At 37.8% G+C, this 44,138-nt stretch carries 44 protein-coding genes; 9 read left to right on the top strand and 35 right to left on the bottom strand.

Translation table 11 applies throughout. From position 1 onward, the window contains the following. Nucleotides 1–17: 17 nt before the first annotated feature. From FC27_RS08575 to FC27_RS08635, 13 genes are all read right to left on the bottom strand, one after another. Entirely contained in the window at nucleotides 18–1,109 is a 1,092-nt protein-coding gene (locus FC27_RS08575; RefSeq protein ID WP_010624261.1) for a glycosyltransferase family 4 protein, read from the bottom strand. Between the two features lie 117 nt (nucleotides 1,110–1,226). Then, nucleotides 1,227–2,792 carry a ribonuclease Y gene (rny, locus tag FC27_RS08580; protein WP_010624262.1) on the bottom strand — a complete coding sequence of 522 codons (1,566 nt, stop codon included), beginning with the start codon at nucleotides 2,790–2,792 and terminating at the stop codon, nucleotides 1,227–1,229. A gap of 133 nt (nucleotides 2,793–2,925) precedes the next feature. After that, the gene (recA, locus tag FC27_RS08585; protein WP_010624263.1) at nucleotides 2,926–4,020 is read right to left on the bottom strand and encodes a recombinase RecA; all 1,095 of its coding nucleotides are present in this window, start codon (nucleotides 4,018–4,020) and stop codon (nucleotides 2,926–2,928) included. Between the two features lie 92 nt (nucleotides 4,021–4,112). Then, a complete protein-coding gene (locus FC27_RS08590) occupies nucleotides 4,113–4,658 on the bottom strand; it encodes a CinA family protein (protein WP_010624264.1) in 546 nt (181 codons plus the stop codon). Nucleotides 4,659–4,682: 24 nt separating this feature from the next. Beyond that, a complete protein-coding gene (gene pgsA, locus FC27_RS08595; RefSeq protein WP_010624265.1) occupies nucleotides 4,683–5,267 on the bottom strand; it encodes a CDP-diacylglycerol--glycerol-3-phosphate 3-phosphatidyltransferase in 585 nt (194 codons plus the stop codon). 95 nt (nucleotides 5,268–5,362) lie between these two features. Continuing rightward, on the bottom strand, nucleotides 5,363–6,223 hold the full coding sequence (locus FC27_RS08600) for a helix-turn-helix domain-containing protein (protein ID WP_010624266.1): 861 nt from the start codon (nucleotides 6,221–6,223) through the stop codon (nucleotides 5,363–5,365). Nucleotides 6,224–6,284: 61 nt separating this feature from the next. After that, the gene (gene ymfI, locus FC27_RS08605; RefSeq protein WP_010624267.1) at nucleotides 6,285–7,004 is read right to left on the bottom strand and encodes an elongation factor P 5-aminopentanone reductase; all 720 of its coding nucleotides are present in this window, start codon (nucleotides 7,002–7,004) and stop codon (nucleotides 6,285–6,287) included. Between the two features lies 1 nt (nucleotide 7,005). Continuing rightward, a complete protein-coding gene (gene yfmH, locus FC27_RS08610; RefSeq protein ID WP_010624268.1) occupies nucleotides 7,006–8,247 on the bottom strand; it encodes an EF-P 5-aminopentanol modification-associated protein YfmH in 1,242 nt (413 codons plus the stop codon). A 1-nt stretch (nucleotide 8,248) separates the two neighbouring features. Next, nucleotides 8,249–9,526 (bottom strand): EF-P 5-aminopentanol modification-associated protein YfmF, encoded by a 1,278-nt coding sequence (gene yfmF / locus FC27_RS08615; RefSeq protein ID WP_010624269.1) that lies wholly within the window; start codon nucleotides 9,524–9,526, stop codon nucleotides 8,249–8,251. After that, nucleotides 9,523–11,943 carry a DNA translocase FtsK gene (locus FC27_RS08620; RefSeq protein ID WP_010624270.1) on the bottom strand — a complete coding sequence of 807 codons (2,421 nt, stop codon included), beginning with the start codon at nucleotides 11,941–11,943 and terminating at the stop codon, nucleotides 9,523–9,525. Before FC27_RS08620 ends, yfmF begins: the two co-directional genes overlap by 4 nt. Before the next feature lie 77 nt (nucleotides 11,944–12,020). Beyond that, nucleotides 12,021–12,470, bottom strand: a complete 450-nt coding sequence (locus FC27_RS08625) for a DUF1149 family protein (protein ID WP_010624271.1) — start codon at nucleotides 12,468–12,470, stop codon at nucleotides 12,021–12,023. Between the two features lie 10 nt (nucleotides 12,471–12,480). Then, nucleotides 12,481–12,990: a tRNA (uridine(34)/cytosine(34)/5-carboxymethylaminomethyluridine(34)-2'-O)-methyltransferase TrmL gene (gene trmL, locus FC27_RS08630; RefSeq protein WP_010624272.1), complete on the bottom strand. Its 510-nt coding sequence runs from the start codon at nucleotides 12,988–12,990 to the stop codon at nucleotides 12,481–12,483. 189 nt (nucleotides 12,991–13,179) lie between these two features. Continuing rightward, complete coding sequence (locus FC27_RS08635; protein WP_010624273.1) at nucleotides 13,180–14,397, bottom strand: AI-2E family transporter; 1,218 nt, start codon at nucleotides 14,395–14,397, stop codon at nucleotides 13,180–13,182. A 69-nt stretch (nucleotides 14,398–14,466) separates the two neighbouring features. Here FC27_RS08635 and FC27_RS08640 point away from each other — a divergent pair, with 69 nt between their 5' ends. Genes FC27_RS08640 through FC27_RS08650 form a run of 3 tightly spaced genes read left to right on the top strand, consistent with a single transcriptional unit; the run spans nucleotide 14,467 to nucleotide 17,034 of the window. Then, nucleotides 14,467–15,486, top strand: coding sequence for a lactonase family protein (locus FC27_RS08640; protein WP_010624274.1), 1,020 nt, complete (start codon nucleotides 14,467–14,469; stop codon nucleotides 15,484–15,486). 26 nt (nucleotides 15,487–15,512) lie between these two features. Then, nucleotides 15,513–16,343, top strand: coding sequence for an undecaprenyl-diphosphate phosphatase (locus tag FC27_RS08645; protein ID WP_010624275.1), 831 nt, complete (start codon nucleotides 15,513–15,515; stop codon nucleotides 16,341–16,343). A 52-nt stretch (nucleotides 16,344–16,395) separates the two neighbouring features. Further along, nucleotides 16,396–17,034 carry a copper homeostasis protein CutC gene (locus tag FC27_RS08650; RefSeq protein ID WP_010624276.1) on the top strand — a complete coding sequence of 213 codons (639 nt, stop codon included), beginning with the start codon at nucleotides 16,396–16,398 and terminating at the stop codon, nucleotides 17,032–17,034. 60 nt (nucleotides 17,035–17,094) lie between these two features. Here FC27_RS08650 and mgtE read toward each other — a convergent pair whose 3' ends face one another. The 4 genes from mgtE to yjbM are packed head-to-tail and all read right to left on the bottom strand — an operon-like array spanning nucleotide 17,095 to nucleotide 20,831. Further along, entirely contained in the window at nucleotides 17,095–18,468 is a 1,374-nt protein-coding gene (gene mgtE, locus FC27_RS08655) for a magnesium transporter (RefSeq protein ID WP_029508153.1), read from the bottom strand. Between the two features lie 5 nt (nucleotides 18,469–18,473). Continuing rightward, nucleotides 18,474–19,379 (bottom strand): RluA family pseudouridine synthase, encoded by a 906-nt coding sequence (locus tag FC27_RS08660; RefSeq protein ID WP_010624278.1) that lies wholly within the window; start codon nucleotides 19,377–19,379, stop codon nucleotides 18,474–18,476. Beyond that, on the bottom strand, nucleotides 19,369–20,178 hold the full coding sequence (locus FC27_RS08665) for an NAD kinase (protein ID WP_010624279.1): 810 nt from the start codon (nucleotides 20,176–20,178) through the stop codon (nucleotides 19,369–19,371). The genes FC27_RS08660 and FC27_RS08665 overlap by 11 nt, the downstream gene beginning before the upstream one ends. Further along, the gene (yjbM, locus tag FC27_RS08670) at nucleotides 20,175–20,831 is read right to left on the bottom strand and encodes a GTP diphosphokinase (protein WP_010624280.1); all 657 of its coding nucleotides are present in this window, start codon (nucleotides 20,829–20,831) and stop codon (nucleotides 20,175–20,177) included. The genes FC27_RS08665 and yjbM overlap by 4 nt, the downstream gene beginning before the upstream one ends. 144 nt (nucleotides 20,832–20,975) lie before the next feature. Here yjbM and FC27_RS08675 point away from each other — a divergent pair, with 144 nt between their 5' ends. Then, on the top strand, nucleotides 20,976–21,635 hold the full coding sequence (locus FC27_RS08675) for a DsbA family protein (RefSeq protein WP_010624281.1): 660 nt from the start codon (nucleotides 20,976–20,978) through the stop codon (nucleotides 21,633–21,635). Nucleotides 21,636–21,641: 6 nt separating this feature from the next. On the opposite strand, the gene FC27_RS08680 is transcribed toward FC27_RS08675, so the two are convergent. The 9 genes from FC27_RS08680 to FC27_RS11650 all read right to left on the bottom strand — a co-directional run bounded on the left by FC27_RS08680 (nucleotide 21,642) and on the right by FC27_RS11650 (nucleotide 27,841). Continuing rightward, the gene (locus FC27_RS08680; protein ID WP_155802108.1) at nucleotides 21,642–21,908 is read right to left on the bottom strand and encodes a hypothetical protein; all 267 of its coding nucleotides are present in this window, start codon (nucleotides 21,906–21,908) and stop codon (nucleotides 21,642–21,644) included. A 16-nt stretch (nucleotides 21,909–21,924) separates the two neighbouring features. Then, nucleotides 21,925–22,503 carry a competence protein CoiA gene (locus FC27_RS08685; protein WP_010624283.1) on the bottom strand — a complete coding sequence of 193 codons (579 nt, stop codon included), beginning with the start codon at nucleotides 22,501–22,503 and terminating at the stop codon, nucleotides 21,925–21,927. Nucleotides 22,504–22,607: 104 nt separating this feature from the next. Further along, nucleotides 22,608–23,381 carry an SDR family oxidoreductase gene (locus FC27_RS08690; RefSeq protein ID WP_010624284.1) on the bottom strand — a complete coding sequence of 258 codons (774 nt, stop codon included), beginning with the start codon at nucleotides 23,379–23,381 and terminating at the stop codon, nucleotides 22,608–22,610. Between the two features lie 29 nt (nucleotides 23,382–23,410). Further along, nucleotides 23,411–23,884: an S-ribosylhomocysteine lyase gene (locus FC27_RS08695; protein ID WP_010624285.1), complete on the bottom strand. Its 474-nt coding sequence runs from the start codon at nucleotides 23,882–23,884 to the stop codon at nucleotides 23,411–23,413. Nucleotides 23,885–23,925: 41 nt separating this feature from the next. Then, a complete protein-coding gene (locus tag FC27_RS08700; RefSeq protein ID WP_010624286.1) occupies nucleotides 23,926–24,771 on the bottom strand; it encodes a MetQ/NlpA family ABC transporter substrate-binding protein in 846 nt (281 codons plus the stop codon). Nucleotides 24,772–25,325: 554 nt separating this feature from the next. Continuing rightward, on the bottom strand, nucleotides 25,326–25,865 hold the full coding sequence (locus tag FC27_RS08705) for a flavodoxin family protein (RefSeq protein ID WP_010624287.1): 540 nt from the start codon (nucleotides 25,863–25,865) through the stop codon (nucleotides 25,326–25,328). A 163-nt stretch (nucleotides 25,866–26,028) separates the two neighbouring features. After that, the gene (locus tag FC27_RS08710; RefSeq protein WP_010624288.1) at nucleotides 26,029–26,847 is read right to left on the bottom strand and encodes an aldo/keto reductase; all 819 of its coding nucleotides are present in this window, start codon (nucleotides 26,845–26,847) and stop codon (nucleotides 26,029–26,031) included. 81 nt (nucleotides 26,848–26,928) lie between these two features. Then, nucleotides 26,929–27,708, bottom strand: a complete 780-nt coding sequence (locus tag FC27_RS08715; protein WP_029508154.1) for a LysR family transcriptional regulator — start codon at nucleotides 27,706–27,708, stop codon at nucleotides 26,929–26,931. Next, nucleotides 27,695–27,841: a LysR family transcriptional regulator gene (locus FC27_RS11650; RefSeq protein WP_162097647.1), complete on the bottom strand. Its 147-nt coding sequence runs from the start codon at nucleotides 27,839–27,841 to the stop codon at nucleotides 27,695–27,697. Before FC27_RS11650 ends, FC27_RS08715 begins: the two co-directional genes overlap by 14 nt. 229 nt (nucleotides 27,842–28,070) lie before the next feature. Between FC27_RS11650 and FC27_RS08725 the strand changes: the two genes are divergently transcribed. Next, nucleotides 28,071–29,009, top strand: coding sequence for a DMT family transporter (locus FC27_RS08725; RefSeq protein ID WP_029508155.1), 939 nt, complete (start codon nucleotides 28,071–28,073; stop codon nucleotides 29,007–29,009). 123 nt (nucleotides 29,010–29,132) lie between these two features. Here the strand turns inward: FC27_RS08725 and FC27_RS08730 are convergent, their stop codons facing one another. The 4 genes from FC27_RS08730 to FC27_RS08745 all read right to left on the bottom strand — a co-directional run bounded on the left by FC27_RS08730 (nucleotide 29,133) and on the right by FC27_RS08745 (nucleotide 33,708). Then, nucleotides 29,133–31,322: a Tex family protein gene (locus FC27_RS08730; RefSeq protein ID WP_010624291.1), complete on the bottom strand. Its 2,190-nt coding sequence runs from the start codon at nucleotides 31,320–31,322 to the stop codon at nucleotides 29,133–29,135. Between the two features lie 186 nt (nucleotides 31,323–31,508). After that, nucleotides 31,509–32,183 (bottom strand): adaptor protein MecA, encoded by a 675-nt coding sequence (locus tag FC27_RS08735; RefSeq protein WP_010624292.1) that lies wholly within the window; start codon nucleotides 32,181–32,183, stop codon nucleotides 31,509–31,511. A 132-nt stretch (nucleotides 32,184–32,315) separates the two neighbouring features. Then, a complete protein-coding gene (gene spxA / locus FC27_RS08740) occupies nucleotides 32,316–32,714 on the bottom strand; it encodes a transcriptional regulator SpxA (RefSeq protein WP_010624293.1) in 399 nt (132 codons plus the stop codon). Between the two features lie 262 nt (nucleotides 32,715–32,976). Continuing rightward, nucleotides 32,977–33,708 carry an MBL fold metallo-hydrolase gene (locus tag FC27_RS08745; protein ID WP_010624294.1) on the bottom strand — a complete coding sequence of 244 codons (732 nt, stop codon included), beginning with the start codon at nucleotides 33,706–33,708 and terminating at the stop codon, nucleotides 32,977–32,979. A 37-nt stretch (nucleotides 33,709–33,745) separates the two neighbouring features. On the opposite strand from FC27_RS08745, the gene FC27_RS08750 reads away from it, so the two are divergent. After that, entirely contained in the window at nucleotides 33,746–34,201 is a 456-nt protein-coding gene (locus FC27_RS08750) for a hypothetical protein (protein WP_010624295.1), read from the top strand. On the opposite strand, the gene FC27_RS08755 is transcribed toward FC27_RS08750, so the two are convergent. Further along, complete coding sequence (locus tag FC27_RS08755) at nucleotides 34,198–36,204, bottom strand: ABC transporter permease (protein WP_010624296.1); 2,007 nt, start codon at nucleotides 36,202–36,204, stop codon at nucleotides 34,198–34,200. The two genes, FC27_RS08750 and FC27_RS08755, sit on opposite strands and share 4 nt — an antisense overlap. Next, nucleotides 36,185–36,943: an ABC transporter ATP-binding protein gene (locus FC27_RS08760; protein ID WP_010624297.1), complete on the bottom strand. Its 759-nt coding sequence runs from the start codon at nucleotides 36,941–36,943 to the stop codon at nucleotides 36,185–36,187. The genes FC27_RS08755 and FC27_RS08760 overlap by 20 nt, the downstream gene beginning before the upstream one ends. 77 nt (nucleotides 36,944–37,020) lie before the next feature. Between FC27_RS08760 and FC27_RS08765 the strand changes: the two genes are divergently transcribed. Genes FC27_RS08765 through FC27_RS08775 form a run of 3 tightly spaced genes read left to right on the top strand, consistent with a single transcriptional unit; the run spans nucleotide 37,021 to nucleotide 38,696 of the window. Beyond that, nucleotides 37,021–37,695 (top strand): response regulator transcription factor, encoded by a 675-nt coding sequence (locus FC27_RS08765; RefSeq protein ID WP_010624298.1) that lies wholly within the window; start codon nucleotides 37,021–37,023, stop codon nucleotides 37,693–37,695. 8 nt (nucleotides 37,696–37,703) lie between these two features. Beyond that, nucleotides 37,704–38,372, top strand: a complete 669-nt coding sequence (locus tag FC27_RS08770; protein WP_010624299.1) for a sensor histidine kinase — start codon at nucleotides 37,704–37,706, stop codon at nucleotides 38,370–38,372. Nucleotides 38,373–38,384: 12 nt separating this feature from the next. Beyond that, nucleotides 38,385–38,696: an ATP-binding protein gene (locus tag FC27_RS08775; RefSeq protein ID WP_268869686.1), complete on the top strand. Its 312-nt coding sequence runs from the start codon at nucleotides 38,385–38,387 to the stop codon at nucleotides 38,694–38,696. A 51-nt stretch (nucleotides 38,697–38,747) separates the two neighbouring features. On the opposite strand, the gene FC27_RS08780 is transcribed toward FC27_RS08775, so the two are convergent. The 3 genes from FC27_RS08780 to nrdJ all read right to left on the bottom strand — a co-directional run bounded on the left by FC27_RS08780 (nucleotide 38,748) and on the right by nrdJ (nucleotide 43,691). Continuing rightward, nucleotides 38,748–40,799, bottom strand: a complete 2,052-nt coding sequence (locus FC27_RS08780; RefSeq protein WP_010624301.1) for a heavy metal translocating P-type ATPase — start codon at nucleotides 40,797–40,799, stop codon at nucleotides 38,748–38,750. Between the two features lie 3 nt (nucleotides 40,800–40,802). Next, a complete protein-coding gene (locus FC27_RS08785; protein WP_010624302.1) occupies nucleotides 40,803–41,219 on the bottom strand; it encodes a CopY/TcrY family copper transport repressor in 417 nt (138 codons plus the stop codon). Between the two features lie 225 nt (nucleotides 41,220–41,444). Beyond that, nucleotides 41,445–43,691, bottom strand: coding sequence for a ribonucleoside-triphosphate reductase, adenosylcobalamin-dependent (gene nrdJ / locus FC27_RS08790; RefSeq protein ID WP_010624303.1), 2,247 nt, complete (start codon nucleotides 43,689–43,691; stop codon nucleotides 41,445–41,447). Nucleotides 43,692–44,138 lie beyond the last annotated feature (447 nt).

Consider the following 44,138-nt stretch of genomic DNA (forward strand, 5'->3'; position numbering starts at 1 on the left):
TTGACTTAGAGCCATTTTTATTGTCGATTATTTTTTTCAAGTCGTTTAATAAATTTTTGAATTGCATGTAAGAATGGTTGACGATTATCACCAATCAGGCCAATTGATTCAACAAATAACTCAAGTCCAATCAATAATGCCACTGCTAGTAGTAAACTACTCCAGAAATTAGATAGCGGGAACAGCAAAGAGATGAATGCGAAAACTAAGGCAAGTCCATAAATGACCAAAACAGTTTGACGATGTGACAAACCTAATTGCATCAAACGATGATGCAAATGATGTTTATCAGCTTGCGTGATAGGCTTCTTGTTCAAGAAACGTCTCAACATCGCATACACAGTATCAGTTATCGGAACACCAAGAATTACCACTGGAATCAAGGTTGTGATGAAAGTAACATTTTTTAAACCTTTCAATGAAAAGACAGCAATCATGAAACCGATAAATAAGGCTCCTGTATCTCCTAAAAAGATGCTGGCTGGATGAAAATTATGCGGTAGGAAACCGATCAAAGCTGCTACCAAGGCAAAAATCCAAATGGATACATAAACGTTTGAGAAGTTGAGAAAGAAATATCCGACAACTCCCATGGTGAACAGGCCAATAATCGATACCCCAGTAGCTAAGCCATCAAGTCCATCGATCAAATTGACCGCATTGGTAATCGCCAAGATCCAGATGATGGTGATTGGAAATCCCCACCAACCAAGTTGGAAGGTACCCAAGAAAGGAATAACGATCTGATCCATGTGGATACCTGCAAGAAAATAAATAACCAACGATGCTACGAAAATACCAGCCATTTTAGCTTTGGGCGACAATTCTCGAATATCGTCGATAATCCCGGTCAAAATAATTATCACTTCAGCCAAGAAGACACTGAATAGTTCATGACTAGGGAACTGATTTCTCAGCAAAACAAAGGTCGAGAAGGTAAAGGCAATAAAAATTGCCAACCCACCCATAGTTGGCATTGGTTTCTTATTTACTCGCCGAGCATTAGGATTATCTACTGCTCCTAAAATATAAGCAAGCTTTATTACTAGCGGAGTTATTACCGCCGACAAGATCATCGTCAGAAACAACTTCACTATCACACTAAACATACTCGACATTTCTCCCAAACCCACTTTCAATTAATACTGTAATTATACCAATACCTATGCTCAATACCAAAAAAATCTACAAAAAAAAGATAGTGAAAACACTATCTCCCCTAATATTTATTTTGCTAATTCAACTTTACGAACTTCACGAACAACCGTTACCTTAATGTGTCCAGGGTATTCAAGGTTGTCTTCAATTTCGTTCTTAATGTCTCTTGATAAAATTGCTGCCTGGTCATCAGAAATCTCTTCAGGTTTAACCATGATTCTAATTTCATGACCAGCTTGAATTGCATAACAGTGATCAACACCATCATGCTTGTTGGCAATTTCTTCAAGCTTTTCAAGACGGTGAATGTAATTTTCCATTGATTCTGATCTAGCACCGGGTCTTGCGGCAGAGATTGCATCTGCAGCTGCGACGATGGTAGCAATCAATGATGTTGGTTCTACATCACCATGATGAGAAGCAATTGTATTTACAACTACTTCGGGTTCTTTATACTTAGTGGCTATATCCACGCCAATTTCAACGTGAGAGCCATCTACTTCACGATCAATAGATTTACCTATATCGTGTAATAACCCTGCTCGTTTTGCTAAAGTAACATCTTCACCCAATTCACCAGCCATAACTGCGGATAGTTTGGCTACTTCGATCGAGTGATTCAAAACATTTTGACCATAACTAGTACGATATTGCATACGTCCAATAATTTTAATTAAATCTGGGTTCACAGAACTGATCCCTAAACTATACACAGTCTGCTCTCCGACTTCACGAATGTGATCATCCATTTCACGGCGGGCCTTGTCGACCATCTCTTCGATACGTGCTGGATGGATTCGACCATCTTCAATCAGCTTTTCCAAAGCCATGCGGGCGATTTCCCGACGGATCGGGTCAAAACCACTCAAGGCGACAGCTTCTGGAGTATCATCGATAATTAAATCGATACCCGTCAAAGCTTCGATAGTTCTAATATTTCTTCCTTCACGACCAATAATACGTCCCTTCATGTCTTCATTAGGTAACGTAACTGTAGTAACTGTCGATTCAGAAACCGTATCAGCGGCACTACGCTGAATAGCGGCAACAATCAGTGATTTTGCCTCTTTGTCAGCATATTGACGTGCCTGTTCATTACTTTGATTAATCATTGTTGCTCGTTCATGAGTCAATTTCTTATTCAAATCATCTAAAATTATTTTACGTGCTTGTTCTCTAGTTAAATTGCTGACTCTTGTCAATTCCGCTTTTTGTTCATCAAGAGTAGCTGTCAATTGTTCATCTTTTTCAGCAAGTTGTTTTTGTCTAGCTGTAATATTATTTTCATTCTTCTCGATGTTTTCCTCACGTTTTTCCAACGATTGGTCCTTACGATCCAAAATATCTTGTCTTTCAAGATTACGATTTTCCTGTTTCTTAACGTCATTACGACGATCATTCAAATCATTTTCTTGCTTTTCACGATACTTATGTGCTTCATCTTTAGCTTCAAGAAGTGTTTCCTTCTTTAAAGATTTAGCGGATTTTTTAGCATCAGAAATAATATCCTCGGCTGTTTTCTTAGCTTGTGAAAGTTTCTTCTCATAAGAGTCTTTACAGAGAGCATATCCGAAAAAGGCTCCTACAATCAATGTTATTAAGGCAAAAAAGAGGGTTATGATAGCATTCGGCATGCCATCACCTCCACTTATTTACTATTTAATTTTGTTTGTAAAATCTTAATATGAACCAAAACTTTTACATACAACTTTATATTATAGAATAAAATCCGTCTGTCAACAAAACAATCTGAAAAAAAGAGACCAATTATTTGGTCTCTTCTGCAGAATTATTTGAATTATCAGCTTTTTCAGATGGATTTTCTTTTGTGTCATCCTCATCTGATTCAGCCTTCTTTTCATCAGCCTGGCCATCCATATTATACGCAGCCCGAACACGTTTCATGATCTCATCCATCTTTTCAGGATTCTCGGCTAAGAAGTTTTTAGCATTTTCTCGACCTTGACCAATTCGTTCGTCCTCATATGAATACCAAGAACCAGCTTTTTTAATAATATCTTTTTCAACGGCCATATCGACCAATTCACCAGTTCTAGATATACCATGGCCATACATGATATCAACTAGAGCGACCTTAAATGGTGGTGCAACCTTGTTTTTAACGACTTTTATCTTAGTTTTATTACCAATTACATCACTACCGTCTTTGATTTGTTCTGAACGACGGACTTCAAGTCTAATCGTTGAATAAAACTTCAAAGCACGACCACCTGGTGTCGTCTCAGGGTTACCAAACATGATACCAACTTTTTCACGGATCTGATTAATAAACAAAGCAATTGTCTTTGTTTTATTGATTGAACCAGATAACTTACGTAAAGCTTGTGACATCAAACGTGCCTGCAAACCAACGTGAGAGTCACCCATTTCTCCTTCAATTTCTGCTCTAGGAACTAAAGCAGCAACTGAATCAACGACTACGATATCAACTGCACCACTAGAAACTAGCGCATCAGCAATTTCAAGTCCTTGTTCACCTGTATCCGGCTGTGAAAGAAGTAGATCATCGATATTTACGCCTAATGCAGTTGCATATGCAGGGTCCATGGCATTTTCAGCATCAATATAAGCTGCAGTGCCACCTTCCTTTTGAACTGCAGCAACGGCATGTAAAGCTACTGTGGTTTTACCAGAACTTTCAGGCCCATAAATCTCAACGATCCGGCCTCTTGGAAATCCACCGACTCCAAGGGCATTGTCTAAGGCTAATGATCCAGTGGAGACTGTTGAGATTTGAGTATTCAAATCGTCTCCCATTCGCATGATAGCACCTTTACCAAAATCTTTTTCAATCTTTTTTAGGGCGGTATCTAATGCTTTTTGACGTTCATCTTTTGCCAAATTGTCTTCCTCCTAATGCTTTCATCAGTATCAATACTATTAGTAAATCATTCAAAAAGCAAGAAAAAAGCAAACGTTTGTTCGCTTTATTTTTATGCTATTTTTTCAACGAGTACAAAGGCGGAAATAACGGATTTTTGGCGAATCTCATTGCGACTTCCAGTAAAATGGAACTCCTTAACTTCAACGCCACCCTTAATTTTATCGTAACAGCCAATAAAGACCGTTCCCACATCACTACCTTCTAATGGATCAGGTCCGGCAACACCAGTGATACCTACACCAATGTCTTTTTCGAGGATAACGGCGGTGGATTCAGCCATTTGTTGAGCCACTGGGGCACTGACAACAGTATGTTTTTCAATTACTTCTGAAGGAATGTGTAACAACTTTTCTTTCATTTCATCAGAGTAAGTCACATACCCTCCCTCAAAGACTTGGGAAGCGTGAGGGATATCAGCAATAGTTGCTTGAAAAAGACCAGCTGTTAAACTTTCTGCAGCTGTGATGGTCTTTTTACTTGCTAATAACTTCTCAACTGTTCGCTTAGGGATTGCTTGATATTGTTCTGGAATGCCATTTTTAAAACTGGCAGCTTCAATTTCTTCACGAAAATTCTCAAAAATTTCTTTATCCATTTGTTCTCACTTCTAAATTACGTTTTATTTTTTAAAAATGTCACGACTTTGTACAAAATAATCAATACCAGAATAAAGTGTAAAGAATAGGCAGATGTATAAGAAAATCTCCCCGATTGGGAAATGAATGGCACTAAAGAAGATGTTATGCATCAATAGAAAGATGATAGCTAACATTTGCGTTGTTGTTTTGATCTTACCAGGCATTTGAGCAGCCATGACCTTACCACCATTTTCTAAGACCAACATTCTCAAACCAGTAACAGCTAATTCACGGCACACGATAATAGCTACTACCCAAGCTGGAGCCATGTCTAAGCCTACTAAAAAGACAAAGGCTGTCATAGTTAACATCTTATCAGCTAAAGGATCGGCAAACTTACCAAAGTTAGTAACGATCTTATTTTTACGAGCAATCTTTCCATCGGCTAAATCAGTTAATGATGCAATGATGAAAACGATTGTTGCCAAAACATGATTGACTGGGATCAAATCATCTAAGACATAAATATCTCCAAGGTTAGACCAGCTAAATGCTAGTAAAAGAATAAATATCGGGATCAAGATAATCCGAAACATTGTCAATCTATTTGGTAAATTCCACTCCATTATTAGGTTCCTCCGTTATTCTCTTTTTAACGACAAAATATATTAATAAATGGCGCCAACCAATTATTCAGTAGACACCATTTGTTTATTTAAATCTATTTCACATTAAATGTTAATGTTCTTACGATTGAAGAACTGCTATCTGTTTTACCTAAGTCTACGTTCTTACCGGCAATTGAGATCTTTGTATGTGAAATATCACCAGTATGGATCGAGAATTGGCTAGTTCCTGAAGACACACTGGTTGACTTCTTGTCACCAGAGCTAATAGCTTGTTGCCAAACTGTATTGTTGGAACCCTCATTGAATGAGACCCAAGCTTGTCCACCATCAGCAGAGACTACAACGTTAGTATCTTTACCAGAAGGTAGATTAGTTACGTTATAAGTACCAGTTGTATCTGTTTCTTTGATTGTTACTTCAGAACTACTCTTAGCAGCTTTTTTCTTTGTCTTAGTTTGTTTCTTCTTAGAAGAATCACTTGAAGTAGATTTCTTAGAAGTCGTTTGTGAAGAACTATCCTTAGGAATAGTTACTTGAGAAGAGCTCTTCGAACGGTTGATCATTCCAAAAGCAATCACCGCAATAATTACAATCACTACGATTCCAACAATGATTTGTGGAATGTAGTTTCTGAGTCCGCTAAAGAAAGAATTTGAACTATCAGCAATAGCACGTTTCTTTGTTGGCTCTGTCGTATCAACTGTTTCGTGTGGTTGTGAATCTGGGATCTCGCTCTTATATTCATCCAATAGTTCGTCGCTATCGAGATCTACCGCCTCACAATATTGTTTGATAAAGGCACGAACATAAAAGTCGCCTGGAAGATGATCAAATTGACCTTCTTCAATCGCAATCAAATATCTTTTTTGAATTTTAGTGACTTGTTGCAAGTCATCAATTGTGTAACCCTTTTTGATCCGGGCATTTCTTAATTTTTGGCCAATTTCGTCCATTTCATACCACCATTAACTAATTTTTATAAGTATACCATATTAATATTTATTTCGAGCTAGCTTAAAGGAGCCATCCACCTGCAAAATAAATCGTTTGTCCCGTCAAATAATTCGACTTCATTTCTACTAAGTAATCAACTAATTCCGCAATTTCATCGGCATTAGCTAAGCGATTAGCTGGAATATCTTCTTTAACGGCTTCTAAATCTTCTTTCGAAAATTCATTATTCATCTTCGTATCAACAGCTCCGGGCGCGACTACATTTACAGAAATACCCAATGAAGCAACTTCCTTAGCGTAAGCATCAGCAAAGGAAGACATAGCTCCTTTTACTGTACTATAGACCACTTCCATCGCAGAACCAATCTTACCGTAAATCGACCCGATAAAGACGACTCGACCATGATGTTTAGTTGCCAACTTATCTTGCAACTCCTTTAAGATCATGATTGGTTGTTTAATGTGAATATTCCACAACGAATCCAATTCTTGCTCATCCATATCAACTAAAAGCTTGTAATATGTATTACCCTGTGCAAAAACGATTGCATCAAGTCCATAGATCTGTGATAACAAATGATCAACTTGATCTGATTCCATATCATATTGGACTGGAATAAAATCCTGATGCGGATATTTAGAACTTAATTGTTGATAAAGATCATCGATCCGCTGACGATTCTTATTATAGTGTAAATATAATGACCAGCCCTGATCGGCCAGCTTTTTAGCAGTTCCCGCACCAATATCTCCGGAACTACCCATGATCAATGCATACATCTTATTTTCCATCCGCAATCAAATTATAATGTGTGAAATTTTTATCCATAAATATTTCTTTAGAGGCTGTGAAAACATCATCTAGTGTAATTGAATTTAACAGTTGAATCAATTCCAGATAATCAACATCATAAAATTGTAATTCAGCAATTTGATTAGCAATCGCATCAGGTGAATTTTGGGCAAATAAATATGCCCCGATAGCATCACGTCTGATCCGCTCAAAACGTTCAGGAGTCAAGATCTCTTCCAAGTTATTATTCAATAAACAATTACGCAAATAATCTTGAAAAGCTTTTGGATCATTGGTTGACCCACTAACAATGATAAAACAATAGTCATTTTCTGCAACCACATTATAAGAAAAACTATCATCAATCAAATTCTTTTGCGTCATAGCCTGATAATTTTCGGAAGACTCGCCAATCAATGTTTCCAAAATCATATTTAAAATATATTGATATTTGACCAACTCATAACCCGATAACTTAGTATCAACTCGGATACCAAAAGCAGCTCGGCTTTGGCTGATGTTCATAGATGATTGACCACCAGGACCGATCTTCGTGGCCTCATTGTGTTTAACGATTGGGGCTGTCTGATTGTTATCAAACGGCGAATCATCGACTACTTTAAGGATCTTATCAAAATCAATATTTCCTACGACCACTAGATCCATATTTTGTGGGCGATAACTATTTTTATACGTCGCCAATAAATTATCCTTATTGATCGACTGTAATGAATCAGTTGAACCAGCAATATCTTTAGCAATTGGATCACCAGGATAAAGTTGTTCTAAAATGCGTTCTTCAAGCACCCACTCAGGCATGTCCAAATACATTTGGATCTCTTGATTGATGATGCCACGTTCTGAAGCTACATTGTCTTCAGTGAAGTAAGGATGTTCGATCAAGTCTAATAAAACTTTTAAATTGTCATAAGGGTTCTCTAATGTTTGATACAAATAAGCTGTTTTAGTGTAACTAGTATAGGCGTTGGCATTAGCGCCATATTCGGCGAATTTCTCAGAAACGTCATATCCCGGCTTGGCGAACAATTTATGTTCAATAAAGTGGGCGATTCCAGCAGGTAAATACTTCCCACTGCCAAGATTAGTGTCAACTGAGCCAAAATTGGCCATGGCTACACTATAAGTTTGCTTATATCCAGGCAGTGGCACTGCAGTGACCCGAAAACCATTTGGTAATGTCTGAACAAATTTTTGCAGTTTTTCTGCCATATTATTCTCCCATCATTTGATATTGAGCGATTATGTGCAAGCGATTGGCAACCCTAATGATATCGTTACGGCTGACCTTTGCTAACTCATTTTGATACTTATCTTCAGCCAAAACAGCTTCAGGATAAACCGTCTCCCACATACTGCGCATGATATAGTGCTGAATTGTATCAGATGCTACTTCGCGTCTCGTATGCAGGACCTTTTTCGCATGTTCAATCTGACTATCAGTGAATTCACCATTCTGAATAAATTCTAACTGACGCTTGATCAATGCGATTGCCTTAGCCATATCCTTGCCATCTAATCCAGCTTGAACCGTCAACAAATGATTTGTTGGTTGATAGGTACTGGAAACTGAATATGCCAAACTGTTTCGCTCACGAACTTGCAAGAACAGTTGTGACTGGTCATCCCCACCAAAAATCAAGTTCATAGCTTGTGGCGCTAAATGGCTGGAGCCCTTTTCCAATTTATCAGAAACGAAAGCCAAAGCCAAATGACTCTGATTAACGGTTTTTTGGTCAGTCTTTGTTGCCGGCATCTTGATCAAATCAGTAAAATCCTCAAATTGAACTTGAAGATCACGACGATTTTTACTCTCAACTAAACCAGTAAATTTATCCCGCATCAATTTGGAAAACTTTTCTGGATCAACATTGCCAACGACGTTGATCATCACAAAATCGTTGTCGATTGCTTGATGGTAATAGTCGACCAATTCTGAATTAGTCAAGGATTTCAATTCTTCTTTATCACCAAAGATCGGTAACTGCCGATTCTGATCGTTCAAATGAACCAACTTGGCTAACTCTAACATACTAACGAGATCTTGATTATCATCGACTGCTTCTAAGTTTGACAACATATTCCTTTTTTCAGTAGTAAAGGCCATCTCATCAAATTCATCAGCAGATTTCAAGTTAGGATGAAAAATTATGTCATTCAACAATTCTAGATTGTTTTCTAATTGTTTAGTGTTGCCAGTCAAGAAACTAGGATCAGCAAATTCAACTGAAAAACCTAGGTCATTGAAATTCAAAAGCGAACGAGTATAAGCATTTATCTCAGCACCATACAATTCCATTTCACGATCATTGATAGCTTTGAAACTAGGATATTTAGCACTCGAATTGCTCATGACGTTGGCTAACAAGCGTCTTTTAGTTGATTCTTTTTTATCGATCGGACGTAAGAAGTCGATTTGGATTTTGATCGTACGGAACTGTTGTAATTGCTTGATGTTCAGTACGACATTTTTTGCTAATGTTTCTCTCAATTTTCCACCTGTTTTTTCCGAATATTCTCTAACTGTTCAGGAGTCAGTAGTACTTTTCTTGGCTTACTACCTTCTGATGGACCAACGATACCCTTTTCTTCCATTTGATCAACGATCCTAGCGGCGCGATTATAACCAATTGAAAAGCGTCGTTGCAACATTGACACGCTGGCAGATTGCTGGTGAACGATCAAATCGATTGCATCGTCCCAGTACTCATCGTTGGGTTTATCTTTCTCACCATTACCACCATCTTCTGTTACATCTGATGGTATCATATCTTGGTCATATTCTGCTTGTTGTTGCGAACTTACGAAATTAACGACATTTTCGACTTCATCTTCAGAAATATAAGCACCCTGTAGACGAACTGGCTTACTCTTTCCAATTGGTTGAAAGAGCATGTCGCCTCGCCCAAGGAGTTTTTCCGCCCCGACAGCATCCAAAATAGTCCGTGAATCGACACCACTGGAAACCGCAAAAGCAATTCTTGAAGGAATATTGGCCTTGATCAAGCCAGTAATAACATCAACTGAAGGACGTTGAGTAGCAATGATGATATGCAATCCGGCAGCCCGCGCCATCTGTGCTAAACGAACGATAGCTGCTTCAACTTCATGACCGGCTACCATCATCAAATCAGATAACTCATCAACGATGACCACGATATACGGTAATTTCTCCATTTTTTGGTCGTCTTCAGCTGTTTTGTTGAATTCGGCGACCTCATCATTATATTCACCAATGTTTCGGTGATTAGTTTCAGCAAACAACTTATAACGCCGCTCCATCTCAGTCACAGCCTTTTGCAAAGCACCAGCAGCTCTTCTAGCATCTGTTACCACAGGGATCAGCAGATGAGGAACACCATTGTAGACATTCAATTCGACCATCTTAGGATCGATCAAGATCAATTTGACCTCATTTGGCTTAGCCTTCATCAAAATACCAGTAATGATCGTATTGATTGCAACGGACTTACCACTACCAGTTGAACCAGCAATCAATAAGTGAGGCATTTTAGTGATATCAGCCTCAATAATGTTTCCAGCAACATCTTTCCCTAGTGGAACAATCAACGGACTAGTCTTATCCTGCTGATTCTCAGTGATATCTCGAAACGAAACAGAGGAAATAGTTTTATTAGGAACTTCGATCCCAACAAATGACTTACCAGGGATCGGAGCTTCGATTCTAATGTCTTTAGCTGCTAACGCTAAAGCTAAATCATCTGCCAAATTGACGATCTTACTTACTTTAACGCCAATAGCTGGTTGAACTTCATATTTGGTAATAGTTGGCCCTAAACTAGCTTTCTTGACTTCAACATCGACCCCAAAGCTCTTGAAGGTCCGTTTTAATTTATCTTTATTTTCATCGATCAATTTAACTTCAGCACTTTGATCGACTCGGGGGACTTGTTTCAAAAGATCTGATGATGGTAATTGGTAATCATCATCAGAAATATTGTGTTCACCAGCTGCCGAACGTGGTGTTGGTAGATCCTTATCCTTTGAACCATCAATACCATAAGGTTTCGACATGATCTCAGCTTTTGAAGCTTGTGGCTTAGGTGATGCTCCATAATCATCAGAACCAGATGGCAGATCAATATGAAAGCCTGTGTCTTCATCTCTTGGCGCATCATCAGCCGATTTTTTATCTTTGGCAAAACTATTGACGTCTTGATACTTAGAATCTTCGCGTTCGATATCCTTAGCCGGTTTAGTCTTCTCATCGGAACGACTCTTACGATTCTCGACCAAATTCTCATAACGACTACTGAATGATTCTTTGACTGAAACCAGACTATTTTTAGCATGTGCCAAAATCTTTTTAGTCACTTGAGAAACTTGTTCCATCGAAACGTTGAACAACATCAATATACCGATGATGATCAACAAAGCTGCAATCAAAACGGTCCCAACGTTGGAAAATAGTGGCATGAACAGGCTATACAAGTATGAGCCAATCATCCCACCACCGACTGAATGACTTACGGATGACTTACCCATGTCAGCAGTGATGGTATTCCAAGTTATCAAATTGTAATTGTGATACAGATCTAATTTTGTAAACATTAATTTATGTAGGAATACTAGGGCGCCGGCATAAGTAAAAATGAATCCAAAGTTGCGCTTGGGATTCATTTTTGGCAATTTGCCAGTCGCAATCAAAAAAGCCCCAGCAAAAATACTGATGACTAATAATACTGGATAACTGTCACCCACGATGATCCGGTACAGATTATCAAAAAATTTTCCTACTATCCCTAACTGGAACAAACCTAAGATCGAGAAAACTATCAAGACTAGGCCGATGATCGACTTGATCAAACGAACATCATCAATCGATGTTTTCTTGCTGGTCCGACGTGATTTTGTCTTAGCTGTTCGAGTAGTTTTTCTTCTAGCCATAAATACCTCACTCTAACTATTCATCTTAAAAATTATACAGTTTTTTGGCATAAAAAAAGCGCATCTCTGCGTTTTTTTTACTCTTTCTTATTTTTCTTTTCACGAAGTTTTTGGACTACCTCATTAGGTTCGACTGAATCCTTTGGTGAAAAGTTTAAAGAAATACCTTGATCCAAGGTAATGGCGGTGATTTGATAAGTGATTGTTTCGATATATTCAACGATCTCACGAGAGATCTGTTGGACTTCTTTATTCTCAAGATCTTCGCGATTTCCGTGAAAATCTACTAATTGCATCACCTGTCCGATCAAACCGGAAACCTTGAAAGGTGCATCTTGTGGATGGATCTCAAAAGGCACGACAACTTGATAAATTTTCCCAGCAGTTTCATCCATTGGTTGACCATTCTCGTCTTTCAAATCTGGATGGTCGATCGATATTTGTAGATCCTGTTTGATATCGTCATTAGGTTCGACTGCATCGTAATGAAATGATTGTACTGATACTGGTCCTTTTTTTGTTTTCATCTGCTTCACCTTAATCTAATTTATCGTGTTCGTAGTGATGTTCCAATTCTAAGCCTTCAAAATTTTGTTGTCTGACAGCTTCATAGATGACTAGAGCACAGGTATTAGCCAAATTAAGAGCTCGAATATTATTGCTCATTGGGATCCGAAGACATTTTTCAGGATTCTCACGCATGAATTTCTCAGGCAAACCAGTTGTCTCTTTTCCGAACAAGAAATAATGGTCTTTTGAAGTATCACTGAAATCTTGATCACTATAAGTCTTATCTGAGAATTTAGTAATCAAATAAAGGTAATTTTCATCGGGGATACTCTGCAAGAAATCATCGAGATCATCATGATAAGTAATGTCGACCTTATCCCAGTAATCTAGCCCGGCTCTTTTCATATGAGCATCATCAGTACTGAAACCTAATGGCCTGATCAAATGGAGTTTAGTGTTAGTACCGGCACAAGTCCGGGCAATATTACCAGTATTTGCTGGCATTAATGGTTCAAATAAAGCAATGTGATTAGTCATATTTATCTCCTTAATAAAAAAACGCATCCCCTCGGTGAAGACCACAGCAAGGGCGTGCGTTATGAAACTGATCGATTTACATGCTTTTATCAAAATTACTTCTGATAAAAACGCGTAACGAAGAAAGTTTAAAATCATTATAGACTATGAATAACGCCCATTCAATAGAAATATGAATTATTTGTGAATTTATTGGGAATCATCAGATTTTTGAGCAAGCGGTTCTGGTGTGGCCTGCTTTTTTTTCTGCTCGGCTTCTTCTTTTTGCTCATCATCATACCAGTTAGAATTTCGCTTGAACCAACGGAATACCCGGGTACAAATGATTTTCAAGATCGCGAAGATTGGAATACCAGCAATCATTCCGACTAATCCGTACATTCCGGCTGAAACTAACAAGACCAAAATTGTTGTAACGGGATGCATCTGCATCTTGTTACCAACGATGATCGGTGAAACGACACGCGTTTCAATCGTCTGCTCGACTAAAAAGACGATGATGACTTTTAAGACCATGGAAGGCGCGATGAACGCAGCAATCACTAGAGATGGTAGTAATGCTAAAGCTGAACCAACATAAGGGATCAAGTTCAATATCCCTGCGGTGATACCTAAAACTAAAGCGTAACGTTGTCCAATGATCAAATAGCCGATAAAGAACATTACCGCCACCCAGAAAGCAACGGTCAGCTGCCCAGTGATATATGAGCTAAGTGAACGACTGATCTCTGTCAACATCTCAGACGTCGACTTACGAATCCGGTCAGGCGCAAATTTAACGATATAATCCTTAAACTTTTTATCATCCTTCAGCATGAAGAATAAAATGAAAGGTGCTGTCAACAAAATCATTACTACGTTCGTAACGATACTGATGGCTGAACCGATGTTAGAAAATGTTTGTGGGACGATCTGGTCGATCCAATTCTCAAATCCTTTACTGATATTGTCATCTGCTGACATCAACCGTTCACGGAAGACATGTAATTTAGGATCAGAAAATAGATTCTGGATACCATTCTTTAGCGAATCCCAATAACTTGGCCAATTTTTGATCAATGATTCAATCTGGCTTTGAACTAATGGGATCAGTGATATGATCCCCCAAACGATCAAAGCGGCAATCAGAATGAAAACGACTGTGATCGACAGGATCCGATTGACGTGAAATCGTCGATCCAAGACATTGATCAAGGGGTTGATCAAATAATATAAAATCAGTGCTAAAATAACTGGTGGCAAAGTGATTCCGAGAATTTGTCCAACTGGTCGGAAAACAAAACTTACCTTTGAAAATAAAAGGATGATCAAAAATACGACTAGAATATTAATCAAGAAAACTGAAACTTGATTGTTCAAAAACCAACGGTAAAACCAGCTTTTTTTATCTTTTCTTGATTCTTTCATTGCACGCTCCTGTATTATTATTTGCTGATAACTATTATACTGTAATCATACATGTTTGGAGGTAATTTGATGATAGAAAATGTATTGCTTAGCGGATATACCCGCAATAACGGTAAGGGTGTTTACCGTTCACAATTTGATAGTGAGACTGGTAAATTAGCTGACCCAGAGTTATTTATTGAATTAAAAGACCCAACTTATTTAGACGTCACTAACGATATGAAAATGGTGGCAGTTGCTAAAAATGAAACCGGCGGTGGCCTTGTATTATACGATATTAACGGAGATACACCAAAATTGCTAGATGAAGATTTTAGTGAAGAAACTGCTCCATCTTATGTAAAAATCGACAAGAGCCGCAATTTGATCTTTAGTTCATATTTCCATTTAAGTATCGTCACGATCGATCAAATAACTGCTGATAATAAGTTGGAAAGACTCTCAACGATTAAATTTGATGGTACTGGTCCTCGTGAGGAACAAGATCAATCAAAACCTCATTACAGTGCTTTAACGCCTGATGGCAAGTTGATCATTTGTGATTATGGTGCTGACCGGATCTATCTCTATGATATTTCAGACCCTAAGGATCCTCAACGATTATATGAATACATCGCACCAGCTGGTTATGCTCCTAGACACCTTGTCTTTCATCCAAGCAAGCCTTACTTATATGTGGCCTGCGAGTTATCTTCACAAGTTTTAGTCCTTAAATATGATGCCGAAGCTTCCCGTTTTAACCTAGTTGACGAAGCCTCAGCTGCAAAAGATGAACAAAAGAACACCACTGCTGCCATTCGGATCACGAACGATGGTAAATTCCTTTACGTATCGACCCGTGGTGCAGATACGATTGCTAGTTTTGAAGTTAGTCCTGAAGGTGACCGCTTAAAAGAATTAGGCACAGCCAAAACTAAAGGTAAAGGCCCACGTGATTTTGCTCTCGACCCTTCTGAAAAATATTTACTAGCTGCTAACCAAGACTCCGATGACTTAACCGTTTTCAAGCGGAACATCAATAAAGGAATTTTAACGATTGTCGGAGATACTATTGGCATTCCTGAGTGTGTATGTGTACACTTTATCTAGCTCAAAAATTTTTAGGAGAATAAAATATGTTCATTGAATTAATCAAAACGATAATCCTCGGTATCATTGAGGGTTTCACTGAGTTCCTACCAATCAGTTCCACTGGGCATTTATATTTAGCTGATGAATTCATCAAATTGAACGAGTCAACTTCTTTTATCAACATGTTCATGGTAGTTATTCAGTTCGGTGCCATTTTGGCGGTTATTCTCATTTATTTCCACAAGTTGAACCCTTTCTCACCTAAGAAAGATCAAGTGCAGAAACGTCAAACTTGGAATATTTGGTTTAAAGTTATTCTAGCCATTATCCCCTCAGTCGTAATTGGACTTCCTCTAAATGACTGGATGGATGCACACCTAACTAGCTGGCAAGTTATTTCGGCCACATTATTGATCTATGGTATCTTATTCATCGTCGTCGAAAATTGGTTGAAAAACAAACAACCACAAGTTTCCGACTTAGACAGTTTATCTTATAAAACAGCTTTCACGATCGGACTTTTCCAAGTTCTATCACTGATCCCCGGAACTTCAAGATCTGGAGCCACCATCCTTGGTGGTATGACGGTCGGAACATCCCGTTTCGTCGCAACTGAATTTTCATTTTTCTTAGCCATTCCAACCATGTTTGGTGCCAGTCTTTTGAAGATCGGTAAATATTTTGCCCATGGCAATACCTTCACAGGTAGCCAAACAATCATCTTATTAGTCGGAACCTTTGTTTCATTCATCGTTGCCTATGCTTCAATCAAGTTCTTACTTGATTACATCAAACGAAACGACTTCAAAGCCTTCGGTTGGTATCGGATCATCTTGGCAATAATCGTCATCTTGTATTTCGTATTAGTTAAATGAGTTTAAAATAAAGGACGTCTTTGGACGTTCTTTTTTAAATGGAGGGAAACACATGTATAAAGAAATCGCAGTCGAAAATTTTACCAATATTCCTAAAGCCGTGCTTGCTGGAGCAGACAGGATAGAATTAAATGACAATTTAGCCGTTGGTGGCACGACTCCCAGTTTAGGGGTCTTACAAGAGACTAGTAAATATCTTCAAGAAAAATCAGTCCCATTAGTAGAAATGATCAGACCTCGTGGTGGCGACTTCGTCTATAACGACCTCGAATTAAAAATGATGGAAGCAGACATCTTTCAGGCTCAAAAAATGGGTATTGATGCAGTAACCTTTGGTGCTTTGACATCTGACGGCGAACTAGACGAGGATGCCTTAGAAATGATGATTGGTGCTTCTAGTGGAATGCAAGTAGTCTTTAACATGGCTTTTGATCAAATCAAAGAAGAAAACAAAGCCGACGCCATCGATTGGTTGATCGAACATGAGGTCGACCGCATCTTAACTCATGGTGGGCCACTGGAAACTCCTATCAGCGAGACTTTGCCCGACATCAAAAAGACAATCGAGCTCGCACAAGGAAAAATCGAGATTCTGCCAGGTGGTGGTATCACCAGTCAAAATTGTGACGAAATAGCTCAACAATTGAATCTCAATACCCTACATGGTACAAAATTGATCGACTTAAACTAAAATAAGCCAATTCAACTTTCAGATTTTATTCTGAAGACGAATTGGATTATTTTTTTTTGCTTAAGTTCCTACGAAGTATTGTAAAAAGATACCCGCAATACTGAAGTAAATCAAAACACTAGTTAAATCACTCAAAGTAGAAATGAACGGTCCACTAGCGACAGCTGGATCGAATCCCAATCGTGACATCAGCATTGGAATGAAACTACCCGCGACGTTTGCAACAGTAATAGCGGCACACATTGCAAGTCCAATAACCAATCCTAATACGAAATTATTCTTCCAAATACCAACAATCACAAAGATCGACAATCCAGTAACGACTCCAGTCAATACTCCGGTCAATAATTCCTTGCCTAAAAGTTTGAAAAAGTCACTCCGGTCGATTTCATCAGTCGCTAATCTTCTGACCGCTACGGCCAAACTCTGAGTACCTGCATTACCTGCAGTACCAGTAATTGTTGAAATAAAGACCGCTAAGATACTAGCTTGCGCTAGTAGGTTTTCATATTTATTGACTAAGGTCGCGGTGATCATACTTAAGAGTAACAAAGTAATCAACCAAGGCAATCGTTTAGAAGCTGCTTTAAAGGCATTGTCATTAATGGATTCATCAACATCAACACCAGCTAATCCAGAATAATCTTGTTGAGCTTCATCATCGATAACTTCAATAACATCATCAACTGTGACGATACCAACTAATTTGTTAGAATGGTCAACTACCGGACAAGCTAAGAACTCATAATCTCTGAAGACTTGAGCAACCTCTGCCTGTTCGTCATCAACATTAACAGTTATCAGGTCAGTATTCATGACCGTCTTCAAAATCGTCTTGGATTTCTGAAGGATCAAGTCACGTAATGACATGACCCCAACAAGGTCCTCATTCTCATCTAGGATATACAAATAATAAATCGTTTCAGCCGTTTCAGCCATTTTTCTCAAAAGTTTGATAGCTTCCCCAGCGGTCAAATTTTGATCAAATTGGACATAATCGGTGGTCATGATACCACCGGCAGTTTCAGTATCATAATGCAATAAGCCACGTAAATTGTTGGCGTCATTTTTAGGCATTTCACTTAAAAATTGATCAACATGTGACTTATCCATATGTTCCAAAACATCGGCGGCATTATCATCGTACATATAATTCAACATCTCTGAAGCATACTTAACGTCCATTTCATCCAAAAGTTCGGGGATCTTTGGTAAGTCATCTTCAATCGTGTCGAACATATCTCCCATTTCATTAGGCTTTAAAATCGTATAAAGCTTGAGACGTTCATCTTTGCTAAGTGAGAGATAGAAATTACTTTGATCATAAAAATGCATATCCAAATAATTTTTCCGAAATTTGATCTGGTCATCATTATCTAAATAAGTTTTTATTTCATCATATTTTTCACTGTGTTTTTTCTCGTTTTCGTCTATCTGACTCACCCCCTTAATTCTTGACGTAATTTAACCATGTCATTTGGCATTGGCGCAACTAAGTCCAATGTCTGTTTGGTCACCGGATGGACTATTTGCAATTCGGCACAATGTAAAGCCTGACGGTCAATCATTTTTTCAGGCTGTTTGGTATACATATAATCGCCAATGATAGGATGCCCAATTGCTTTCATATGTACTCTAATTTGGTGGGTACGTCCAGTCAATAATTTGAGCCTTACAAGACTGGCATTTTGATAGGTTTCGACCGTTTGAAAAAGAGTCTTCGATCTTTTGCCACTTTCATGGTCGATCGTTCGCAGATAAAAAGCTGCTTGATCGATCCCAATCGGTAGATCGACTAAACCGGATTTCTTTTGAAAGACACCACTAACAATGGCCAAATAATATTTTTGAAATTTATCCGTGTGCAAAATCTGATCAAGCATCGAATGAGCATAAGAATCCTTAGCAAAAACCATTAGGCCAGAAGTATCGCGGTCTAATCGAGTTACTAAGTGGATCGAACTATTCTCACCCTTTTGCTGCAAATAATATTTGACGATATTAGCCATCGTCTTGCTAGTCCGTGCCTTTGCCGGCAAACTGGCAATCTTTGGTGGCTTATTGATGACCAAGAAATATTGGTCTTCAAAAATAACCTTCAATTGTCCAGGCATAGGCTCAATCAATTCAGATGGCTTTTCATTACTCATCGCAACTAATAAGTCATCCCCTGGTCTCATGCGATAATTGAAGTGTCGCTGACGATGATTAACAAAAATCATCCCACCTCTATTTTTCAAATTGTGTAGCTGACTGGAAGAAAATTTGTGTTGGACTAAAAACTTGCGAATGATCTTCTTATCATCAGCCTTGATCTGAAACTTTAAATAACGTCTAGTTGCCATTACGTCCTAAGAAAGCAGATTCGACCCTAGTCCAGAAATGACGATGACGGTATTGGGCAAATTGAGCCCGCTGTTTACTCATTTCGATCTTAATTGATTCTGTGTCCTGTAACTCTACGATCAAACCATCAAAATTGATCACATAATCTTCAGCGTCCTGTGGATACAAATGGACAGTTTGATTTGACGGAATGATCAACGGTGAAGAAATCGTCCGATAAACACGATTGTTGATTGAGGCAATTTCGACCATTTGAAAGACATTGATCTTCGGATGGATCAATGCTCCGCCGATAGCTTTGGAGTAAGCTGTTGACCCTGTTGGTGTCGCAAAACAAAGTCCATCCCCACGAAAACTTTCAAAAAATTCACTGTCGATATCGATCTGAGTCTTCAAGGTCAAAGCCGATAAGCGCCGTACAATGGCCTCATTGATAGCTGTCCCATGACTTACTGAACCATCCCGTGACTTTACTGTCACATCAATCAATGGATAGCTGGTAGCTGGGATGTGATCAGGATGCTCCAAAATCCTTTTAATCAACTCATCGATATCATCATCGGTCCAATCGGAATAAAAACCGAGATGTCCTGTATGTAAAGCGACAAATTTAACCGAGTCTAGTCGATCGGCATAAGTGTGGAAGGTGCTCAATAATGTACCATCACCGCCAACACTAATTACTAAAGCCGGATCTTTTTGATCTAATTCAAAACCATTTGAAGTCAGCTCGCGACGAATCTTATCAGCCGCTACGACTGATTCATTTTTTCCATTATTATTTACCCAAAATTTCATTTCCTATGCGACCTCGTCGAATTATTTATGTTGCCCTTATTATTGGTGAAATATCGTTGGGCGTCCTGGATTTCTTCTCTGATCTTGGACATCTCCTCATCAAGTAGAAATGAGGCTTCAGCAGCTCGCTTCAATCGCTCATTGATCTCTTCGGGAAAATCACCTTTATATTTATAATTCAGTGAATGTTCAATCGTTGACCAAAAGTTCATCGCTAAAGTTCTGATCTGAACCTCGGCCAAAATATTTTTTTGACCAGTTGCTAATTGGATTGGATATTCAATGACCACGTGATATGAACGATAACCGCTAGATTTACTATTAGCAATATAGTCACGTTCCTCAATCACCCGCATATCCTCACGCTGATGTAGTAATTTTGCCACATCGTAGATATCCTCAACAAATTGACACTGGATCCGGATACCTGCAATATCCTGCATGTCCTGTTCCAGCAAATCCTCAGAGATATAGCGACGTTTCATTTTTTCTTTGATACTGTCGACCGTCTTGACTCGACCAGTAACAAATTCGATTGGTGAGTGAATATTCTTTTCCAAAAATTCTTTTCGAGCATTCCGGAATTTCAATTTCAACTCATCAACTGCTTGTGTATAAGGAATTAAGAATTCATTCCATTTGATTTCTGTCATTGTGATCCCTCTTTACTATTTAAATATAGCGTAAACACATGTAATATTCATCTAAAATTATATTTATATCGGTAAAGCAGTTTATTTTACCTTTATTGTTATTGCTGTTAGAATGATTTTGCTAAAGAGATGGAGGGAAAAGTAATGTGGGAAGTATTTTTGTATATCAATCCCTTATGTTCATACTGTTTGAAAGTCGAACGGTCCATAATCGATTTTACAAGAAAAAATAATATCGACACCCAATATCACTTCGTAACGACTTACAATATGGCAACCATCACCGATTATATGTTGATGAAAGGTTACAAACCATCTGATCTCGAAAAGAGAAATGAAGTCACCGAAAATATTTATGAAGCTGCTTGTTTATATAAAGCTGCAGCCTGTCGGGGTAACAAAAAAGCACGTAATTTATTGATGAATCTGCAAGATCAAGTTAATGTCCAAGGAAAACCATTCAACGAAGCAACTGTTAAAATTGCTGCTGAAAATAGTGGCCTTAATTTCAAAGCTATCGTCAAAGAAAAAGGTAGCGAAGCTGTCAAAAAAGCCGTTAAAAAAGACCAAGAATTGACCTGCGAGATGGACATCAAAAAAGCCCCGACTGTCGTTGTTTTTGACGATAATCATCCAAGACAACCAGGGGTAATGTTGACCAAGTTTGGTAGCAATTCATCCGAAGAAATCATTAACGAAAATCTAACCGCAATGCTTGAAAGAGCAATGCCGCAACAAATTCATGATAACGCACAACACCATCATGAAAACAGAGTAATTAATTTAAGTAATTTCAGAAGGTAGTTTCGACTAGCTTCTTTTTTTGTACAATAAAGGCTGACGCAACAAGCTCACATTAGCACCACAGACCATCATCCACTGTGGTGTCCGATAAATTGGCTTCAGCATTTTAAATTTTTGATCAAGTAAATATTCCTCCACTCGACAATCATTTTTCTGAAAAAAATCAATCTTAAAGCGGCGAAACTTTTGACTGTTCAAACGCTTGACCCGTTCCAGTTGATGTTGATTGATGGTACCGTCTTTAGTAAGCGCCAACTTGGGTTTGAAGGTCAATAGGCCAGCCAAATCATTAATAGAGAAATTTTTTTCTCCGAAAAATTATTTTATTGAATGGACCAACGAAACGAATCTCAAAAAATAATGTCAGTAAGTCGTTTTTAGCATCAAACATCAATAGATGAAAACCCCAATCGGGTCGATATGCAATGAACTTCAAATGTAGCCTGTTGATCGTTGAACTCAAATAATCTCCACCTAAGATCCATAAATTATCGATCCTTTTCATCTGATAGCTTTTTACCCGCTGATTCAACTTATTCACGTTGATCAAAGCACACTGATATTCGATTGCCAACTTTTTACCTACCAAAATATCAGGACGTTGATCGATTGTTGGCAAATAGATCTCCATTTCAACCAGCCTACCAGTAAAATTTTGCCAGGCAAAAAATAATTTTTCTTTACCCATTCGATGAATATCACGTTCATTAATGTGATTGAACGATTTACTTTGATGCTTGAAATAGGGCTTTTCTTCAGCTGACACTAGTTTAACTGGTAAACAACAAGTTGGACAAAAATACTGGTCATCATTTTGGCATTCGATAGCATTGATCAAAATTTTTTTAGTATTTAAAGCAGCATACATCATCATCACCTCATAGAAAATTACGTAAAATCAGTGATTTTGACCACTTAAAAAGGGAACTTTTCAGACCGAAGTTTGAAAGGTTCCCTTTTTTGAATCGATAATTAATTCATTGTCATTCCACCTGTGACATTGATTGCCTGTCCAGTCATATAATCTGATAATGGACTAGCTAAGAATAATACGACATTGGCAACATCTTGTGGTTTACCAGTGCGACCAAGTGGGACTTGGCTGTTATCCTCTTTTTCAATATCATCCGGTTTGAGACCTCGAATCTTAGCACCATCATTTCTTTCACGATGCTTCATCGCAGTTTCAATGATACCGGGACAAACCGCATTAACATTGATCTGTTTAGGTGCGAGCTCAATTGCTAACGTCTTAGTTAGCCCCAATACAGCATGTTTTGACGCCGAATAGGCAGCCATTGCTCGATAACCATTTTTCCCGGCTTGGGATGCCATGAAGATGACCTTAGCTGGCCGATCTTTTTTCAGCATCAAGTTGGTGATATATTTGGCGATCAGATAAGTTCCTTTGGTGTTGACAGCAATCGTCTTATCAAAGTCGCTTGTTTTACTGTCGACTAAATAATCCATGGTCGATATCCCAGCAACGTGAGCTAAAACATTCGGGATCAAGTCAGCTTTTTCTAATTCAGAACTAACTGATTTGACACTTTCTTCATCAGCAACGTTGACCTTGACCTGATAAACTTGATCACTCACTTTTTTTAAACTGGTATTTTCAAAGGCTAAATCGGCTTCTACCACGATCGAACCTTCATTCAAAAAAGTTTGTGCGACCGCTTGTCCGATTCCCTGGTGAGCCCCAGTTACGAAGACAATTTGATCTTTCAAATTTGAAAATGTCATGTGCTTCACCCCTCTTGCTAAAAAATCAATTAGATGACGTGACGTTCGTAAGGATCATTACTGATACCTTCGTCAAGGATCTTCTTTGACCATTCTTTAGCTGAGAACAATGAGTGGTCACGGTAGTTACCACAACTATACTTGTCTGTTCCTTGAACATCCTTCCATTCAACCTTGTTAGCAATTTCGTCTAGTGAACCCTTCAAAGCTTCAGCAACTTCAGTAGTTGTATGTGAGCCCCAAGTGATCAAATGGAAACCTGTCCGGCAACCGAATGGTGAGCAGTCGATAACACCTGATAGGCGGTCTCTCAATAATCCAGCCAACAAATGTTCGATGGTGTGCAATCCAGCAGTAGGAATAGCATTTTCATTAGGTTGAACTAAACGTAAATCAAAGTTTGAAATAGTATCGCCTTTTTCACCATGTTCTTCAGTGATCAAACGTACGTATGGTGCTTTAACATTTGTGTGATCTAATGTAAAACTTTCAACTTTTGCCATAATTTTTAACATCTCCTCATTTTTATACTTATATTCTAATCCTAATCATCTAAATATGATAAGGGTTTGTTAACTTCAATCTTAGTTCCGTAATACTTTTTCTTGATGTAACTTTGAATATCCTTGTCATGATAAAGCTTTACTAGCTTTTTATAAGTTGAGTTGTTTTTATCTTTACTTGCAACTGCAAGGATATTGACGTTGTCTTTTGTGCTTTGATCAAGTTTTTCGTGGTAGATTGAATCGGTCAAAACGTGTAAGCCACCATCTAGAGCAACAGTATTAGAAATCAAAACAACATCAACATCATTCAATACTCGAGGACCCGTTGTATCGTCGATCTCTTTGAATTTGAGATGCTTAGGATTGCTTGTGATATCTTTCAAGTTGCCTAAGGCTCCAAAATCCTTTTTTAATTTGATCAAGCCAGCAGCTTGTAACAACTCTAACCCTCTTGAAGTATTAGCAGGATTATTAGCGATTGCCACGGTCGAACCATCCTTGATCTGATCGATTTTCTTAAATTTCTTTGAATATATCCCCAGTGGTTCTAGGTAAGTTGTGCCTAATGCGGCTAATTTCCCGTTGGGATTTTCCTTGTTATAGGCTTTGTAATAAGCCCATGACTGAAAGGCGTTGACATCGACTTGACCTTCGGTCGTTGCTTTATTCAACTGTGTCCCATCAGTGATTTCTTTGACATTGATGTTTAGCCCAGCATCTTTAGCTTGTTTACTTTTGGCGATATGTTCCCAAATTTGTAAATCTGAACCTTGTGAACCAATGGTAATACTAGAATCTTGGGCGTTACTAGTTCCGCATCCTGCTAAAACTAGTAATAAAACTCCCGCCATAATACTAATTAATATCCCCCGAAATTTTCTCATCGTGATCCTCCTTATTTTTGTTTCAAAGCTCCTGACTCAAGTTGCTTCGAAACAACCAAATATCTCAATATTCAATCGTTCTTTCATTTTTATTCCTCCAAAAGCAAAAAAAATCGCCCCTACTGCACAGAATTTCTCTGTCAGTAGGGACGATTACCGCGGTACCACCCTAATTTATGCTTTGTTCACACAAAACACCTCAACGACACATACATGTCCGGGATAATATCGCATCCTTGCGTACTTTCGGCTTGCACCTAAGTAAGACTCCGAGCTCATGTTCAAATCAACGTTCATTCCGCCCTTACACTATCCGACGGTCGCTAAAAACTAATGATCGATCCCACTCTTCTCTTCTACGTCTAATAAAATTAAATTTGCTTTAATTGATTAGTGATAAATCTACACTTGATTTTTTATTCTGTCAACACGTTTGAAAAAATTAATTTTCAAAATTTTTTTTAGCAAATGATAACTATTTGCCTTTCATACAAAAAGACTAATTAAGATTTATTCAATAGATTCATCCACAAAACAAAGATTGATCAAACTGACTAATTTACCGTTTTGCCGAGTTGAAATGCTTCTGAAACATGTTCTTCCAAAGCTGATTCATTCCAGGAATCTTGACCTAAAATTTCACCCTTTAAATCCCAACGCATATATTTACATAATTGGTCAAAATATTCTATCAGTGAACGATAGGCTGCACTATTTTTGTCTCCTGGGTCAAACCCAGAAATAAGCACATAAACATCTTTATCATCTTTTAATTCATGATTGTATTCATAAAAGCGATCAATGATTGCCTTCAATTCAGCATTGATACCGTAATAATAAAGCGACGTACACAATACTAATACGTCAGAGTCAAGAATTTTCGGCATGACTTCTTTTGAAATTAGGTCATCGTCATGAATAGTTGATTCATTTTCATCAATTTTCAAAAAATGAATCTTAGATGCATTCAAACCAGCATCAAATCGATATAACGCAGATTTATCATTAACACCATCTATAAATGCATCTGCCAATTTACTGGAAGTCCCATTTTTATGCGGGCTACCGGTTAAAACTGTAATTTTTTTTACCATTTCTAGCCAACTCCTTATTTATAAGTTTTCATTTTGACACGTTAATAACTGTTTGTAAAAAATATTTCAAGATATCCTCAAAACAAAATCATGTATTAATAGCATTCCTTCAAATTTGGTAACTGTCCCAACAAAAATACCAGTAACTAATATTTTATTAGATCTAATAGGCTTCTTGCACCATCGAAGCAGGCCAATTTATCTCTGAATGTCCTTGGTCTAAATCTTGAATTATTTTGATTTCATCATCACTTAATTTAAAATCAAAAATATTCAAATTATCAGCAATATGCCGTGGATTTGTTGATTTGGGAATGACCATGATATTTTGTTGAGTTTGAAATCTTAAAATAATTTGTGCTGTTGACTTATTATGTTTTGAAGCTATTTGAATGAGTCCTGGATCATTTAACACAGGACTCATTCCCTCACCTAGTGGTGCCCAAGATTCGTGCAAGATACCATTTTCCTTCAAAAATTCATGCATTTTCTTTTGTTGCCAATAGATATGTGTTTCAATCTGATCAACCATTGGTTTAATTTCTGAATTATCAATCAGATTTTGCAGTTTAGAACTATTAAAATTACTGACTCCAATTGCTCTCAATTTTCCAGCTTTATAGGCCTTTTCTAAAGCCTTAAATGTTCCAGAATTATCAATCGTTGGCCAATGAATGATCATTAAATCAAGATAATCTAATTTTGATTCACTAAGGGATTCATCTATACCACGTAACGTACTACGATATCCAGAAGTCTGAGTTTTAGAGGTGATAAAAAATTGATCACGTGAAATTTCACTACTATTGACTGCAGCTCCAACCTCAGCTTCATTCCCATAATTCTGGGCTGTATCAATACTCCTATATCCCAAACTAATTGCGTTAGCAACATTTTTTTCTGTAATAGATGCAGGTATTTGATATGTCCCAAAACCAAGTGCCGGAACCTTAACACCATTATTCAATTCAAAATAATCCATAGTTTAACTTCCTTTTTGATTGATAGATTTATTATAGACATCAAAAAAGAAGAATAGAATATTTTATTAATTAACGCTTCGTTAACCAAAGGTTAATGCGTTTGTCTGCTTTCTATACTCGGAACCAATCATTTCAATAAATTGTCTTACTGAAGCGTGAGCTTGCTGAGAATAGACTATTCCATAAGGCATTCGATAATCATTATCCATTTCAACTGACTTGATAGGCGCATACACATATTTCCAAATACCAAGTGTTTCCATAATATAATTATTTTGACTACAAATATTGAATGTATTTATATCATAAAAATCCTCACTATCAATCACAGTGATTTCATTTTTCTCTAATCTATCACGTAAGGCGTCCAATTTTGGAGATAGACCTCTTTTGACCATTATGACTTTATCATTTTTTAAATCAGTTAATGCAAGTTTCTTTTTATTCGCTAAGTGATTATTAATCGGAACTCCCCAGTAGAATTTCGTTTCCGGCAAATCATAGGTCTGATATGGTCCATATTTAATTTGTTCAGAATTCATTGGTCCAACAAAGAAATCAATTTTCGTCCCAATATTCATAAACATTCGTTGCATACTGAGTGGATCGTCTTCGAATGAAACCAACTCAACTTGAAAATCATCATTATTTTCCATACCTGACCATACCTTGATCAAGGGTTGAGCTGAACGTAATAGGGAAGTACCGATTCTAATGATTTTTTGACTTTGAGAATCAATATCGTGAGTTCTCTTCAAAATGGATTCAGACTTTGAAATATAATTACTTGCTGACTCGTAGAAGAACTTCCCAGCTTTGGTCAGGCTTACCCCTTGAGTTGTTCGATTAAGAAGTTTCACTCCCACCATCTGTTTCAAGACCATTCATTTGTTTCATGACCGAGACAGAAGAAATGAAAAGATGTTCTGCTGCTTTAGAAAAGCTACCATCTCTAACGACTTGGATAAAAGTATCTAATCTCCCATCATACAAAATAATCCCTCCAGGTTTGTCTCAACTGATTATCAATGCAATATGAATTTTTATAATCTCACCCAAGACATTCAATTAAGAACTTCGATGACTTTCTAAAACTGGCTTACATTTCAAAGTCATTTTTTACGAATTAACTATAGGTTAATGCAGAACTAACTTTTTAATCAATTCTATCTGTAAAATTCCTCATGTAAGATATCGCTTATCAATTAATGGAGGATTTTACATGTTACTTTTCATAATATTAAGTATCACAACGGGAGGATTCATTCCTCTACAAACTTCAATCAACTCACGCTTAGGCGAGAGAGTCAAAACACCCTTTTTATCTTCTTTGATCTCTTTTAGTATCGGGACTATTTTTATTTTAATTTTGAATCTATTTAGCGAATCTTCACTACCATTAGTGAATGGTTCACTCACCTCATTACCTTGGTGGGGATACTTAGGCGGAGCCATTGGTATGCTTTGCTTGACACTCAATATCTTCTTATTCCCTATTCTAGGAAGCGTTCAAACTGTCATCATACCAATGGTTGGACAAATTATTATGAGTATGATTATTGATAATTTCGGGTTACTTTATGCTCAGCATAGTCCACTAACATTGACTAAAGTATTTGGAATAATCTTAATTATTGCAGGTATTATCATCACCATCGCCTTACCTCAAATTTTGGCGAAAAAAAGAAGTTCAATTAGTAAAAATAACAAGAGCAAAAAATTTATCTGGCAAATAATTGCTCTTTTAGATGGATTTGCTTTTGCAACAGAATCGACGATCAACGGCCATGTAGGCACAGTTTTAAAGTCACCAATCAGTTCAGCATTCCTGACCTTTCTTCTTGCCTCAGTGATTTTAATTATCATTAATCTTATTCAAGGTAATTTCAAGAATCTGAAATATATTCATTCAACTCACATGCCAGCTTGGAATTTCTTAGGTGGAATTATTGGGAGTATCAATATATTTACAAACGCTTTGTTAGTTCCACAGATTGGGATTGGCCTAGCAACAATCCTCGGTTTACTTGGACAAATTATCATTAGCTTAGTGATTGACCACTGGGGATTACTCGGTTCTGAAATCAATAAAGTAAATAAATTACAAATCAGCGGAATCTTCACTATCATTTTGGGAATCGTTACTATTGAATTAATTTAAAAATCAGTATTCTTTATTAAGATTAAATTTTAAAAGGCTTCCTAAATACTAAATTAGACTTAGTATTTAGGGAGCCTTATGTTTCCAAATATTCAAATATTGAGATTTTTACTATTTACTTTGTTAACCCTGACGCATGGTCAGCTGGATTCGGTTACGATTTTTGTCTACATCAAGCACCCAGACCGTTACGATATCACCTATCGTGACTTCAGTACTTGGATCACTGACATAGTGATCAGCCAGTTGTGAGATATGTACTAGGCCATCTTGTTTAACGCCAATATCAACGAAGGCTCCGAAATCTATCACGTTACGAACGGTACCTTGCAGTTCCATTCCAGGCTTTAGATCATCCATTGTTAGAACGTCCTGACGCAATAATGGTGCCGGCATACTATCACGGAGATCTCGCCCGGGCTTACTCAATCCAGCGATGATGTCAGCCAAGGTGGACTTACCAATTTCTAATTGTTGAGAGTACGTCGTTTGATCCAACTGTTCAAGTTTCTGCTGGAGTTCTGTTTTTCCAATAGCTTCAGATGTTGCTCCTAAGTCTTTTAATAATTTCCGTGTCACTGCATAACTTTCGGGATGGATATCAGTATTATCCAGTGGTTCATTCCCGGAAATGATTCGGAGGAAACCAACTGATTGCTGATATGCTTTGGGTCCCAAACGAGGAACTGCTTTCAAATCTTGGCGTTTGTTGAAGGCACCATTTTCATTCCTGAATTTGACGATATTATTAGCCGTTGTCGCGGTCAGACCAGAAATATGGGTCAACAATTCAGGGCTGGCAGTATTCAAGTTCACGCCGACTTGATTGACGGCTGTCTCGACGACTCGATCTAGTTGTTCATCTAAAGATTTTTCTGGAACATCGTGTTGATATTGGCCAACTCCGATAGCTTTAGGATAGATCTTGATCAATTCTGCCAAAGGATCCTGAAGACGGCGTCCAATACTGATAGCAGAACGCTCTTCAACGTGGAGATCGGCAAATTCTTTTCGGGCATTCGCACTAGCTGAATAAACTGAGGCACCTGCCTCGTTAACAATCACATAATAAACTGGATGGTCTAAAGTCTTCAAAATCTCACTGACGAACTCTTCAGATTCACGACTAGCCGTCCCGTTACCGATAGCGATCATTTCGACTTGGTATTGGTCTAATAATTGCTTGAATTCAGTACCTGCAGCAGCTCGTTGTTTACTGTTGGCTGGTTTATGTGGATAAATTACTTGTTTAGCCAAAAAGCGACCGTTTTTATCCATGATAGCTAATTTGCAACCGGTCCGATAGGCCGGATCAAATCCCATCACGACCTTACCTTTCAAAGGAGCCTGCATCAGAAGATGGTACAAATTACTTCCAAAAACTTGAATGGCATGATTATCCGCCTTATCAGATAGTTGATGACGTAATTCCCGTTCTATTGCTGGTCCTAAAAAGCGTTTATAGGCATCTTCGAAAGCTGCTTGAATCTTGTTTACAGCGGGTCCCTGACGTTTACCAACCAGGCGAGTGTTGGCATGTTTGAAGATCTGATCAGTTTCAACATCGATCCCGACCGTCAAAATCTTTTCTTTCTCTCCACGATTAATAGCTAAAACTCGATATGGTGGGATTTGTTTCAAGGCTTGATCAAAGTCATAGTATGTAGCGTAAACCTGTTGTTCATCTTTTTCTTTGCCATTGCGTTTAACTTTGCTGGTCAAAATACCATTTTGCCAAGTATACTGGCGGATCCATTCACGAAAATCGGCTCGTTCACTGAATGTTTCTGCTAGGATCTCATGGACACCGGCCCAGACAGCATCAAGATCTGGCAAATCTTTATCAGTGGCAACGTACGTTTTTGCTTTTTCATCCAGACCCGTTTCCGGAAAAGTTAGTAACCATTTCGCTAAGGGTTCTAATCCAGCTTCTTTTGCGATGGTAGCTTTGGTACGCCGTTTTTGTTTATATGGCAGATATAGATCTTCCACTTGCTGTAAAACAGTGGCTTTTTCTAAATCCTGCTTCAATTCAGGAGTCAATTTGCCCTGCTCATCGATCAATTTCAAAACATCTTGTCGACGTTGATTCAATTTCATCAAACGATTAGCTTCATCTTCGATATTTCGGATCGCCACTTCATCAAGTGTCCCAGTCCGTTCTTTTCGATAACGAGCAATAAAAGGAACCGTGTTGCCTTCGTCCAATAAACTCAAAACTGCTTGAATTTGCTGAACTCGATATTGAGCTAGTTGTTGATGAACTGGTTCAGCCAATTCGACCATTTTATTTTCTGTTTGTGCTGTTGCCATAAAGCCTCCGTTTGTTAACAATCACTGATATTTTTTGACTTTTCAAAGTCAAAGTAAATTTTAAAAATCAAAAATCTTGTAAAAAAACACTGCTTATAATTATAGCATGGGGTCCAAATTCAAAATAACAAGCAAAAAAGGATTCAATTCATTATGAATTGAATCCTCATGCGTTGCTATACTTGATTAATCTTTAAAATAATATCTCGTCAATTCTAGAGCAGTCTTGCTCATTAATTCTTTTCCGTACTCGGATAATACTGCAGCAGTGACTTTAGTACGATAACTATACTCGCTGAGTAAAGCTAACACATCGTTATAAGTCATATCGTGCATTTCATCAGTAAAGAGCACAAGTTGTAAGTAGTATGCATCCTTATATTCCCATAAGTTTGAGATACCACTTTCTAGACGAAGGATCTTTGCTAGTTGAATATAATCCTCGAAATTCTTAAATTCAACGATCATTGTCTTAGTAGGAGTATCAGGGTCATTTAAATAAGGCGCAGTATCTTCGTCATATTCTTCGTGACCAAGCTCATTGGTATTCAATGGCGTCAATTGACCATTGTCAGTACCGACTTGCTCATTATCTAATGGCAATGAACCTTGTGCATCTTCATCATTACTCTTACTGATAAGCAATTCTAAACCTTGCTTGTTGGGCATGATTTGGAACGTAACTGGTTCGTTGTTGGAAAAGGTATGATTATTATCAACCTCATCCAAAATGCTATAGAAAAACGACTCGATTTGTTTTTTATTACCTAACAAATCGAGAACAGTTACCCCACGATCCTGCAAATCCTGCGTACTAAGAATGACTCTGATCGTATTTTCATTAATATGATCCATTTCCATCATAGTCACCTCAATTCTTGTATCTACATTCTAACAGTCTTAAAACTGATGTAAAGTAAAGAAGTTTATAAAACAAAATGAAGAGCCCAATTATCCATTGAACTCTTCATTTTCATTCTTAATTACTGATTATTATAGTCCAGCCATAAGTTGAGCTTTTTGCAACTCCATAGTCCGAACGCTTCTTGGTAAGAATCTTCTGATTTCATCCTCGTTAAATCCTACTTGGAGAAGCTTATCATCCATGATGATTGGGCGCTTCAAAAGTCCAGGATTTTCTTGAACTAATGTCAACAATTGATCGATAGTTAAATCGTTCAAATTTGTCTTCAAGTGTTGGAATGCCCTTGAACGTGTTGAAATAATTTCTTCAGTTCCGTCTTCGGTCATTTGTAATACTTGTTTAATTTCTTCTTTATTTAAAGGTTCAGAGTAAATGTTTCTTTCTTTATAGGGAATGTCGTGTTGTTCAAGCCAAGCTTTTGCTTTCCGGCATGAAGTGCAACTTGGAGATGTGTAAATTGTAACCATAATTAATCTCTCCTTTTTCGCTAATGTGCGTCAAGATACTTTCTTAACACAATACATTGTAGCTCATTGAAATTATAAAATCTACACTATTTCAAATATAAATTGCGAATGTTTGTTCCGGTCTCGGCCAATTGTGAAATATTAAATCAGTAATGATGGATACTTAACAAATATTTCACAATCTATCATAACATTTTATTAATTTTAAAAATAAGAAATAAATAATGTCAACGTATTATGCTCGGCTAAATCAGTCTCAAAATTAAATCTTAACTTCCAAGCCAGTAAAGGCATTGATAGTTGGAACATCTTGAGCATAGTTCTGTGACTCTTTTAACATTCTTTCAATATCGATTTTTTGTGGTAAGTGACTGATCATCAGTCGCTTGACCCTAGCTTTTTGGGCTAATTCACCAGATTGCTTGGTCGTCATATGCCAAATCTTACCAGTCTTGTCCTCAGTAAAATTAGTATCAGTGATCAATAAGTCACTGCCCTTCGCAAAGTCCACCAAGCCGTCAAAATAAGCGGTATCGGAAGTATAAACAATAGATTTATCTTCCTTAGTGATCTTCATCGCATAAGCAGGTACTGGATGAATCGTCCGCAAGAATTCAAATTGGAGATCTCCAATTTGGGTAGGTTCATAATCGTTATAGGCAATACCTTGGCTGACTCCGTCCATTGTTAATTGGGCAAAGTTGACAAAGTCTTGAGTATGGCCATAAATTGGTAGTAGATCATGTTTACGATTCGTTGGATCAAGCTGCCAATTATATTGCAAGACACCTAAATCTGCTGTATGGTCGTGGTGATAGTGGGAAAGGACCACTGCGTCAAGTTGCAATGGATCGATATAATTAGATAGTTCATTTAATACGCCACTGCCACAATCAATCAAGATATTTTTTCCATCATCTTGAAGCAAGTATCCTGAAGTACCCTTTCCTTGATAGGGATATCCACCGTAATAACCTAAAACTGTAATTAACATATAAACCCTCCATTTTTTAGAAAGGATCTTAACAATTATGGACATATCATTAAAGTTAGGTACTTATAATTTTTTAAAAAATCAGCTAACTTCTGCTGATACTTTATTAAAACCCTTATTTGACAATAGTGGAGACCATCTTTTAATAAAAGAATTAGCCACTTCTGGCGACTATAAGAGCGTCGCTGGCCAACTCGATTTATCAAAGGATCTCTTACTACTAGTGTACATAAAACTGAACAACGAGCAAATCTCAATCTTTCAAGATAAAATCAATTATAAACTTTCAGAGCTAGCTGTCGATAATAATGAGCCAGCAGTTTTTCGTAACAAAGAAAACTTTCGTGAATTTTTACTGATCAATAGTTTTCAAGCTGAAAAACAGGTGCAAAAATTTAAACAGTTGGCCAGCTCTCAACTAAAAGACGGTCTGCAAAAGTCTTCTCAAGAACCGCTCGGATTTTTTACTAAAGCATACAAGACTGAATTTTAGATACGCTGTTTAACTCCACGCCAGGACAAGATATAAGTTAGCCAACCAGTCAAGCCATATAAAACGATAAAGGCTGAACCGATGACTGTGAACGGTTTAAAAGCAGATTGATTGACTGATAGATTCAAGATCCCAACGGACAATGATGATTGAACCAATGCAAAAACAATTGGCAGGCCAAACAAAAGCCCTGTCTCCCTGCGAACGATTTGTTTCAATTCCCTTTCAGTCATCCCAATTTTCTTAAGTGTCTTTAACTGATGCCATTCATTGTCATCACGTAAGAGTACTTTCAAGGTCAATAAGCTCCCTAATGCAATCAAAAGCGCAATGCTAAAGATTGAGACTAGGAACAAGAAAAAGCCTGATGTTTGGTCAATAATGTGTTTGGCATCTGCTTGACGGACATAACCGTTTTGATAATATTCATTGGGACGATAATGATTTTGTTTTTGATCGTCTTTCTCATATAAATAAGATTTATTCAAGGTAGAACCGATATGGACAGTGATCACATATGGGTTCTTATTTTTTTGATTTAATTTCTTCAAAAACTTGTTCGACAGTTTATCCGAATGTTTGATATCCCAACCATAGTAAGTTTCTGTCGACTCACTTTGAACATTATGATAATAATTATCTGGGACAACGAATAAATAACCCGAAAACATCATATAACCATACGGGAAAAACGAACCCACTGATCGATTCTTGATCGACTTAGTCCCCTTCACTTGAACTGCATGTTTAGTACTACGGTATCCAGGTGTCAAAGACTGGTAATCATTTTTAAGCTCCAAAAAATCATCTGGCCCAATGTGGGGATTCTTGTTTTGAATCCGTTTTGGTAAGGCATGATAATCGGAGTAAGACATCAACGAAATTAGTTTAGGCTCATATTGATTGCTGCTACTGTCAAAAGTATACGAGACTGTTCGTTTGATTTTAGACCGATATTCATGCGTGACGTCAGTCTTTTCCTTAGCAAATTCAGCTTTGATCTTTTTCGCAGGATCTGAAATAGCTGAAACTTCAAACGGATAAGCGCCAGAAAAATTCTGATAGACCACTTGGTAGCCAGCGTAACAAAAAACTAATATCGCCAATGCTAAAGCTGACATTTCGGTAATAAACCAGATAATCGTAGTATTACGCAACAACCTTTTTCGCAAATACTTATAAGAAACTAAATTTATCCCGTGATAGGAAAAAAGCTTGATGTGATCGAATAGATACAAACAAAGAGGGACAAATCCCATGATCACTAGATACGTGCCAATAAAATAGAGTGGCACGATCCAGAGTACCCGCCACAAGGCCAGATCAATATTCTGGGTATCACTAACTGATTGAAAAACCTGCAACGACGCTAATATACCACCGATGAACATCAATAAGCCGATAATTCCAAATATCGAACGGAAAAATAAATTTAAATGTAACTTATGTGAATCTTTTTGACGCCTGACGATCCAATAAGATCGGACGCCATTGATCAAGCTCAGCAAAAAAGTCGAATAAATTCCCAGTTTCAGCATTCGCCAGATGACCATTGGATCTAAAAAGAAACCAAAATTAAGTTTGACATGCATCAAATAAACTAGCATCATCCCAACGAACTTTTGTAAAATGATGGCCACCAGCATCCCTAAAAGCCAAGCGATTATTTGAACAATAAAGGTTTTGAGAAAGCCAATCACCGCAATTATCCAACGTGACATGCCTAGTTTTTTATACGTTCGAAATTCATTCTTCTGTTGTTGGATAAAAAATCCCCCAACATAAGTCATATAAATAAAAGTAAAAAAGCCAAAAATAAAAATCATAAAATACATGAACGATTGAAATGTTTGATTCCAATAATGAACAGACCGTAGAGTTGGATCATTGATCAAAGTTGAAAAAATCGTTAAAACGGCGACCGCAAAACTGGATGACAAAATATAGATCAAATAACTATCGCGTAAATTATAGAGGCTACGTTTAATTATTTTCAGGTACATTGAAATAACTACCGCCTCCAATCGTTCGTTGCATATTGATCACTTGTTCAAAAAAGTCCTCTCTTTGACCAGAATTAACGATCTCTGAAAAAATCGCCCCATCTTTGATAAAGACTACCCGACTACAATAACTGGCTGTGAAAGCATCATGTGTAGCCATCATAATGGTCGTATTTTCCTTCTGATTGATCAATTGCATATAATTCAGCAAGATCGTTGCTGAATTGGAATCTAAGCTTCCAGTTGGTTCGATTTCTGGGCTATTGATCAAGGCTCTTGCCGCCGCAATCAACTGGCGTTGTCCTAAGGATAGGTCGTCGATACTGCGGTCAGCTAGCTCACTAATGTTGAGCAGCTGATTCAAGTGTTGAAATCTCTGCTCGATCAGATTCTTTGACGCATGATTCAAAACTAACGGCAGGATAATATTTTCCTTAACATTGAGTGAATCAAGCAATTCAAAACTTTGATAAATAAAGCCCATCTTATTTCGGCGATATTTTGCTAAGGTCCGGTCGTGCTGCTTGGTCAAATCAATGCCATCAATTAATATCCGGCCATGATCCGGTCGTTCATTACTGGAAATCAGATCAAGTAGACTGGTTTTCCCAGCTCCAGACGGTCCCATGATTCCCACGAATTCGCCTGCTGATACTTCTAAGCTGACATCTTTGATAGCATGAACAGCATTTCTCTTTTTCCCATAATCTTTGGCAATATTTTCGACGATTATTTGCAAAATATCCTCTCCATTAATCGATTAATTATTGTTATCATTGAATTGTGTCTACATTTTATCACGAGGATGGTTGTTAAATGGCAAAAATAATGATAATTGAAGACGACCCTTCAATTGCAAAATTAATTCAAGAAAATCTTTCCAAATGGCAGATAGAATCCTTTGCTGTGAAGGAATTTGATGACATCATGACTCAATTCGATGATTATCAGCCTGACCTAGTTTTGCTTGACATCAATTTGCCGATCAAAGACGGTTATTATTGGAATCAGGAGATCAGGAAGGTTTCTAAAATACCAATCATCATCATTTCTTCTCGAAATTCCAACATGGACCAAATCATGGCCATGAATATGGGAGCTGACGACTTCGTTGAAAAACCTTTTTCGATCGATATCCTAATTGCTAAGATCAATGCTTTACTGCGACGGACTTATGATTTCAGCCAAGATACCAGTGATATTATCGAGCACAATGGTCTGAAATTGAACTTGTCTGATGGCACAGTCGAAATCAATGATAATAAAATTGACTTGTCCAAAAATGAATATAAATTACTACAACGTCTCTTGAAAGACCAAGGCAAAATTGTCTCCAGAGAACAGCTCTTAAACTTCATGTGGGACGATGAAAGATTCGTTGACGACAACACCTTGACGGTAAATATCAATCGCTTACGTTCAAAATTTGAGAAAAACGGCCTATCCAACTATATCGTCACTAAAGTTGGCCAAGGCTATCTCATCCCTTAGAGGCTAATATGACATTCTATAAATACCTAAAAGATCATTTATTATTGATGATCTCGATCATCATCGGGATCTCCTTTTTAGAACTAGTCTTTTTTTTGGATCCAAGAGTACCTTTTAATAATGGTACTTTGATCTATACTTGGCTGTTGGCGATTTTGATCATGACGTTATGTTTGATCTTTTCATATCTTCGCAAACGTTCTTGGTATCAACAATTAGACAATTACCAAGAAGATCTCTCCAAAGAATTGAATGGGGCAAAAAACAATGAGCAAACATTCATTCAAGAAAAGATCAATAATATCGTTTTGGAATACCGTCAGGAATTGACATCCCTTTATCAAAGCCAAAAGGATCAACGAGAATACACTGAATCGTGGGTTCACGACATCAAAGTCCCACTGTCAGCTTTAAAATTGGCGCAGGATGACGAACTCGACTCAAAATTATTAAGTGAAGAGACCGACCAGATCGACTACTTGGTCGATCAAGCTTTATACTTTGCCCGCTTGAATAATTTCTCAAATGACTATTTGATCCAGGAACAGGATCTCAATCAGATCACCAAAGCTTGCATCCGCAGCAATAAGCGTGGTTTCATCAACAAGCGGATCAAGATTGACTTGAATATCACTGATAAAAAGGTTTTGACAGATGAGAAATGGCTCAGTTTCTAGCTCAATCAAATCATTGCTAATAGTTTGAAATACACTGACCAAGGCGGGACCATCGAGATTTTCACTACGACCAAAAAAAACGATATCGAGCTTCATATCAAAGACAACGGTATCGGTATGGCCCCTGAAGATCTGAGCCGAATATTCAACAAGGGCTTCACAGGTTCTAATGGCCGGCAATCTGGGAGCAAAGCTACCGGAATTGGCCTATATTTAGTTAAAAAAATGATTGATAAACTAGGCCACAAAATAGACGTCAACTCCACGGTTGGTCAAGGGACAGAAACAGTTATCACCTTTATCGACTTACCTTACTATCAGTGAAAACATCCACAAAAAAATGCCAATTCATTGCGAATTGGCATTTTTATTTGACTAAATTTTTCTAAGTGACATCGCGTTGATAGCAACGATAACGGTTGAAAGTGACATTACGATTGCACCAACAGCTGGACTCAAGATAAAGCCGATACCGGCTAAAACTCCGGCTGCTAATGGGATAGCAATGATATTGTATCCAGCACCCCACCAGAGGTTCTGAACAGTCTTCCGATAAGTTTTCTTAGCTAAGTCGAGGAATTTGATGATGTCATCAGGATCACTGTTATAAAGAACGACATCAGCAGATTCGATAGCAACATCAGTTCCGGCACCAATAGCCACACCAACAGTGGCGCTAGCTAAACTAGGAGCATCGTTGATACCATCACCGACCATCAAAACATGATGGCCATCAAGTTCAAGATTTTTGATAACTTGATGTTTGTCCTCTGGTAATAATTCAGCTTTGAATTCTTCAATACCTAATTGTTTGGCAAAATTGGCCGCAGCACTCTTATTATCACCAGTCAGCATGATTGGTTTCAAACCACGATTCTTTAATTCTTTGATGAATTGAACAGCATTTGGCTTGAGTTTGTCACCTAAAGCTACAAAACCAATGACTTTATCATTCAAGATCAAGTAACTGACGGTATTACCTTTGTCTAAATATGGTTGAACTGTTTGATTGTCAACTTTGATTCCATTTTGATCGAGATACTTCATATTGACTAATAAGTATTTTTCATCTACCAATTGGCCACTCATACCATAGCCCTTCAATGCCTGGCCGTCATCAAAATTTTTAGCAGTAACTTTTTCGGACTCGGCACGGTTAAGCACACCAGTGGCGATTGGATGACTTGAACCTTGTTCCAGCCCAGCAATCAAACTTAAGATATCTTTTTCTGAGAATTGATCATCAAACGACTTGAGTCCGTTGACTGTAAACTTACCTTCCGTCAAGGTACCAGTCTTATCCATTGCAACATAATCGACTTTACGACTACTTTCGATAGCTTGGTTATCACGAATGATCAAACCATTCGTTGCAGCAATCGAAGTACTTCTCGATATTACCAAAGGAATGGCTAATCCGAGAGCATGTGGACAAGCAATAACTAGTACAGTAACTAGACGATTCAAGGCATCACTGACGGACCCGACCACTAACCAATAAATAAAGGCGATAATACCAACTGTCAAAGCTGCGTAAAATAACCAACCTGACACTTTATCAGCCAAGACCTGTGTCTTAGATTTACTTGTTTGAGCATCTTGAACTAATTTACTGATCTGTGATAAATAGCCATCATGGGCTGTCTTACTAGCTTGTACACGGATGGTTCCTTCACCATTGATCGATCCGCCAACTACTTGGTCTTCCTTGGCCTTTTTGACGGCTTTGGATTCACCTGTGATCAATGATTCATTGACGTAGCTGGTCCCGGAAACGACTGCACCATCTAATGGGATCGATTCTCCGGCCCGAACTTCGACGACATCACCGGTACTAATTTTGTTAATGTCTTCATCAACTGTTTTATCGTCTTTGACTAAATGGACTTCATCACTGACGAGTGATGAAATTTTATCAAGGGCACTACCGGCCTGCATAGTCGACTTCATTTCGACCCAGTGTCCTAACAGCATAATTACGATCAGTGATGCTAATTCCCAGAAGAAATCCATCACATGTTCGCTAGAATGAATGATATCGTTCATTATGAATGCATACAAACTATAAATATAAGCGACGGAAATACCCATGGTGATCAACATCATCATCGCTGGCTTTTTGTCGAGAAATTCGGCTTTGGCGCCGGTCAAGAATGGTTTACCACCATAGAAAAATAGAATAGTCGAAATAACTAATACAATCCAATCTGAACCAGGAAATTGAAATTGAAACGGTAAGTGTAATCCCATGAATGGTGACAAGATAAATACAGGGATGGCTAAGATCAACGAGACCCAAAATTTCTTTCGTAAGTCTCCCATATCCATCATCATGCCACCATGCATCATCATCATGTGGCCATCATCCATATTCATGTCATTCATGTCCATATCGTCCATGGATTTCTCATCTTTCATATCTTTCATATATTAAACCTCCCCTAAGCAATCACATTCGACTTTCTCTGGAGCTGTCTCTCTTTTGGCTTTTAACAGGTTCATCATATCATCAATATCTCCTTTTGAGATATCGGAATTAGAAATAAGGTCCTCAATCGCTTTCCCTTTTTTCATACAGCACAAACTATCAAACATTCGATTGACATTTTGGTGGATTGCTTCTGATTCAGCAATGACCGGTTGATATACATAAGGGCGAGCAGATTGATCGGGCTTCAAAAAATTCTTCTTCTGCAGGCGATTGATCAAAGTCTTGACTGTAGCCTCTTTCCAATCAGTCTTGCGTTTCAAATACATAATGGCATCACTACTAGTACCCTGGCCCAAAGTCCAAAATATCCGCATAACATTCCATCCAGCATCGCTCATAGTTTCAATATTATTCATAGCAAAGCCTCCCTACGTTTACATTTGTAATCTTAATTAAGACTAGTTTACAACCGTAATCAAGAAAAGTAAAGTAGAGCGTCTCAACTTTCTTGGACAATTTTCGAACACTAGGACTCTCTAATTAAGCGGGAAAATTGAAGGTTGGGACACGTTTTCGTTCAGAACATCCAAAATATTTAAAAATAAAAAAAGAACACCCGAAGGTGTTCTAAAATCTATTAACTATCTAATTGGGCAAGCGCCACCGGCACAATCTGATTGATCAACTAATTCGATGTCTTTCTTATCATGGTTGTTGTTTTCTTTTGCAAATTCAACAGCAACATCGCCTTTGATCTCAGACAACTTCTTCAAATAAGTTGCTTTGTCGATTGGCTCCTTAGGTGCTTGTTTGAAGTCAGCTCCACTATAAGGGAGTAATGAAGTTGATTTGGTAATATGACGATATTGACGCATCAATGGTGCAATCTGGTCGCCCTCTTTTGGTTGGAAAGTAACGGTACAGCTGACCGCATTATCTGACCAGTAAGTTTGTAAGAATGCTTGTGTGGCAAATTGTTCAGCAATCGAAACATTTCCAGCTGAAGCAAAGTTCTTTGATTCAGCATTAGCAGCTTGAACAGGGAATTCAACGCACATTGTGTTCTTAGTATAAACATCAGGTTCGATCTTGTAGCCACAAGCCTTCAAGGCTGGTAGCAATGGATCAGAGTCTTGGAATCTGATTCTTTGAATAAGGTATCCAGCATAGTGGAAATGCATTCCTTCAGAAACACCTGCCAACTTAGCAACTGTACCTGATGGTTTGACAGTTGTGTGCTTAACTGAAGTATTGCAATTCAAAGTATCAGAGTAATCTTTGTCAGCATCAACAACTGATTGATACATCTCTTTAAAACTCTTAACGATCTCAGGATCATAGATTGGTTTACGATACTTTTCACCAGTTTCAGAATCAACTGCATCTTCGAAACCAGTAACTACACGGTGACCGAAGTTAGACAAGATCCAGTCTTGGATACCTGACATTGAAACACCGATTCTTCTATTTTTAGCAATAGCATTACGAGAAACTTCCCAATCATAATTACTGAAAGTAACTCTCTTAGTATATCTAGCGGCTAAACTGAAAGCATCTTCCAGATTCCAGCCTTCATCAGTTGCTACTTGTGGGAAGACTTCGAACAAGTTGCAAGGTTCGCCGTTACTCAATGAGATCTCACCACAAGGGTTAGTACCTTCAACTTCAGGATCAGCATTTTCATTGTAGCCATCAATGATCCGGCCATAATGTTGTGACAAGTCAAGGTTAACGATACCAGGTTCACCATTGTGTTGAATCGAATCAGCAATCGGTTGGTAATCATTGAACATTGAATCAACAGCCACACTGTTATTTGATGCCCAACGGTGATGATAAAGTTTTTCTTTATCCTGTTTCATAGTGATAAAGTCGTCATCTTCAGCTCCACCTAATGCAAGCTCTGCAGAACGACGTACATTACCAGCAACAACAGTTTTACCAATCATATTACCCATATCGGTACAGTCAACTGAAGTTAATCTTTGACCTAACTTACTGTTAAGAAGATCATTGATATCTTCAAGCATTTCGATCAACGGAACGGGACCTGAAGCAGTACCACCAAATCCCTTGATCTTTTCACCTTTAGCACGGATATCAGTAATATCCAGTACAACTTGACCAACTGATTCTGGATTAGTATTAGTGAAGTGGGAATCGATCATTGTTGCATTACCAATGACCCAGCCCTCACGTGAGTCTGGCATTTTGTAATAAAGCGTCGAATCCAGATCATTGTTAGCTAACCATTCATCACGATCAACAGCACCAGCCTTGATCGAGTCGTCGTATGAAGCACTTTCTTTGCCGATCAAAATTTTCAAATCAGTCTTGACGTCTACTTCAGGGATCTGTTTAACGTTATCAGGGACAACAGAGAAACCAACGCCGCCACCTTTCATCAATTGATCGAACATGAATGAATAAGGCATCGAAACAGCCTTAGTGTCTTTATCCAGATACTCGGGCAAAATGTGACTGTCTCCATATTTTTGTGGTCTAACAGCAATGAACCAGCAATTGTTCAAAGCATCACCATTTCTATCTTGGTAGGCAGTACCTGAGATCCACAAATTACGGCCAGAAGGAGTAGCTGCCAAACCATAGACAAGTTTGTATAAACTCTTAGCTTCTTCGACCAACTCATTGTAATCCTCTAAACTGATGGACTTGTCTTGCAGACGTGGGTCAAGGTTGATATTTCCCTCAATAACACGTTTAACTGTCTCATCCCAGTTTTCGGTTCTATCCAATTCGGGTATCCAACGAGCATATGTTCTTTTATAAGTAACCCAACCGAGTTCGCCCCAGTGTGGTTTGATTTCTGCTTTTACTTCGTCAATGAATTCCTGACTAAGTTCAATTTTTGTTTTTATGATGTCCATCAAGCTCACCTCAAATAATTTATAACACTACATATGGTATCTCTTTTATTTTGAATTAACAACATATTGCGTTAAAAATATTTTTATTGAACTGATGTGAAACAAAATTTATCACTCGACCCACTCCGCACTCCGTCTATGTGTAACCGTGTCAATAGTCAATTTTTTCCACAGGCAAAATTTATTTATTTTTCTCAATTAGGGTATTTTACCCTTGCATTTTATATATAAACATGTATCTCAAAAAAGTACTAGATATAGTGTTTGGAAAATAATTTCAACTAGATATGGTCATCTTTAAAAATGCTATCTATTGGACAATTTTTGCTCATCAAGACTGTTTTATCATCATCACGGATAACTTAAGGTGATCAATCAAAAATGGCTGAAATCACTTTATTTTCAATTTGAGAATCGATTGAAACAAAAAAAGGGTCTAAACTTTCT

This window comes from Companilactobacillus versmoldensis DSM 14857 = KCTC 3814 (assembly GCF_001434295.1).
Lineage (GTDB): Bacteria > Bacillota > Bacilli > Lactobacillales > Lactobacillaceae > Companilactobacillus > Companilactobacillus versmoldensis.

Excerpts from the sequence above, each read along its gene's own strand:
- FC27_RS08730 (WP_010624291.1), bottom strand. The coding sequence starts at position 31,322 with ATGGCAACAGCACAAACAGAAAATAAAATGGTCGAATTGGCTGAACCA.
- yjbM (WP_010624280.1), bottom strand. The coding sequence starts at position 20,831 with ATGACAGAAATCAAATGGAATGAATTCTTAATTCCTTATACACAAGCA.
- FC27_RS08765 (WP_010624298.1), top strand. The coding sequence starts at position 37,021 with ATGGCAAAAATAATGATAATTGAAGACGACCCTTCAATTGCAAAATTA.
- FC27_RS08755 (WP_010624296.1), bottom strand. The coding sequence starts at position 36,204 with ATGTACCTGAAAATAATTAAACGTAGCCTCTATAATTTACGCGATAGT.
- FC27_RS08590 (WP_010624264.1), bottom strand. The coding sequence starts at position 4,658 with ATGGATAAAGAAATTTTTGAGAATTTTCGTGAAGAAATTGAAGCTGCC.
- FC27_RS08600 (WP_010624266.1), bottom strand. The coding sequence starts at position 6,223 with ATGGACGAAATTGGCCAAAAATTAAGAAATGCCCGGATCAAAAAGGGT.
- FC27_RS08575 (WP_010624261.1), bottom strand. The coding sequence starts at position 1,109 with ATGTTTAGTGTGATAGTGAAGTTGTTTCTGACGATGATCTTGTCGGCG.
- FC27_RS08770 (WP_010624299.1), top strand. The coding sequence starts at position 37,704 with ATGACATTCTATAAATACCTAAAAGATCATTTATTATTGATGATCTCG.
- FC27_RS08750 (WP_010624295.1), top strand. The coding sequence starts at position 33,746 with ATGGACATATCATTAAAGTTAGGTACTTATAATTTTTTAAAAAATCAG.
- FC27_RS08710 (WP_010624288.1), bottom strand. The coding sequence starts at position 26,847 with ATGGATTATTTTGAATTGAATAATGGTGTTAAGGTTCCGGCACTTGGT.
- yfmH (WP_010624268.1), bottom strand. The coding sequence starts at position 8,247 with ATGGCAGAAAAACTGCAAAAATTTGTTCAGACATTACCAAATGGTTTT.
- trmL (WP_010624272.1), bottom strand. The coding sequence starts at position 12,990 with ATGACTAATCACATTGCTTTATTTGAACCATTAATGCCAGCAAATACT.
- FC27_RS08650 (WP_010624276.1), top strand. The coding sequence starts at position 16,396 with ATGTATAAAGAAATCGCAGTCGAAAATTTTACCAATATTCCTAAAGCC.
- FC27_RS08690 (WP_010624284.1), bottom strand. The coding sequence starts at position 23,381 with ATGACATTTTCAAATTTGAAAGATCAAATTGTCTTCGTAACTGGGGCT.
- FC27_RS08785 (WP_010624302.1), bottom strand. The coding sequence starts at position 41,219 with ATGAATAATATTGAAACTATGAGCGATGCTGGATGGAATGTTATGCGG.
- rny (WP_010624262.1), bottom strand. The coding sequence starts at position 2,792 with ATGCCGAATGCTATCATAACCCTCTTTTTTGCCTTAATAACATTGATT.
- nrdJ (WP_010624303.1), bottom strand. The coding sequence starts at position 43,691 with ATGGACATCATAAAAACAAAAATTGAACTTAGTCAGGAATTCATTGAC.
- FC27_RS08635 (WP_010624273.1), bottom strand. The coding sequence starts at position 14,397 with ATGAAAGAATCAAGAAAAGATAAAAAAAGCTGGTTTTACCGTTGGTTT.
- FC27_RS08675 (WP_010624281.1), top strand. The coding sequence starts at position 20,976 with ATGTGGGAAGTATTTTTGTATATCAATCCCTTATGTTCATACTGTTTG.
- FC27_RS08625 (WP_010624271.1), bottom strand. The coding sequence starts at position 12,470 with ATGAAAACAAAAAAAGGACCAGTATCAGTACAATCATTTCATTACGAT.
- ymfI (WP_010624267.1), bottom strand. The coding sequence starts at position 7,004 with ATGTATGCATTGATCATGGGTAGTTCCGGAGATATTGGTGCGGGAACT.
- pgsA (WP_010624265.1), bottom strand. The coding sequence starts at position 5,267 with ATGGAGTGGAATTTACCAAATAGATTGACAATGTTTCGGATTATCTTG.
- FC27_RS08645 (WP_010624275.1), top strand. The coding sequence starts at position 15,513 with ATGTTCATTGAATTAATCAAAACGATAATCCTCGGTATCATTGAGGGT.
- FC27_RS08725 (WP_029508155.1), top strand. The coding sequence starts at position 28,071 with ATGTTACTTTTCATAATATTAAGTATCACAACGGGAGGATTCATTCCT.
- spxA (WP_010624293.1), bottom strand. The coding sequence starts at position 32,714 with ATGGTTACAATTTACACATCTCCAAGTTGCACTTCATGCCGGAAAGCA.
- FC27_RS08745 (WP_010624294.1), bottom strand. The coding sequence starts at position 33,708 with ATGTTAATTACAGTTTTAGGTTATTACGGTGGATATCCCTATCAAGGA.
- FC27_RS08660 (WP_010624278.1), bottom strand. The coding sequence starts at position 19,379 with ATGGCAACTAGACGTTATTTAAAGTTTCAGATCAAGGCTGATGATAAG.
- FC27_RS08735 (WP_010624292.1), bottom strand. The coding sequence starts at position 32,183 with ATGGAAATGGATCATATTAATGAAAATACGATCAGAGTCATTCTTAGT.
- FC27_RS08700 (WP_010624286.1), bottom strand. The coding sequence starts at position 24,771 with ATGAGAAAATTTCGGGGGATATTAATTAGTATTATGGCGGGAGTTTTA.
- FC27_RS08685 (WP_010624283.1), bottom strand. The coding sequence starts at position 22,503 with ATGTATGCTGCTTTAAATACTAAAAAAATTTTGATCAATGCTATCGAA.
- FC27_RS08695 (WP_010624285.1), bottom strand. The coding sequence starts at position 23,884 with ATGGCAAAAGTTGAAAGTTTTACATTAGATCACACAAATGTTAAAGCA.
- FC27_RS08665 (WP_010624279.1), bottom strand. The coding sequence starts at position 20,178 with ATGAAATTTTGGGTAAATAATAATGGAAAAAATGAATCAGTCGTAGCG.
- FC27_RS08640 (WP_010624274.1), top strand. The coding sequence starts at position 14,467 with ATGATAGAAAATGTATTGCTTAGCGGATATACCCGCAATAACGGTAAG.
- FC27_RS08705 (WP_010624287.1), bottom strand. The coding sequence starts at position 25,865 with ATGGTAAAAAAAATTACAGTTTTAACCGGTAGCCCGCATAAAAATGGG.
- FC27_RS08780 (WP_010624301.1), bottom strand. The coding sequence starts at position 40,799 with ATGAAAGATATGAAAGATGAGAAATCCATGGACGATATGGACATGAAT.
- FC27_RS08620 (WP_010624270.1), bottom strand. The coding sequence starts at position 11,943 with ATGGCTAGAAGAAAAACTACTCGAACAGCTAAGACAAAATCACGTCGG.